At 40.9% G+C, this 57,671-nt stretch carries 50 protein-coding genes and 1 riboswitch (2 of these 51 cut by a window edge); of the genes, 24 read left to right on the forward strand and 26 right to left on the reverse strand.

Translation table 11 applies throughout. The features are described from left to right. Together H5158_RS03435 and agaR are read right to left on the reverse strand one after the other, a co-directional pair. Nucleotides 1-618, reverse strand: partial view of a D-tagatose-bisphosphate aldolase, class II, non-catalytic subunit gene (locus H5158_RS03435; RefSeq protein WP_182739454.1) — the beginning only. The gene continues 666 nt to the left of window position 1, outside the view; 618 of the gene's 1,284 nt are visible here — the first part of the coding sequence; the start codon lies at nt 616-618; its stop codon lies off the left edge, out of view. Between the two features lie 42 nt (nt 619-660). Further along, nucleotides 661-1,431, reverse strand: coding sequence for a transcriptional repressor AgaR (gene agaR / locus H5158_RS03440; protein WP_145240083.1), 771 nt, complete (start codon nt 1,429-1,431; stop codon nt 661-663). A gap of 262 nt (nt 1,432-1,693) precedes the next feature. Between agaR and H5158_RS03445 the strand changes: the two genes are divergently transcribed. From H5158_RS03445 to H5158_RS03455, 3 genes are all read left to right on the forward strand, one after another. Beyond that, complete coding sequence (locus H5158_RS03445; RefSeq protein WP_182739455.1) at nt 1,694-3,067, forward strand: Gfo/Idh/MocA family protein; 1,374 nt, start codon at nt 1,694-1,696, stop codon at nt 3,065-3,067. A gap of 96 nt (nt 3,068-3,163) precedes the next feature. After that, complete coding sequence (locus tag H5158_RS03450) at nt 3,164-6,001, forward strand: TonB-dependent receptor (RefSeq protein ID WP_182739456.1); 2,838 nt, start codon at nt 3,164-3,166, stop codon at nt 5,999-6,001. A gap of 105 nt (nt 6,002-6,106) precedes the next feature. Then, nucleotides 6,107-7,399, forward strand: a complete 1,293-nt coding sequence (locus tag H5158_RS03455) for a DUF3472 domain-containing protein (RefSeq protein WP_182739457.1) — start codon at nt 6,107-6,109, stop codon at nt 7,397-7,399. Here the strand turns inward: H5158_RS03455 and H5158_RS03460 are convergent. The 7 genes from H5158_RS03460 to H5158_RS03490 form a co-directional block, all read right to left on the reverse strand. Further along, nucleotides 7,396-8,118, reverse strand: a complete 723-nt coding sequence (locus tag H5158_RS03460) for a response regulator (RefSeq protein WP_149982231.1) — start codon at nt 8,116-8,118, stop codon at nt 7,396-7,398. The two genes, H5158_RS03455 and H5158_RS03460, sit on opposite strands and share 4 nt — an antisense overlap. A gap of 92 nt (nt 8,119-8,210) precedes the next feature. Next, nucleotides 8,211-9,833, reverse strand: a complete 1,623-nt coding sequence (locus H5158_RS03465; protein ID WP_182717509.1) for a sensor histidine kinase — start codon at nt 9,831-9,833, stop codon at nt 8,211-8,213. 12 nt (nt 9,834-9,845) lie between these two features. After that, complete coding sequence (locus H5158_RS03470; RefSeq protein WP_145240095.1) at nt 9,846-11,387, reverse strand: tripartite tricarboxylate transporter permease; 1,542 nt, start codon at nt 11,385-11,387, stop codon at nt 9,846-9,848. A gap of 3 nt (nt 11,388-11,390) precedes the next feature. Further along, nucleotides 11,391-11,858: a tripartite tricarboxylate transporter TctB family protein gene (locus H5158_RS03475; RefSeq protein ID WP_145240097.1), complete on the reverse strand. Its 468-nt coding sequence runs from the start codon at nt 11,856-11,858 to the stop codon at nt 11,391-11,393. 11 nt (nt 11,859-11,869) lie between these two features. Further along, nucleotides 11,870-12,853, reverse strand: coding sequence for a tripartite tricarboxylate transporter substrate binding protein (locus H5158_RS03480; protein WP_145240099.1), 984 nt, complete (start codon nt 12,851-12,853; stop codon nt 11,870-11,872). A 12-nt stretch (nt 12,854-12,865) separates the two neighbouring features. After that, nucleotides 12,866-14,107 carry an OprO/OprP family phosphate-selective porin gene (locus H5158_RS03485; protein WP_145240101.1) on the reverse strand — a complete coding sequence of 414 codons (1,242 nt, stop codon included), beginning with the start codon at nt 14,105-14,107 and terminating at the stop codon, nt 12,866-12,868. Nucleotides 14,108-14,386: 279 nt separating this feature from the next. After that, nucleotides 14,387-16,033 carry a methyl-accepting chemotaxis protein gene (locus H5158_RS03490; protein ID WP_182739458.1) on the reverse strand — a complete coding sequence of 549 codons (1,647 nt, stop codon included), beginning with the start codon at nt 16,031-16,033 and terminating at the stop codon, nt 14,387-14,389. Between the two features lie 303 nt (nt 16,034-16,336). Here H5158_RS03490 and H5158_RS03495 point away from each other — a divergent pair, with 303 nt between their 5' ends. Next, complete coding sequence (locus tag H5158_RS03495; RefSeq protein WP_182739459.1) at nt 16,337-16,921, forward strand: ATP-binding protein; 585 nt, start codon at nt 16,337-16,339, stop codon at nt 16,919-16,921. Between the two features lie 88 nt (nt 16,922-17,009). Then, the gene (locus tag H5158_RS03500) at nt 17,010-19,958 is read left to right on the forward strand and encodes a DUF3857 domain-containing transglutaminase family protein (protein ID WP_182739460.1); all 2,949 of its coding nucleotides are present in this window, start codon (nt 17,010-17,012) and stop codon (nt 19,956-19,958) included. 419 nt (nt 19,959-20,377) lie between these two features. Here the strand turns inward: H5158_RS03500 and ylqF are convergent, their stop codons facing one another. Next, nucleotides 20,378-21,322 (reverse strand): ribosome biogenesis GTPase YlqF, encoded by a 945-nt coding sequence (gene ylqF, locus H5158_RS03505; protein ID WP_182717516.1) that lies wholly within the window; start codon nt 21,320-21,322, stop codon nt 20,378-20,380. 90 nt (nt 21,323-21,412) lie between these two features. On the opposite strand from ylqF, the gene H5158_RS03510 reads away from it, so the two are divergent. Both H5158_RS03510 and H5158_RS03515 read left to right on the forward strand, forming a co-directional pair. Further along, nucleotides 21,413-21,949, forward strand: a complete 537-nt coding sequence (locus tag H5158_RS03510; RefSeq protein ID WP_145240254.1) for a YaeQ family protein — start codon at nt 21,413-21,415, stop codon at nt 21,947-21,949. A gap of 28 nt (nt 21,950-21,977) precedes the next feature. Beyond that, nucleotides 21,978-22,574 (forward strand): alpha/beta hydrolase, encoded by a 597-nt coding sequence (locus tag H5158_RS03515; RefSeq protein ID WP_145240252.1) that lies wholly within the window; start codon nt 21,978-21,980, stop codon nt 22,572-22,574. Here the strand turns inward: H5158_RS03515 and H5158_RS03520 are convergent. After that, nucleotides 22,571-22,780 carry a hypothetical protein gene (locus H5158_RS03520; protein ID WP_149982248.1) on the reverse strand — a complete coding sequence of 70 codons (210 nt, stop codon included), beginning with the start codon at nt 22,778-22,780 and terminating at the stop codon, nt 22,571-22,573. The two genes, H5158_RS03515 and H5158_RS03520, sit on opposite strands and share 4 nt — an antisense overlap. Before the next feature lie 349 nt (nt 22,781-23,129). Here H5158_RS03520 and H5158_RS03525 point away from each other — a divergent pair, with 349 nt between their 5' ends. Continuing rightward, nucleotides 23,130-23,603 carry a Dps family protein gene (locus tag H5158_RS03525; RefSeq protein WP_182717517.1) on the forward strand — a complete coding sequence of 158 codons (474 nt, stop codon included), beginning with the start codon at nt 23,130-23,132 and terminating at the stop codon, nt 23,601-23,603. Here H5158_RS03525 and H5158_RS03530 read toward each other — a convergent pair whose 3' ends face one another. From H5158_RS03530 to H5158_RS03555, 6 genes are all read right to left on the reverse strand, one after another. Then, nucleotides 23,604-23,804 carry a hypothetical protein gene (locus H5158_RS03530; RefSeq protein WP_182717518.1) on the reverse strand — a complete coding sequence of 67 codons (201 nt, stop codon included), beginning with the start codon at nt 23,802-23,804 and terminating at the stop codon, nt 23,604-23,606. A gap of 24 nt (nt 23,805-23,828) precedes the next feature. Beyond that, nucleotides 23,829-24,002, reverse strand: a complete 174-nt coding sequence (locus H5158_RS03535) for a hypothetical protein (protein ID WP_182717519.1) — start codon at nt 24,000-24,002, stop codon at nt 23,829-23,831. 48 nt (nt 24,003-24,050) lie between these two features. Then, the gene (locus H5158_RS03540) at nt 24,051-26,126 is read right to left on the reverse strand and encodes a S9 family peptidase (protein WP_182739461.1); all 2,076 of its coding nucleotides are present in this window, start codon (nt 26,124-26,126) and stop codon (nt 24,051-24,053) included. Between the two features lie 102 nt (nt 26,127-26,228). After that, nucleotides 26,229-26,795 carry a chitin-binding protein gene (locus tag H5158_RS03545; protein ID WP_149982251.1) on the reverse strand — a complete coding sequence of 189 codons (567 nt, stop codon included), beginning with the start codon at nt 26,793-26,795 and terminating at the stop codon, nt 26,229-26,231. Nucleotides 26,796-26,914: 119 nt separating this feature from the next. After that, nucleotides 26,915-27,007: riboswitch (cyclic di-GMP riboswitch) on the reverse strand. Between the two features lie 135 nt (nt 27,008-27,142). Next, nucleotides 27,143-30,313 carry an efflux RND transporter permease subunit gene (locus H5158_RS03550; protein ID WP_149982252.1) on the reverse strand — a complete coding sequence of 1,057 codons (3,171 nt, stop codon included), beginning with the start codon at nt 30,311-30,313 and terminating at the stop codon, nt 27,143-27,145. 15 nt (nt 30,314-30,328) lie between these two features. Then, on the reverse strand, nt 30,329-31,507 hold the full coding sequence (locus tag H5158_RS03555) for an efflux RND transporter periplasmic adaptor subunit (RefSeq protein WP_182739462.1): 1,179 nt from the start codon (nt 31,505-31,507) through the stop codon (nt 30,329-30,331). A gap of 317 nt (nt 31,508-31,824) precedes the next feature. Here H5158_RS03555 and H5158_RS03560 point away from each other — a divergent pair, with 317 nt between their 5' ends. Beyond that, the gene (locus H5158_RS03560; protein ID WP_182717521.1) at nt 31,825-32,067 is read left to right on the forward strand and encodes a hypothetical protein; all 243 of its coding nucleotides are present in this window, start codon (nt 31,825-31,827) and stop codon (nt 32,065-32,067) included. Nucleotides 32,068-32,126: 59 nt separating this feature from the next. Here H5158_RS03560 and H5158_RS03565 read toward each other — a convergent pair whose 3' ends face one another. From H5158_RS03565 to H5158_RS03580, 4 genes are all read right to left on the reverse strand, one after another. After that, nucleotides 32,127-32,915, reverse strand: a complete 789-nt coding sequence (locus H5158_RS03565) for a PhzF family phenazine biosynthesis protein (RefSeq protein WP_182739463.1) — start codon at nt 32,913-32,915, stop codon at nt 32,127-32,129. An 18-nt stretch (nt 32,916-32,933) separates the two neighbouring features. Further along, nucleotides 32,934-33,419: a pilin gene (locus tag H5158_RS03570; protein WP_182717523.1), complete on the reverse strand. Its 486-nt coding sequence runs from the start codon at nt 33,417-33,419 to the stop codon at nt 32,934-32,936. Next, a complete protein-coding gene (locus tag H5158_RS03575) occupies nt 33,416-34,243 on the reverse strand; it encodes a hypothetical protein (protein WP_149982257.1) in 828 nt (275 codons plus the stop codon). The genes H5158_RS03570 and H5158_RS03575 overlap by 4 nt, the downstream gene beginning before the upstream one ends. An 81-nt stretch (nt 34,244-34,324) precedes the next feature. Then, entirely contained in the window at nt 34,325-34,939 is a 615-nt protein-coding gene (locus H5158_RS03580; protein ID WP_149982258.1) for a PQ-loop repeat-containing protein, read from the reverse strand. A 300-nt stretch (nt 34,940-35,239) separates the two neighbouring features. Here H5158_RS03580 and H5158_RS03585 point away from each other — a divergent pair, with 300 nt between their 5' ends. After that, a complete protein-coding gene (locus H5158_RS03585; RefSeq protein WP_182739464.1) occupies nt 35,240-36,379 on the forward strand; it encodes a PepSY domain-containing protein in 1,140 nt (379 codons plus the stop codon). 44 nt (nt 36,380-36,423) lie between these two features. On the opposite strand, the gene H5158_RS03590 is transcribed toward H5158_RS03585, so the two are convergent. The 4 genes from H5158_RS03590 to H5158_RS03605 form a co-directional block, all read right to left on the reverse strand. Next, a complete protein-coding gene (locus H5158_RS03590) occupies nt 36,424-39,264 on the reverse strand; it encodes a PD40 domain-containing protein (RefSeq protein WP_182739476.1) in 2,841 nt (946 codons plus the stop codon). A 145-nt stretch (nt 39,265-39,409) separates the two neighbouring features. After that, nucleotides 39,410-40,945 carry a PH domain-containing protein gene (locus H5158_RS03595; protein WP_182739465.1) on the reverse strand — a complete coding sequence of 512 codons (1,536 nt, stop codon included), beginning with the start codon at nt 40,943-40,945 and terminating at the stop codon, nt 39,410-39,412. Further along, nucleotides 40,938-41,510 carry a PH domain-containing protein gene (locus tag H5158_RS03600; RefSeq protein WP_182739466.1) on the reverse strand — a complete coding sequence of 191 codons (573 nt, stop codon included), beginning with the start codon at nt 41,508-41,510 and terminating at the stop codon, nt 40,938-40,940. The genes H5158_RS03595 and H5158_RS03600 overlap by 8 nt, the downstream gene beginning before the upstream one ends. Nucleotides 41,511-41,578: 68 nt before the next feature. Beyond that, the gene (locus tag H5158_RS03605; RefSeq protein WP_182739467.1) at nt 41,579-42,430 is read right to left on the reverse strand and encodes a D-hexose-6-phosphate mutarotase; all 852 of its coding nucleotides are present in this window, start codon (nt 42,428-42,430) and stop codon (nt 41,579-41,581) included. Nucleotides 42,431-42,765: 335 nt separating this feature from the next. Here H5158_RS03605 and H5158_RS03610 point away from each other — a divergent pair, with 335 nt between their 5' ends. The 14 genes from H5158_RS03610 to nudB all read left to right on the forward strand — a co-directional run bounded on the left by H5158_RS03610 (nt 42,766) and on the right by nudB (nt 57,459). Then, nucleotides 42,766-43,260, forward strand: coding sequence for a MarR family winged helix-turn-helix transcriptional regulator (locus H5158_RS03610; protein WP_145240209.1), 495 nt, complete (start codon nt 42,766-42,768; stop codon nt 43,258-43,260). Nucleotides 43,261-43,378: 118 nt separating this feature from the next. Further along, entirely contained in the window at nt 43,379-44,677 is a 1,299-nt protein-coding gene (locus tag H5158_RS03615) for a porin (RefSeq protein WP_145240207.1), read from the forward strand. A 298-nt stretch (nt 44,678-44,975) separates the two neighbouring features. Then, on the forward strand, nt 44,976-45,371 hold the full coding sequence (locus H5158_RS03620) for a YbaN family protein (RefSeq protein WP_182730689.1): 396 nt from the start codon (nt 44,976-44,978) through the stop codon (nt 45,369-45,371). Nucleotides 45,372-45,447: 76 nt separating this feature from the next. Continuing rightward, nucleotides 45,448-46,080 (forward strand): PepSY-associated TM helix domain-containing protein, encoded by a 633-nt coding sequence (locus tag H5158_RS03625; protein ID WP_145240203.1) that lies wholly within the window; start codon nt 45,448-45,450, stop codon nt 46,078-46,080. Next, nucleotides 46,080-46,583, forward strand: coding sequence for a DUF2271 domain-containing protein (locus H5158_RS03630; protein ID WP_145240201.1), 504 nt, complete (start codon nt 46,080-46,082; stop codon nt 46,581-46,583). Before H5158_RS03625 ends, H5158_RS03630 begins: the two co-directional genes overlap by 1 nt. A gap of 36 nt (nt 46,584-46,619) precedes the next feature. Continuing rightward, nucleotides 46,620-47,462 (forward strand): DUF4198 domain-containing protein, encoded by an 843-nt coding sequence (locus H5158_RS03635; RefSeq protein WP_182739468.1) that lies wholly within the window; start codon nt 46,620-46,622, stop codon nt 47,460-47,462. A gap of 317 nt (nt 47,463-47,779) precedes the next feature. Then, on the forward strand, nt 47,780-50,176 hold the full coding sequence (locus H5158_RS03640) for a PKD domain-containing protein (RefSeq protein WP_182739469.1): 2,397 nt from the start codon (nt 47,780-47,782) through the stop codon (nt 50,174-50,176). Nucleotides 50,177-50,403: 227 nt separating this feature from the next. Beyond that, nucleotides 50,404-51,294: a DUF4097 family beta strand repeat-containing protein gene (locus tag H5158_RS03645; protein ID WP_182717532.1), complete on the forward strand. Its 891-nt coding sequence runs from the start codon at nt 50,404-50,406 to the stop codon at nt 51,292-51,294. 446 nt (nt 51,295-51,740) lie between these two features. Further along, nucleotides 51,741-52,592: a pirin family protein gene (locus H5158_RS03650; RefSeq protein ID WP_145240193.1), complete on the forward strand. Its 852-nt coding sequence runs from the start codon at nt 51,741-51,743 to the stop codon at nt 52,590-52,592. A gap of 52 nt (nt 52,593-52,644) precedes the next feature. Then, nucleotides 52,645-54,498, forward strand: coding sequence for a monovalent cation:proton antiporter-2 (CPA2) family protein (locus H5158_RS03655; RefSeq protein WP_145240191.1), 1,854 nt, complete (start codon nt 52,645-52,647; stop codon nt 54,496-54,498). Continuing rightward, a complete protein-coding gene (locus H5158_RS03660; protein ID WP_149982269.1) occupies nt 54,491-55,387 on the forward strand; it encodes a LysR family transcriptional regulator in 897 nt (298 codons plus the stop codon). The genes H5158_RS03655 and H5158_RS03660 overlap by 8 nt, the downstream gene beginning before the upstream one ends. Before the next feature lie 116 nt (nt 55,388-55,503). Then, on the forward strand, nt 55,504-56,193 hold the full coding sequence (locus tag H5158_RS03665) for a pirin family protein (RefSeq protein ID WP_182717534.1): 690 nt from the start codon (nt 55,504-55,506) through the stop codon (nt 56,191-56,193). Nucleotides 56,194-56,221: 28 nt separating this feature from the next. Beyond that, nucleotides 56,222-56,950 carry a sulfite exporter TauE/SafE family protein gene (locus H5158_RS03670; RefSeq protein WP_182717535.1) on the forward strand — a complete coding sequence of 243 codons (729 nt, stop codon included), beginning with the start codon at nt 56,222-56,224 and terminating at the stop codon, nt 56,948-56,950. Between the two features lie 65 nt (nt 56,951-57,015). Then, nucleotides 57,016-57,459: a dihydroneopterin triphosphate diphosphatase gene (nudB, locus tag H5158_RS03675; protein WP_182717536.1), complete on the forward strand. Its 444-nt coding sequence runs from the start codon at nt 57,016-57,018 to the stop codon at nt 57,457-57,459. 45 nt (nt 57,460-57,504) lie between these two features. Here the strand turns inward: nudB and H5158_RS03680 are convergent, their stop codons facing one another. Continuing rightward, a protein-coding gene (locus H5158_RS03680; RefSeq protein WP_182739470.1) for a DNA-binding domain-containing protein crosses the window boundary here: on the reverse strand, nt 57,505-57,671 show its final stretch. 712 nt of this gene lie beyond the right edge of the window; only the last 167 of its 879 coding nucleotides appear in the window; its start codon lies off the right edge, out of view — the gene reads right to left on this strand; it ends in the stop codon at nt 57,505-57,507.

Consider the following 57,671-nt stretch of genomic DNA (forward strand, 5'->3'; position numbering starts at 1 on the left):
ATCGTGATGCAATGCCAATGTACTAGCAACATGGTCAGTTTCTGTGACTGCAAGCGTATCTATTTGCTCATCGGCACCACCGGGCGGCGGCACCTCAGTACCAATAACATAGACTAAGTCACTGCGGCCAAAGGTATCTAATGCTGTTTGTTCAGCCACTGCACACAACTGCGCCGCACGTGTTGCAACTGTTTCATCTGCTAAAATTAATTCATCATCGGCGCAGCGCATACTGGTGTCTAAGTGAATTTTTTTGAATCCTGCACCAACATAACTGGCGATCAACTGCTGAGCTTTTTGCATCGCCGATTCAGCGCTTTCATCACACCAACACACAGGGCCTAAATGGTCACCGCCAAGGATCAGCTTATCAATTGCAAACTCTTGCTTTGTCGCAAGCTGTTCAATAAATGCGATAAAATCAGTAGGTAACATACCCGTATAACCACCAAACTGATTGACCTGATTAGTGGTTGCTTCGATTAATAAATAACTATTGTCTTGTTTGGCTTGCAATATGGCAGCTTCTAGCACCAATGGATGAGCGGAACAAACGGCATAAATACCCTGTTTTTCGCCGCGTTTATTCGCTGCGATTAATTGCTGTAATATCGTCATTGCAAGCCTCTTCGTTAGATAATCTTTGTTTAGTTATAAAAGTTAAAGATCGAGAATATGTAACCGCACACCTGCATCTTCGAGCGCGGTTTTTATCTCTGCTGGAATTCCACTGTCTGTAACCAGTACGTTTATTTCACTGGCGGCAATAATTTTATGCACGCCTTTACGATTAAATTTACTAGAATCTGTTACTACTATGATCTCTCGCGATACTTCACACATCACCCGATTTAGCAGAGCTTCAAGCTCAAAGTGCGTTGTAATACCAATATCTTTTTCAAAGCCATCAACACCCAAAATTAACTTATCAAAGTGATATTGTTGTAAGTGCTGTTCAGCTTGGCGGCCATAAAATGACAGTGATTTTTTACGTAGCGTGCCACCAGTCATTAACACTTCAACCGATGGCGCATTAAGTAGTGAGTGCGCCACATTTAAGCCATTGGTCATGACAACTACGCCGTGGTGGCTGGTTAGATTTTTAGCGACTTCTTCAGTTGTTGTCCCTGAGTCTAAAATAATCGATTCACCATCCTTAATTAGACTCGCTGCAAATTTACCTAAGCGCTCTTTAATACCGCGATTTGCATCGTGTTTTTCTTTTAATGATAATTCTTGAGTTAAGCGATTACTGGCAACTGCACCACCACGGGACCGTACCAACAATCCTTTTTCATCCAACTCATTTAAGTCGTTACGGATAGTTACCGTTGAAACACCAAACAACTGAGCCAACTCAGGAACCTGCACCCGCTCTTGTTTGTAGACCAATTGCACAATCTCATGACGCCTTTCGATAGTGTTAAGCATGTCCGCTCTCTTTCATTGTTAACTTTCATTCATTGTACGCAGCTTTCGTTTACTTTCAATTCAATTTTTTACATTTATCTTTAAACATTAAAAAACGCAATTAAGCCACTGTAAATAAAGACTTTAAAATAAAAAATAAAAACAACACCCTTTAAAATGAAAGCAAACGAAAGATTTTTATCTTGCATTGACATTTTGTTGTGTGTACAAATAAAAGCCTGCGAAAACAAATTTACAAATAATAAACAATAAGGGCAATGTTATGGGCGATCTCAACCGTAGACGATTTTTACAATCAATGGCCGCAATTGCAGCAACCAGCGCGGCTTTGGGTTGTGCTTCTACCACCAATTCCAAATCGATATTAAGAACTGCACAACAAGGACGTTCAACCCTTGGCTTAACTGTGCCAAAAATGGACGTAGTAAGGGTTGGTTTTATTGGCGTGGGTGAACGTGGTGTTGGTGCTGTTAAGCATTTTTGTCATCTCGATGGCGTTGAAATTAAAGCAATTTGTGATACCCATCAGGCCGTTGTAGACAGGGCCGTGAAGATTGTTGTTGATAAAGGTTTAAAAAAACCAGACACCTATGGCAAAAACGATCACGATTACCGCCGTATGCTAGAACGCCAAGATATTGATATTGTTATCATTTCAACACCATGGCAGTGGCATACGCCGATGGCTGTCGATACCATGGAAAGCGGCAAGCATGCTTTTGTTGAAGTACCAGCAGCAGTGACTGTAGAAGAGGCATGGCAACTAGTAAACACCTCTGAGCGAACTCAGAAAAACTGCATGATGTTGGAAAATGTTTGCTACGGACGCGACGAATTAATGGTTCTTAATATGGTTCGCCAAGGCGTTTTTGGTGAATTGTTGCATGGTGAAGCAGCATATATCCATGAGCTACGCTGGCAAATGAAAGAAATTGACCATAAAACAGGTTCTTGGCGTACACCATGGCATGCAGCAGTTAATGGTAATTTATACCCAACTCATGGCTTAGGCCCTGTTTCACAATACATGAATATCAATCGTGGCGATCGTTTTGACTATATAAGCTCGATGAGCTCGCCATCATTAGGCCGTGCAGCCTACGCTAAAAAAGAATTCCCCACAGATCACAGCCGCAACAAACTTAACTATATTGCGGGTGATATGAATACCAGCATTATTAAAACGGTTAAAGGTCGCAGCATTATGGTGCAACACGATACCACCACCCCACGTCCTTATTCTCGTCATAACTTAATTCAAGGCACTAACGGTGTGTTTGCTGGCTTTCCAAATAGGATCGCACTTGAGCAAGGTGGCAGTAAAAGCTATCACGAGTGGGATTATGACATGGCTGATTGGTATAACAAATACGATCATCCGCTCTGGCAAAAAATGGGCGCTGAGGCTGAACGCAACGGCGGCCATGGTGGCATGGACTTCTTGATGTTTTGGCGGATTATTTTTTGCCTACGCAATGGCGAACCACTTGATCAAGATGTGTATGACGCAGCCGCATGGTCAGCTGTTTTCCCGCTATCTGTTGATTCTGTAGCCGATAGAAGTAACAGCAAAGACTTCCCAGATTTCACCCGTGGTCTTTGGCAGCAAGCAAAACCACTTGGCATTATTTCGTAATTAACCTCTCGCGTGTTGGAGAAAAATACACTCAACACGCGTGGCAATAACTCAATAAAAAAACAACCATCAACAAGTAAAATACAGGTAACTATTATGAAAGCACAACTAAAACTGTCCACACTGTTTTTGTCTATGAGCGCCATCTTCAGTGGCACCTCGCTGGCAGCTGATGAAGACAAAAAAAAAGAAAAAGAAGCCGAAGCAGAGCAAGTCGAAGTAATTGAAGTTAGAGGTGTTCGCTCGAGTATTAAAGAATCCCTGTATTTAAAACAACAAGCTGTGGGGGTTATGGATGCTATCGTTGCAGAAGATATCGGTAAGTTTCCCGACCAAAACATTGCCGAGGCATTGCAACGGATGACGGGGATTGCAATTACCCGTAACGGCGGCGAGGGCCAAAATGTTACCGTGCGAGGTTTAGGTGGTGACTACAACGTTACCACCGTTAATGGCCGACGTATGGCATCAGAGCATTCTAGCCGTAACTTTAATTTTGATTTAATCGCCCCCGAAATAGTCCAATCCCTCGAAGTATACAAATCCCCACAAAGTAAAACACAAGAAGGCGGCATTGGCTCAGTTATCAATATCAAAACCCGCAAACCTTTGGATTTAGATGGTTTCACTTTATCAGGCAGTGCCAAAGGCATTTATGAAGAACGTACTGGCGACACCAATCCACAAGCTTCGTTTTTAATTAGTGATACCTTTTTTGATAATACCTTTGGAGCGCTGTTTACAGCGGTATATTCTGAACGTACACAGCGTGAAGACTCTTATGAAGGTGAAGGTTTTTATGATCCAGACGAGAATGTTGATGTACGTATCCCAATCGATAGTAACGGTAACGGCAAGCTTGAAGATAATGAGCAATCATACCCATCGATTATTCCAGGCTACGTACGTTATTCAAATTGGCAGGATACGCGTGAGCGACTGGGTGCAAGCTTAGCGCTGCAATGGCGCCCGTCAGATAGTATAGATGTTAACTTTGACAGCATGTACTCACAATACGAAACCAATGGTGAGCAATATCAAATTTCATTTGTAACCTATGATGAATCTTGGACACCGGGGATCCCCGCTATCGGTGAAGTAAAGTTCAATGAAGATGGTAACGCTAATTATGTAGAACTAGTTGATGGCGCAATGGCTGAGCTGTTAAATGTGTCTGTGCCACGTAATACAGATACTTGGCAATGGGGTTTTAATACGGTTTGGTATGCCACAGAGAGCTTAACGGTTGATTTAGATATTTCACAGTCACAAGCTAAAAATGTCAGCAATGGTAACAATCGTTTTATTGTTGCACGTGGTTTTGTTGATGGTATCACTATCGACCAAACCGGTAGTAATATGCTGCCAGATGTGACCATGACCCCAGCACTGAGTGCAGAACAACCTTTTGGTGCGCATTACAGCTACAATTCAGGCACCGATGTGAAAGACCAAATAGAAGAGGTGCGCTTAGCAGCAACCTATATTCCCTCTTTTGAACTAGTGAAAGATATTCAATTTGGCGTTCATTACGGCAAACAAACCAAAGAACGCAGTGTTTATAAATCAAAAAATGCATCAATGTTCAGTAATGGTGGCGCTTATTTTAAAAACTCAGAATACGACAGTTTTGACGACTCAAGTGTTGAAGAGCTAGGCGGCTTAAACCTATTTCGTTTACCAGCAGATGTACTCGTGCCAGCTAACTTTGATAACTTCTTAGATGGTGAGCCTGGTAAACATCCGGATCCATGGGCAAGCTTTAATTACGACAAACTGTATGCTTTTTATGAATCAATTAATCCACAAGCGGCGCAAGATAAAATTGTCGCAAAGAACAGCCCAAAGGATTCATTCGCCCTTACTGAGCAAACCTTAGCGGCTTTTGTTGAAGCAAATCTACAAGGCGATATTGCTAAACTGCCTTTTGCACTAAACATGGGCGTCCGTGTAATACAAACCGATGTCACATCAGATGGTTACATCTTTGATGTTGATAATGTTCGTTACAATATAACCGAAAAAGATGGCGCATTAAGCTATCGCGTTGAGGGTGAAATTGAAGATTATTACACCCGCTCTACCACTGAAGAAAGCTACACAGACGTACTACCGAGCTTAAACTTTAAATTGCATCTACGTGATGACTTACTCTATCGTTTTAGTGCGGCTAAAGTAATCACACGCCCAAACTTAGATTATCTATCGCCTTATAGCTACTTAGATTTTAATAATGCCGAATACCATGCCTCAAACCCGGGTATTAAGCCACTAAGAGCCAATCAAATAGATACGACGATTGAATGGTATTTCTCTGACTATGGTGCACTAACCTTTGCAGCCTACTATAAAGACATCGAATCAGTGATTGCCCGCGGCCGAGTAGGCACTGCGCAAGTGGGTAATTATTTTAAAGATGGAGTGGCTGTAGAAGGCCCAATTTTTACAAAAATCTCACCTACATCGGAAAAAGGCGCAACAATTTTAGGCTTTGAAACAGCTTATCAGCAGTCTTTTGACGAAATACTTCCAGCACCATTCGATGGCCTGGGTGTACAAATAAACTATACTTTCACAGACAGCAGCTATGACGACGAAGAGCTAAATGATCTGCCATTTGTGGGGATGTCTGAGCACTCGTATAACGCGGTTATTTATTATGAAAAAGGTGATTATCAAACCCGTATTGCTTATAACTGGCGCGAAGACTACTTAGTCTATCCTGATGCATGGGGCGGACCAGAATGGGCGGCAGACTACGGCCAATACGATTTCAGTGCCAGTTACAATATCACTGAGAAAGTGCGAGTTGATTTAAGCGTAACCAACTTAACCAATGAAAGACAGTGGTCATACGTAAAAACAGAAGAACAAATTCGTCGCTTAGCGCGCTATGGTCGCTCGATTAGCCTTGGCTTTTCAGCATCATTTTAAGCTTATACCCACACCACCTCAAGATGCAGAATTCACATCTTAAGGAGGCTTGGGTATACCCTCTTATATTAGCGCCGTTTGTCGGCGCTTTTTATGGAGCTCACTATGAGAGTTTTACTATTTATTGGTTCATTATTATGGACTTCATTTTCGCCATTTGCAGTGGCAAACCAAACCACGGATTACTTTATTCCCAGTTATGGCAATAGTGCTACTAGCCATAGTATCGCAGCAAATAAAAAACTGATTAGTGATGTGGGGATCACGCACTGGCAAGACTCTACAATACCAGTTAATCACTACTTTTACCTGCCAACAAAAGCGGCTTTTAATTTAAAGTTGCGCGTAAAAGTTGCAGGCGATCGCAGCCAGCTTAAAGTCGACTTTAATCAACAGAGTCAGTTAATTACGCTCACTAATCAGCAATTTCAAGATATCGATCTTGGCGAGTTTCTGCCAGATCAAATCGGATACCAACAATTGCAACTTACCGGTATCGCTAAAACAGCTGACACCTTTGCTGATATTCAAGGTCTTATTGTCACGCTAGATAAAGAGTCGGCGGCGCCTTTATATGTAAAAGATGATATTTATTGGGGTCGTCGCGGGCCTTCCGTGCATTTAAACTATCCCATACCTGACAAGACTAAAAACTATCAATGGTTCTATTCAGAGCTGAGCGTACCAAAAGGGTATGATCATCAAGGCTCGTATTTTATGGCCAATGGTTTTGCTGAGGGTTACTTTGGTATGCAAGTAAACTCTGACACTGAACGGCGAGTATTATTTTCAGTATGGAGTCCTTTTCAGACCGATGATCCAGCTGCTATTCCTGTGGAAATGCGTATTCAGCAATTAGCTAAAGGACATGATGTGTATACCGGTAAGTTTGGTAATGAAGGTTCTGGCGGGCAAAGCTATTTAGTATTCCCTTGGCAAGCAGAACAAACCTACCGCTTTTTATTGAAAGTAAATCCGACTGAAAACCTTCCTAATCATACCGACTACAGCGCATATTTTTATGACCCTATCGCCGCAAAGTGGCTGTTCATTGCTTCATTTAGACGCCCTAGTACAGATACATATGTGGCAAGGCCACACAGCTTCTTAGAAAACTTCATCCCTGATGCAGGGCAATTCGAGCGCAAAGCGTTATACAGTAATCAGTGGCTCAGAGATACTCAAGGCCAATGGCACTCTCTTGATAAAGCACAATTTACTTATGATGCAACGGCTGCCAAGCAATCGAGAATGGATTATCAAGGAGGCACTGAAAACGCAGGTTTTTACTTACGCAACACTGGCTTTTTTACAGGCCCAACTAAATTACACAGTGAATTTGAACGCCCAGTTGGTCAAGCGCCTGAGGTAGACTTAAGCGCTTTGCCAGATAACTAAGCCATTTTATAACAGCGCTCTGGCCGACCTATGCTGCCATAGCTTTGGTCGGCACTGACTTGCTCTGCCTCTAGTAAATATTCTAAGTAACGGCGTGCAGTTGAGCGACTTACTCCTACAAGATCGCCCATTTGCTGTGCTGTAAAAGGCGTTTTTTTGTGCTCTTTAAATGCATCAATAATCTTTTTTAAAGTAAGCTGATCAACCCCTTTCGGCAGTCTAACCGGTGCTTTACTTTGTTCGCTTGAGCCAAATAAAGTGTCGACCATAGATTGGGTCACCTCGTTAGCATCAGACAAACACTGCTGGCGTGACTCAAATCGCGCTAACGCCTGATCAAGTCGATTAAGCATCAAAGGTTTAACCAAAAAATCACAGGCCCCTAACTGCATTGCCTTTTCAAGAGTTTCGACTTCTTTGGCGGCAGTCAGTAGCATCACTTCGCTTTTAATTGAGCGCCGACGCAAGTCTGTTAATAACTCAAGGCCATTGCCATCTGGTAGATGGATATCAAGTAAGATCAAATCGGGCTCTATCGCCTGTAATAGCGCGGTAGCAGTACTTAAGTTTGCTGCAATACCAACTACCTGATACTGACCTTGACGCAAGCTTTGTCGCGCAGTTTGGTTCCCCGCAACCCCATTCGGTAAAAGCAGGTATTGAGCAAGAAGTTGTGCAACTTCGAGCTCATCTTCGATGATAACTACTGAATATGTCATTTTTATTACTCATTTTAGCGTTGCAATGTTAGCCCATTTACTTTTATTGTTGTTTGCTTGGCCACTGCTTATTAGCCTAAATTACCTTATGGTTATTTAGGAATATAGACGCTTAATCGCGCGCCTTTTAAATCTGACTCACCAATTTCTAAACTACCACCACACGAATCTAAATTAGTTTTCACTAAATATAAACCAATGCCATGCTCTGCCCCTGCTTTTGAACTGTATTGTGGGGTAAATATCACTTCATGGTCGTTACCCAAGCCAAAACCACTGTCTTCGACATCAAACAATAATGTCTTACTCGTTTCATCAACCGTGACTCGTACATGAGGTTCTCGATCTTTACTGGCTCTGATCGCCGCATCAATGGCGTTATCAATTAAGTTGCCCAAGATTGATACTACTCGCTCTAACATTTCAGTACGTGCGATGGCACCAAGTAAACTTTCTGGGTTTAATTCCAATACTACGTTTAACTCGCGGGCTTTATGGTATTTACCCACCAGCAAACCGGCTAACACAGGATCTTGAATACGTTCTAATAAATGGTGGATCTGTGCTTGTGAACCTTGGCTTTCTTGGCCGATCAATTCGATTGCTTGCTCATTTTTACCCATTTGAATAAGCGCCCCAATTAGATTTAGCTTATTCGAATAATCATGGGTTTGCACCCTTAACAACTCGGCAAATGCTTGTACTTTAGTAAGTTGCTGGCTCAAGTATTCAAGCTCATCAGCTGGGCGCAGAGTGAGTAAAATACCATCCGCCTGCCCTTGCACTTGCAATGAAAAACGCGACAACACCAAACGTTTATCCGCAGCAAACAACTCAAAGCCAACCATTTTACGACGCTGATTTCGTAATAAAAACTCAGCATGCTCTGGCAGTAAATCTTTCAGAGTTAATGACTGATTAATACAGGCGACTGGTTTATCTAAAATTTCGCAAGCACGCTGAGTCAGTTTGCGTACTCGTCCGTCGGGATCAAGTGCAACAACACCGCTACGCATGGTATTTAAAATAGCGTCCTGCTCTGAAAACAACCTCGCTATTTCATCTGGTTGCAAACCAAAGATGGCATTTCTTACTCGCTGACCAATAAAGATAGCGGCAATAATACTCAAAGCAACTAACAACAAACCCCAAATCATAATTTCAACAATCCGCTCACGGATCAACGGCTCAACCGATTGCACTAAAAAACCGACCGAGACCAAACCAATAATATTTTGTTGCTCATCGTATACCGGCACTTTACCGCGAATAGATTCACCTAAGCTGCCCTGCGCCACTGAAATATAACGCTCGCCGTGTAACGCGTCTTGGCTATCACCGCCAACCATTTTTTTACCGAGTTTATTGCTATCTGGATGGACGATTCGATGCGCATTTTTATCACCAATAACAATAAAATCTGCGCCAGTTAGCTGGCGCAGATTTTCTATTTCTTGGTTGATTGCCACCAAGTTACTAGGGTTCTTTAAAGCTTTAACGACATCATCGCTTGATGCAATACTCGTCGCCACAGCGAGTGCTTTGTCACCAATGTGATCATGCAAACTTTGTGCGGTAATTCGATACACCAAACCGCCAAATAACACCGCTTGTAATACACACAGCCCTGTAACCCAAATTATTAACCGCGTTTCTAAACGCTTAGGCTTTTTAACTATGTTTTGCAGCGGATTTTGCGTCTTGGTGTAGCTCATTTTTTACCTCAATTATGCATGCTCTTGCTTCACTTTAAGCGCCGCTTTATCTGCCCGGCGTTGGGTTATAAAGTCTTTTAATGGAAATAACAACACTAATATTGAGATAATAAAAATGCTCAATGTTAGTGGGCGTTCCCATAAGAAGCTTAATGAACCATCCGAGATCATCATTGAACGACGGAAGTTACGCTCAATCATGTCGCCTAAAATAAAGCCTAATAGTAATGGTGCCATTGGGAAAGCCAGTAATCGTAATACCAACGCCACCACAGCAAAGCCAACCATCATAAATAAATCAAAGGTATTAAAGGAAACTAAATACACGCCAATTAAGCTGAAGAACAAAATCATTATCGTTAATACTGATTTTGGCATCGCTAATACTTTTGCAAAATATGGTATCAAAGGAAGATTTAAAATCAGCAATACGATGTTACCAAAGTACATGCTAACGATAACCGCCCAAAATACACTTGGGTTTTCTTGCATCAGCATTGGACCTGGCTGAATACCGTAAGCAATTAAGGCACCTAACATAATGGCAGTCGTACCCGAGCCTGGAATACCTAATGTAAGTAATGGTACAAATGAACCGGTACACGCAGCATTGTTCGCTGACTCCGGTGCTGCCAAGCCTCGTAATGAACCTTTACCAAACTTTTCTTTTAAGCCTTTAGGCGCTAAGTTACGTTCCGTCGCATACGCCATAAAGCTAGCGATAGTGGCACCTGCACCCGGCAATACGCCAACAATAAAACCAAGTATAGACGAGCGGCCAATAACTGGCGCAATGTCTTTGATCTCTTCTTTGGTCAATTTAGTTGAACCGATTTGCGGTGTGTCTGAATCATTAATACTTTTAGTTTCTTTTTTCTCTGGACGCACTACATTAATAAGCGCCTCAGCCAGTGCAAAAGTAGCCATTGCCACTAATAAAAAGCTAATGCCATCAAGTAAGTCAGCTTGGCCTAACGTAAAACGCTCAGTACCAGATGATGGATCAATCCCCACAGTCGCGAGCATTAAGCCAAATACTGTCATCATCATGGCTTTTAAAAATTGCCCTTTATTAGAAAACGCCGCGATCGCTGTTAAACCTAAAAACATCAGTACAACGTAATCTGGAGATTGAAAACTCAGCGATACTTTTGCCAACAAGGGGGCTGCAACCATCAATAAAATTGCGCCTATGGTTCCGCCGATAAAGGAGGAGTAAGCGGCTATCGCCAATGCTTTGCCAGCATGACCTTGTTTAGCCAGCGGATAGCCATCAAAGGAGGACGCAACTGTACCCGCCACCCCTGGGGCATTAATTAAAATAGATGATGTTGAACCGCCAAAAATTGCACCGTAATACACCCCCGCCATCAGAATCATCCCTGAATCGGCACCTATGCTATAAGTAATTGGGATCATTAACGCAATAGCAGTAATTGGCCCAAGCCCCGGAAGCATGCCGATAAAGGTACCAACAAAACAACCCACTATGACATACAATAAATTGTTCCAGTCGAGTACGGTCGACAAGCCCAGCATAATTCCATCAAACATAATTTAACTCCACAGGTTGCCAGGAACCAAATAAATACCGAGCACTTGGGTCATTAAAAACCAAAACACTACAGCAACAGGGATAGAGGCCAATAAGAGAATAGCCTTGCGGCGCTCACCCATAACAAAAAAGCCAACTAATAAAAACGCACTGGTTGAGATTAAAAAGCCAATAGGCTCAAGCGCTGCGCTATATATCACCATCAATATAAGCAACCCGATTGTTCGCAATACATGTGACTTTTCGAGCGCATTATCTTCATCAACGGCTGCAGTTGGTTTAAGTAAAGTAGCCCCGATAGAAAGCAGACAAACGATAATACCAAATGCCGCATATACTTTAGGTAAGGTGGCAGAAGTAACCGTTTCATACTCTTCAAATGGGAGTAACGGAATTTGCCATGCCACAATGGCGTAGAGGGTAAATAGCGCCAAGAATAAACTTGGCCCTAGTAGTTCGCGATTCAACATAAAAGCCTCGATTAACGTGACGTACGAATAAAGCCGAGTTCTTCCATAACAACTTTAAGCTGTGCTTCTTGCTGTTCAAGTGACTTTATAAATTGATCTTTTTCTTGGAATAGGTTTAACCAACCGTTACGTGCACGGACTACTTCCCACTCTGGAGTGGTTTGTAATTTACGTAACTTCTCGGTGTATTCTGCAAGTTTATCAGCCGGTAAATTGGGTGCCGCAAAGAAACCACGCCAATTAACAAACTCCATATCATAACCAAGTGATTTTAAGGTTGGAATTTGTGGATAATCTGGTAACGCTTCACCAGATGTCACAGCTAGAATGCGAGCTTGACCGCCATTAGCGACTTCTAACGCTTCGCTAAGTCCGGTAGAAAGTAAGTTAACCTCGCCAGATAACAACCCTGCTTTGGCTTTACCACCCGCGTCATAAGGGATATAACGCAAACGACGTCCGTCAAGGCCTGCCGCTTTAACTGCTTGCGCTGCAACTAAGTGATCCATGCTGCCACGTGCAGAGCCACCAGCTACTTTTACAGAGCCTGAATCTTCTTTCATTGCTGCGATCACATCCTGCCAGGTTTTAAATGGCGAATCGTTACGTACTACAAATGCACCGTAGTCGGCAATCATACTGGCAACGGGAGTTAAATCACGGTAGCTGTAAGGAATTTTACCGGTTAGTGCCCGCAACACGATAGGTGTTGAGTTAACCATTAAGATATCGCCTTTTTTAGTACCAGACTCAATCAGATAAGCGATTGCACGGCCACCGCCGCCGCCCGACATATTTTGAAAAGACGCATTATCTTCAATACCCGCTTTCACTAAACCTTCACCCACACCGCGTGCTGTGGTATCCCAGCCGCCACCAGGGCCGCCCGGTACTAAAAAGTGAATGTCAGCCATAGCAAACGGACTGCTTAGTACTAACGATGCCGCAAGTACCGTAGTTTTAAATGATTTAAATGATTTTTTAAGTAAGTTCATCTCAATTTACTCCTAAAATAAATACTGCATGCGCGCACTAAAGCCCATACCTGAGTCTTCATCACCCACTAACGCAGTTGCGCCTGGGCCCTCTACATCGCTGTAGATCAAGTTGCCCATAAATTTGATATCGCTGCTGATATAATAGGATGTGCCTAGGGTATAAGTAGTTACTTCAGTACCTTGCGTGCTACTTGTTGCATCCATTTGTGATACTCGGGCGACAAGCTCCCACGCATCTTTAATGCCTTTAGGTTGTACAAATAATGCTGAACCGGCTTTGTACCTGCGTTGCTCACCACCTAAGAAGTAGCTCGCTGATACATGAAAACCATCATAACGCTCGCCATCAAGCGGGTCGGCGCCATTAACAGCATCGAGTGTGCGGCTTGCGTATTCAGCTTCTAGCGTTAATGCATCAGCTTGATACGCAAACTCAAGACCACTTTGCGACAAACTATCCAATGCCACGGCATTACCACCCACCGCATAATCAACAAGACGTACATTGGCTTCACGTATTTCGCCACGGGCAAAGCGCGCACCTAACTCGTTACCACCCATATCACGGTATGAATGCCACGCACCTAAATGAATCACATCGCCTGGGGCTGCGCTTGACCAAGTAACACGTCCCGTTGCAGCGAGTGTTAGTTGATCATCTTCGTCATGACCCGTAGCACCAAAGGCATCATTTTTATAAACACCAACGGCATAACGAAAACCACTGTCTTTAAAGTATTGAGACGCTGACGCTCCCCAACGGAAGAACGGCGAAAAAGTATTGGCTAGCGTACTGCGCTCTATAGTATTGGTATGCTTAGAGCTCGTTAAGCCATTTAAGGTGATGTCTTCACGGATTTTACCCGCTTTAATTTTTAGACCATTATCGAAATTATAACGAACTCGCGCCATCACGATTTCTGCTGTGCCTTCGGCAAACTCAAGCAGTAACTTGTGATCCCAGTTACCATGCTCACTTTCAACATAAGTACGGATACGACGCGCAAAAAAATCACCGCCCGCATCACCGTCATTATTCGCGTTATATGCACCATCAAAATAGTTGTAATCAAGTTGCACTCGACCACCAAATTCCAAATTAAAGCCGCTAGACTTCTTCAGCGCAGCGACTTCTTTTTGTAGTTCGTCTAGTTGCTGCTGTAATTTTTCAGTGTCATTGGCAGCGAATGCTGAGGTACTTGCTAGTGCTGCTGCAATGGCTAAAGCCAATTGTGTGTTACTTGCTTTCATTGGTTGTTCTCTCCACACCTGTTGATGATTTTGTTGTCGTTAGATGAGCGACTACACACTGCTATCTGTCTTCGAGCATAGTGTTAACGTCAGATTAACGAAATGTTTAGAATTTAAGCTGCATTGATCTGCTTAAAATGCATTTAGCGCATAAAAATCACGCACAATATGCACAAAACTACAGTTTAATAACTCGTTGATAGTAATTGATTATTTATTGAGGTTTAGCTAAAAGAGGCATCTTAAGGGGTGATAAATAATTCACCCCCTTGATAATACTTATACTTTAAAGTTGCTTACTAGGTTGTCTAACTGTTGACACTGCTGTGCCAATGCTTGGCATGCACGCTCAGCCTGATCCACTTTGTCTAGCATATTGCCACTTGATGTAGCGATACGTTGCACATTGATATTCACATCTTCACTCACTTGGCTTTGCTGCGTGGCAGCGGTGGCAATTTGCATGTTCATATCGTTAATAATGGTAACTGCGTCATTAATACGCTGCACCGATTGCGCGGCACCGCGAGAGTGCTCAATCGTTTGTTGACCGCTTTTGGTACTGGCTTGCATTGCACCAACCGCTTGATTGGTACCTTGTTGGAGCTTTTCAATCATAGCGTTGATCTCTCCGGTACTATCTTGCGTGCGACTCGCTAATGAACGCACCTCGTCAGCAACGACCGCAAAGCCTCGCCCCTGCTCACCCGCGCGCGCGGCTTCAATGGCCGCATTTAACGCTAACAAGTTTGTTTGATCAGCAATACCACGGATAACATCAAGCACAGTGGCGATATTCATTACATCTTGCTCTAAGGTGTTTATTACGTCGCTCGATGCCGAAATGTCGGTCACCAGTTGATTAATTAACGAAATGGTTTCTTCAATTGTGGCTTTTGCTACATTGGCATCATTATTAGCAGTACTTGTGGCACTGGCCGCATCATTAGCGTTTTGGCTTACGTTATCACTGGTCGTGCTCATTTCATTTACCGCAGCTGCCACTTGCTCACTTTCTATTTGCTGATTACTGGCTTCACTTAATACACTTGCAGTAATAATGCGCAAACTTTCAGTTTCATTGCGCACCTGTTCAGCCGAGCCGACAACCGCCAATACTGTGTTATGAATTTTACTGATAAAGGTATTAAACGAACGCGCAAGCGCACCCATTTCATCGTTTGACTCACTGTTTAACCGTTGCGTGAGATCGCCTTGGCCACTAGCTATGTTTTCTAATGCTAACTGCATTTTCTTTAACGGCGCCAAAATAACGGTAGACAGCAGCCAAGTTGCAGCTATTGATAAAACAAAGCTCAATACAATACCAAACTGCAAAGCAAAGCTAGCAGACTCTTGATTAGCGGATACTTCAATTAAAGAATTTGTAAGTTTGGCATCTATTTCATCACGCATGCTAGTAACATTTTTGCGAATACGCGCCAACACTGCTTCCATATCTTGTTTATGCTCAGCTAAGTAACTAGCCGCAAGCTGGTGATCACTAAAAAGTGCTTGGTAGTAACGAGACCAAATAGCGACATCGGCTTTGATATTCGTAACCCGCTGTGCATTGATCGCATCAATGTAGCCAGACTTCACCAGCTTTAATGGGCTAGAAAGGCGCGCGTCGATACGGACTATATTATCTCGGTACTCTGCAAGCTGTACTATATAGTTTTGTTTGTCGCCTTGTCCTAGCACCATGCTCAAACCTGCCGTTTTCACCTGAAAGAGATCACGATAGCCGTCTTCAAGATCGTCCAGCACCGTTCGCACCTCTAAACTTATAAAACTGTTAAGTCGAGCTTGCTCTTTAAACGTATACAACACGTAACCCGACAACACCGAAAAAATAACTAAGGCGACGACGACAGGAATAGCAAATTTAACTCGAAAGCTAAGGTTATTTATAAATTGGCTCATTTTTATCACTTATCAGTTTGCGGGCAATGGGAGGATGTGTTTAAAAGAAAAATAGCGCTATGTACCTGAAAAAACAAATAAACTAAATGAACAAAAAGAATTAAAAAAACTAATAGCCACGACCATTCCAAGTATATTTATTAAGCCCTATAAGCCACACTCCCACTTTTAATTTTATTTTCCCAAAGCTGGGAAACTGCTTCTAACAATAAAAAAGCAAACCAAGTAATTTCAATCACTTATAGTTTGGCATGTTATTCGCTTTAGGCTATTCAATTGCCTTAACAACAAATTACCAATGCCATGGATATAGATAGCACTTTAAAACGCAGCACCAAACCGAGTCAGCGTAAAAAACTCATATTTGGTACCTTACTTATTAGCATAGCGCTTATTATTTGGCTGATTTACTCATGGCTAGCACCTACCGCATTGGCGGCTAATCAACTGCAAATAGCCACCGTAACTCAAGCTGATTTTGTAATAAAAATACGTGGCTTTGGCCGTTTAAAATCAAAGTATCAGCGTTATTTAACCAATACCGATAGCGCCATGGTCGAAGCTCAGCACTTCAATGTAGATTTAGGCCAGTTAGAACAAGCACTGATCAACCTAATTAAAAATGCCTTTGAAGCCGGAGGTAGAAGCGCACCTACTCTTAGCTGGCAACAACATAAAGATAAAGTTGTTATTAAGCTGCTCGATAGCCGCACTGGTATTACAAATCCTGAAAACCTATTTGTGCCTTTTTATTCAACAAAAGCGCAAGGCGCAGGGATCGGTTTAGTGATCAGCCGCGAACTCATTCGTAATCAAGGTGGTCAGTTACAATTATTAGCCAATCCTGAAGGTCAAGGTACTCGTGTATTAGTTACCTTACCAAGATAATGCCCTGTATTTTATTGGCTTATAAGCCATAGCTTGGTAATCTAACAACAATAGGGACACTTAAAACCAGCCAAAAAGAAGAACAATAATGAAATGGACTCAATTAACGAGCCTCACACTCAGTGTGTGTTTTTTAGTTATAAGTTTTTATAGCACCAGCCAAGAATACCAAATCCAAGCTGCAGATGATTGGGTGAAACAACAGCCACTGATTAAAACGGAAATCCCAGTCAACCAAATCGTCGATGGTACTTATTACCGATTACTTGATACCCAAATAAAAGTATCTGCTCAACATCCTCAGCAGCGCTACACGCGTACTGTGATGCAGGCGGTGAACCAAACTGGCATCGATTACATTAGCCAACTTAATTTAGACTTTGATCCCAGTTATCAAACCCTCACACTCAATAGTCTTGGCCTTATCCGAGATGGGCAATACATAAATAAACTCGCTAGCGCACAATTTAAGGTCTTACAACGAGAAACCGAATTAGCCAATGGAATTTACAACGGCAGCCTAAGTTTAAATATTATTGTTGATGATATGCGCATTAACGACCAGCTCGATTACAGCTTTACGATTACTGGCCGCAACCCTATTTACCAACATTTTAGCGCGTCTCGCACATTAAACTGGTCGGTACCGGTGGCGCAACAATTTATGCGTGTGTTATGGCAAAAACCCACACCACTTTATATCAATACAATTAACGGCGAGGTTGACATAAAAGACACCCCGCTCGCTGTTGGTCATGACTATCAAATCAGCTTACACAATCAAGCAACAATCACATCTTCAAGCCAAACACCATATTGGTATAACCCGTATAAACAGGTTTTTTTCTCTGAATTAAAATCATGGCAGGAAGTTGCTAACTGGGCAGCCCCTTTATATCAATCCGCAATAGAAGTAACAGATCCTGTAACACTCATTGCCGATGAAATAGCCATGCGTAATCCACAAGCCTCCGATCGTATCGCCGCTGCATTAAAGTTCAGTCAAGACGAGGTTCGTTATTTAGGCTTGGAGATGGGTACTAACTCCCACCAACCAACGTCGGCATCTGAAACTCTGGCACTTCGTTATGGTGATTGTAAAGACAAAACCGTACTGCTAATTTCATTACTTAAAGCAATGGGGATCAAAGCCTATCCTGCATTAGTGAACACTGACGAAGGTAAACGGTTAATTGAACTACCAGCCTCAGCACAAATATTTGATCATGTCATTGTCACGCTTGAGCATGCAGGTCAACGTTATTGGCTAGATCCAACAATAAACTATCAAACCGGAACTTTAGCGCATTTAGCACAACCAAATTATGGTTATGCATTGATTGTTAAACCTTTTGAGCAACAGCTTACAAAAATGAGTCCCCCTGTCGATGGTATTACAATTAAAACGCATGATAACTACACCATAGCTCTTAAACCTGAACAGCCAACAACATTTCAAACTAGTTACATATATAGCCAGTTTGATGCTGTAAATAGACGCAGTTCATTAGCCCGCAATGGACTCGATAAAATAGCGAAAGATTACCTAGAATATTACCAAGGCTATTTTCAAGGCATAACCATTGATAAGCCGATGACGGTAACTGAGAATACAAATAACGGCGAGCTGTTAAGTGACGAGTTTTACCTTATTAATGATTTTTGGCAACCTGACGACGAAGGACTCAGAGCTGACTTTTATGCCTCAGAGATACAAAATAGCGTTTACGAACCCGATCAAATTAATCGCACAACGCCGCTGTATTTTAAGTACCCAAATAATATTGAAACAACGATTAAAATAAAATTTGAAGAACCAAATTGGCACTTTGATAATAAGCAAAGTGAAATTGATAATGCGTTCTTTAATTTCAAAAAGAATATCCACTTTACGGACAATATATTAACACTCGATTTTTCATTTAGCGCCAAACAAGATCATATTCCAGCTGATCAGATTAAACTGTACCTGAGCGAACGAGACAAGCTAATCGACAATGCGCAGTTTGGCATTGTTAAATATGTAACTGCAGATACCACTAGCAGTTTTGATTTAAACGATAATTGGATCATTGTAGTATTACTTGCTTACCTGCTCGCACTGATATTTTTTATTGTGGCATGGCGTATCGAGTCAGCAAAGCGCCCAACATTTAGTGATGCGCAGTTTTACCCAGTTACTAATGCAAAGTTTATTCTTTATAGTATTTTTACTTTAGGACTTTTTATTAACTACTGGAGTTATCGCAACTGGAAAGCAATTAAAATACAGCAAAATAGTCATATCATGCCGATTGCTCGCGGGATTTTCGCGATATTTTTTTATTACTCTTTATATTTAGAGCTAGTTGCACACAGCCAAACGCAGCACAATAAAAATAAAATCATGCCAAACGTCTTGGCAATTATTGCGTGGTTACTGGTTATTTTGGCAAGTCTCATGACCCGTATTGACGAAGCAACTACTATAGCTATTTGTATCCTGCCATTTTTATGGCTGCCATTAGTTAATTACATTCAACACCTAAACCAATCATCTGACGCACTTGCATACAATTCTAAATGGCGAGTAAGAAATATAGTTATCGCCATAATCTGGGTACCTATTTTATTTTTAAGCTTACTGGAAGAAGTCTATTTATTACCGAGTACCGCTATCGTAAAAGGCGATAAATTGTGGTCATTTCAAATGCAATTCTTAAAACGCCATCAATTAGTACCTATTGATGAAGATGTTTTATATTTTTACAGCGATGCGTGGGTAGATTTTCGTAACGACGGCAATGGTATAAGCGACAACTACATTTTTAGCTATTGGCAAAATGAACAAGGCCAACTTGAATCAAACTTAAAACACTTTAAGGATGTTACTAGCGTCGAAGTCACTTATGGCAGAACACAACTTGATAATACAGTGATTAAAGTTATCGACAAACAAGGCGAGCACTTTTTACTTATAGTTAATAGCGAAGGAAGCAAAGATAAAGAATTGGTAGAACAAATAAATAACCGCATTGCAAGTAATAAGACGCCATAAGCATTAGCAATGCAAAATAATCTAATATCAGCAAGAAATCGGGCTGTGTAATATTAATGCCAACAAAGTGCTTTATTTGTTGTTTTTATCAGCAAATAAAATAAATGAGAATTATTTGCAAATGAGTGTTGACAGATCATAAGATCTAACTGATAATCAATATCAACAAGACGCAAAGCACAACGACTTGTACGGAATAAACTGATTTGTTTCTCGACCCTGAAACACGTGTGGCGCACGTAAACAGCTAAGGTTACCTGTTACTAACCGCAACGCCCCTTGATGTTGGTGACAGGTAACCGCCCTACTATTTTACTTGCTACATTGCTCATATCGGTGACGGTAGATATGAAACTAAAAAAGCCCTTACGGGCTTTTTTTATGTCTGTAATTTAGTGAGCTAACCAGTGGAAAAACAATTACCGGCGGTTTTTACGTGCTCGTGCTCGACGTTGTTTTTTCTCTTCTTCTTTAGCGGCTTTTTTAGCCTCAGCCGCAGCACGTAGCCCTGCAACCATCACTTCTTCTTCTTCACGCATAGCTGGAGTTTCCATAGTGATACGACCAATTATGCCATCGCGTAATTCATTAATTAGAATTTCTGACATTTTATAAGTATCAATTTGGTTACCACCACGAATACAACCACGCTTTTTACCCGCCATTTCAACAAATTCCCAATCATTTTCAGGTAATTCATCAATTTTATAACGCGCTTTTAAAAGTTCAGGATACGCCCGCAATAGATATTCAGCGGTGTAACTAGCGACTTCTTCATATTCAAGTGCGGTATCACGTATCGCACCTGTAGCACCTAAACGGTAGCCTGAGTTTTCATTTTCAACTTTTGGCCACAACATACCCGGTGTGTCGTAAAGCATGATGCCGTCTTCTAGCTTAATACGTTGCTGCGCTTTAGTAACCGCCGGTTCGTTGCCTGTTTTAGCAACAATACGACCCGCTAACACATTAATTAACGTAGATTTACCCACGTTAGGAATACCCATGATCATGGCTTTAATTTGTTTATCAGCACCAACTTTATGCGGCACTAATTTTTTACACAGTTCATTAATACGATGAACTTCAGCCGCTTTATCATTACCAAACGCAATCGCTTTTACGCCATTTTCTTGCTCAAAGTAATCCTTCCACGTTTGCGTCATTTTAGGATCGGCTAAATCAGCTTTATTCAAAATTTTGATGACCGGCTTACCTTCACGCAACGTCGCCACCATCGGGTTTTCACTACTGTAAGGAATGCGCGCATCAAGCACTTCAATGATCACATCCATTTGTGGCATTATTTCTTTAATTTCATTACGGGCTTTATTCATATGCCCAGGGAACCACTGGATAGCCATTTTTAACTCCTACAGATAATTTCGGGCTATTTTAACTGGCTCAGCCCTTAATTGCGCTATACTGACGCAAATTTTTTTAAATAAACTGTTATGGCTCTTAAATCGACGATTATTAAAGCGCAGTTATCGCTAAGCGATATGGACCGCAACGTATACCAAGACTTTAATTTAACCTTGGCACAACACCCTTCAGAAACCGAGCAACGCTTGATGATCCGCTTGCTTGCCTATGCACTTAATGCCTGTGATGGTTTAGAATTTACTAAGGGTTTATCGGCTGATGATGAACCAGAGCTGTGGCATAAAAGCTATAGCGATGAGATCGAGCTGTGGGTTGAGCTTGGTTTACCTGATGAAAAGCGTGTTAAAAAAGCCTGTAATAAAGCTAAAAAAGTGGTGCTATACACTTATGGTGAAAACAACCAAGCAATTTGGTGGCAAAAGCATCAACCTAAATTGTATGAGTTTAAAAATTTAAGTATTTTTAGTTTAGATTTTGCTACAACTCAAGCGCTGGCAGCGCTGGTTGATCGCAATATATCGCTGACTATTACCATTCAAGATGGTGATGTATGGGTGAGCTCTGATTCAGTTAACATTGAAATAAAACCAGTACAATTAATGTAATTGTAGGTTCAATAGATTAAGAGGGTGTATGACTGTTAAACGCGTTGTGGTATTACACGGATTGTATATGTCTGGCTTTGTAATGCGCCCTTTATGCTCGCAGCTCGAAAAGTCTGGGTTGGATATTCTCAACCTCTCTTACAATACATTGTCTCCCGATCGCGCCGCTATTTTTAAACAGATTGATAATTTTATTAATGATAAAAATACGGCCCTTGTTTGTCATTCAATGGGCGGACTGGTGGCGCGTGCATACCTTGCTGCAAATTCAGAGCAAAGCCAAAACGTAACAAAAGTTATTACTTTAGGCACACCGCATAAAGGCAGCCATATAGCCCGCAGAATGCAGCAAAAAGGCTTTGATGTATTTTTAAAAAACAGTGTGGAGTTTTTACTGACCGAAAATGGTGATTGGCCATTTAATGCCAAGCTTTATAGTATTGCTGGCGATTTACCGATCGGCCTCATGCCGCTAATTGCCAAAGGTAGTCAATCAGATGGTACGGTATTAATTGATGAAACCAAACTCAAAGGCATGGCAGAACATAAAGTGTTTCATTTAAGTCACACCAGTATGATCTACTCACGCCAAGTGATGAATTATATTGTTGAGTTGCTGGTTTAATCTTCTGCACTAGCAGCCACTTTATAGGCAACAAATGCGATGATTGCTAAGATCAGTGGTGTTGGCGCTGCGATATAACCAAAGGTATCAAAGTTAGCAAAGCTTGCTCCTGCTAAATGGCCGACTAAGCCAACTACAAATGCAATCAACGCTATACCAATAACAACTAATTCCATTTTACTTTCTTTTTGTGTTTTAGCCTGCATGTTATCTCTCCATCAAATTTATCTGTGTTGATTATGCGCCGACTAAAAACGTTAATTTTGACCTAAATCAAATAACCACTCGCCATGTAATAGCTTGCTATAAAAGCTTGTTTTAGATCATCTTATTGTGCTTTTATTAAGCGATTTGCGGTTATTTTGATTTTTAGGGTGGTTTTTTAAAGATTGGAGCCCATCTCTATTGTACGAACAAATTAATTACTACAGCAGGTTGGCTAATAGGTAAAATCTATTAAGGTTATCGATTTTAACCATTTTACAGATTACTAAAAATGGCTGATACTTGCTTCAGTGTTTAGAAAACATCTTATCAGTTTATTAAGGAGAAGTTATGTCACAGGTAAACGCAATTGGTCTTAACAGCGCGAAAAGTGAAGATATCGTCAAGTCACTCAATACCCTGCTAAGTAGTTATCAAATTCAATATATGAATGCCCGCGGTTTTCATTGGAATATTAAAGGTCGCAACTTTTTTGAACTACACGTCAAGTTTGAAGAAATTTATAACCTATTACTTTTAAAAGTAGATGAAGTCGCTGAGCGTATTTTAACGCTTGATGGCGCACCACTGCATGCATTTTCTGATTACTTAGAGATCAGCAAAATTAAAGAAGCAAAAAATATCAGTGATGGTGTCGCTGCAGTCGAAAACTTACTCGCTGGTTACAGCACGCTAATTAAAATGCAGCGCGATATTTTAGAGCAAGCAAGTGATGCACAAGATGAAGGTACGGCTTCATTGATGAGTGATTATATAACTGAGCAAGAGAAGCTAGTGTGGATGCTTAAAGCTTATTTAAATTAATCATAACCAGGTTTTAATATATAGATGTTCCGGGTGCTTAGCTAAGTAACCTGGAATATCATCGTAAAATTGTATATCCATATCGCTACCCCGCCAGATATGTTCCAGCAAACTTTTGGCTACAGCACTTGCTTGAATATAAACAACACGTTTATAACCGCGCGCTTTAACACCATGAAAGTATTCAGTTGCAACCGCCAAGCTATCTGCGATCGCTAATTCAAACTAAGCTAAGTTAATCACCGCATATTCAATGGATTGAGGCGGCAACTTTGCTAAATCAGCAAATACATCCTTGGTAAAAGCCTGTATACCTTCTCGATTAAAACATCCAATCACTTTGATATATATTGTTGGTGATTCAATTGAGTATTCCCAGCGCCCATGTACATTAAACATATAAGTACCTCCAAACATAGTGAAACTCAATTGAATAGAAAATCACACTTAATCAGCCAAACTGATAAAGAAAGCCATCTCTAATGCTTTTTCTTCCAAGCTTTTAAAACGCCCTGATGCTCCGCCGTGACCGGCATCCATATCGGTTTTAAACACCAAAATATTATCGTCAGTTTTATATTCACGCATTTTAGCCACCCACTTCATCGGCTCCCAATATTGCACTTGTGAATCATGCAAACCGGTAGTCACTAAAATATGTGGGTATGCCTGTGCGGTAATATTGTCATACGGTGAATACTGAGCAATCACATCATAATAGGCAGGGTCATTTGGATTACCCCATTCATCGTATTCATTGGTAGTTAGAGGTATTGACTCATCCAGCATGGTGGTTAGCACATCTAAAAATGGCACATGGCAGCCAATTCCTAAATAAAGCGCTGGCGCTTGGTTAACAACCGCTCCCATTAGTAAGCCACCGGCACTACCGCCTGAAGCAAACACTTTATCTTGCGCACCATAACCTTGCTCAACCAATACTTTGGTTACATCAATAAAGTCGTTAAAGCTATTTTGCTTATGCTGTTTTTTGCCTTGCTCGTACCAATCACGGCCCAACATCTCACTACCACGAACATGTGCTATAGCATACACAAAACCACGATCGAGTAAGCTTAATGAGGTACTCGAAAAGCTCGGATCAATGGTTATGCCATACGCCCCATAACCATATTGAAACAGTGGATTAGTGCCATTTTTAGCAAAACTATCTTTACGATAAACCAGCGACACGGGCACTTTAATACCATCACGCGCTGTTACCATTAATCTTTCAGAGGCATAGTTTTGCGGATCAAAACTGCCTAATACTTGCTGTTGTTTTAATAAAGTTTTATCACCATTATTTAAGTCTACTTCAAATAATGAACCTGGCGTGGTGAGGCTTGAGTAATAAATACGAGCTACGTACGTATCATGCTCAGGATTCATTGCAATGGCAGCATAATAACAAGGATCATCAAATTCTAAGGTCATACGCTGCTGTTGCTTATTAATGACCACAAAGCGTGTTTGTCCTTGCTCGCGCTCAGTAAGCACCAAGAAATCGTCAAACAGCTCTACGCCTTCTAATAAAACGCTATCACGATGAGGGGTATGCTCAAGCCACTGTGTTTTATCTGCAATGGTACTTGTATTAGCCGTCATTAAACGAAAGTTTTTAGCTTGCCAATTGGTCACGATATAAAACGTATCGCCGAGTTTATCAACATCAAACTCATGCCCTTCTTCGCGTGGCAGTAACTGAGTAAACACTCCTTGCGGCTGATCAGCATCTAGCACCCAAGTATCGTTCGTTTCTGTAGTGGCTAAATCAATAATGATCAGCCCCTCATCACGGCTTTTACCAAGCCCCATAAAAAAGCTTCGATCTTGCTCTTCATATACCAATACATCGTGCGCTTGCTTAGTACCTAATACATGGCGATAAACTTGATAACCTAATAACGTTTTAAGGTCTTTCTTTACGTAAAAAACCGTTTTATTGTCGTTTGCCCAAACGATTTGCCCTTCGGTGTTTTCTAATACATCTTCAAGTAAATCATCGTTATCAATAACTTTAAACTTTACGGTATAGATACGACGGCCATCGGTATCTTCAGAGTAAGCCAACAATTGTTCATTAGGACTAATTGCCACCTCGCCTAATTCATAAAATTCAAAACCTTCTGCAAGTATATTTACATCTAACAGTAGCTGCTTATCTGCGGCATCCATCTGACGACTACGGTAATGGCGAGAATATTCATCATCGCCACGTACTTCAGAGTGATACCAATACTGGCCATCTTTAACGGGAAAAGTATTATCGTCTTTAACAATACGCCCTTTTAGTTCTTCGAACAGTTGCTTCTGAAAAGACTGAATAGGTGCTAATTGCTGTTCACAATAGTCATTTTCAGCGGCTAAATGTGCCAGCATCGCTGGCTCTGTACGTTCGTCATCACGCATCCAATAATAATCATCAATGCGTATTTTTTGGTGTGTTGTTAACGTGTGCGGCTGTTTACGTGCAACAGGAGCATTAGGAAGTGAAGACAACGATAAGTTTGATAGAGCCACAGAAAAACCAATAAAAAATTTCGATGGCTGGAGTTTAACATAATTTTCAAAAGTGCATAAAAAAGCCCACTCAATGAGTGGGCCGAAAAATGCTAAATAGCATTAAGGGGAAACTTGCTGCCAGGCTAAATCCCAACTTTGTCCCACACCGGGCTCATAAAGAGGATTATTTTCTTCTTTCACATTGCAAAACTGGCTGAAAGGCCAAGGTTTGCATTTATAAATTAAGCCTGTTTTTGGCTGTAACACTTTTACACCCGCATTATAAACACTGCATTTTTCAGGGTAGATATAGTCATATGCAGGCTTAACGGCTTGGTAATCATCACATTTAGCAATACATTGAAAAGTTAATTCCGCACGAGTAATCCCGCAGCCTTCAAGTGCATAAATCTGGTTTGAACGATAAGCTACCACTAAACCTTGCTCAGTCATTCTTCCTGCTTCAACTAGTGGTATATGGGTATTAATATATTCCGCGACAAAACGCGGCCAATTATGTGGCTCACCTTGTTCTTCAGTGATAATTTCATATTTAAATGATAAATCGACTAGCTCTCCTTGCGTGTCATAAAAAGTCACTGTCACCATATCACCAACAAATAATTGGGTATGATGATTTAGACAACCTATTGGCATCCAATTTCCACAGGCCAATGACGTATGCATAAACAAAGCAACACCTTAAGAACATCTAATAGGTACTATCCAGTATTTATTGGATAAAAGAAATACTTTTTAACTATATTGTAGGGCTGATGACACACAGTGAGGCTAAAATTACCCTGTGCAACGGCCCCGCTATCTTAGTTTTAGCACACTAAAACCTTAGACCGGAAACTTTGCGTCCTAACCTTTCGATTAGTTTGCCAAAACAGCGTGAGTATAATGTGACATAGCTCAAAGATCAAACTAAAGAATGTAACCGCCAATAAAAACCAATACTAAGGTATATAAAAATAAAAAAGCCAATACATTACGTATTGGCTTTTAAAGTCCGTAGTAACAAATTGAAACTAACGATCTAACTGCGGCCCTTGTTTACTTTTAAATAAGAGCATAATTTCATTAAATAAAGCTTTAAACACCTTACCTACATCACTCATTATGATGTACAAACACGGCACTAATATTAACGTGATTAAGGTTGCAAACATTACTGCAAATCCAAGCGCTACAGCCATAGGTATTACAAATTTAGCCTGTAAGCTGGTTTCAAACATAATCGGCAATACGCCCGCAAAGGTCGTGATTGATGTCAGCAATATTGGTCTAAAGCGGGCACAACCGGCCTCTATCACCGCATCTTTGATAGCGATACCTTCACGGCGAGCTTGGTTAACAAAGTCGGTCATAACCAGCGAATCATTAATAACTACACCCGCTGCGGCAATGATACCAAAGCCAGACATTAAGGTTAGATCTAAGCCAAACCAATAATGCCCCCATACAGCCCCCGTCAAACTAAACGGGATCACCGACATTACAATCAAAGGTTGCGCATAGCTTTTCAAAGGTACAGCCAACAAGATATATACTAAAATCATGCCACCAAAAAAGAACATTTTTTGCTGATTAGCTTGTGATTGCTGCTCTTCAATAGCACCGCCAAGCTCTGATTTAACGCTTGGGAACTCTTCTTTTAGTTGAGGTAATAGCTTGTCTTTTACTTGTGTAATTACTTCATTTGGCTCGATCACTTCTTCATCGATATTGCCATAAACATACACAGTACGATAACCACCTTCACGGCGAATATAGCTAATGCCCGGTTTTTCAGTCAGCTCGACCACATCACCAAGCAACACTTCTTTACCTTGCGGTGTGGTGATAACTGCATGCTTGAGCGATGAAAACGCTTCACGGGTTAGTTTTGGATAACGTACCATCACCCGCACTTCTTCACCACGGCGAATAACACGCTGTGCTTCACCACCGTAAAAACTTGCGCCAACTTGATTTGCTATTGAGGCTAAGTCTAAACCGAGGTCATAAGCCACAGGTTTTAAACTCATTTGCACTTCTTTGCTGGCAGGGTCAATAGTCGAGCTAATATCAAACAAACCGTCTTGTTGTTGCAATAATTGAATAAAACGACGCCCGGCATCATTTAAAGTGTCGATATCTGAGCCATATAACAAGTAACCAAACTCACCATCACCACCACCTTGAGCATTCACATCGTCATAAATAATAAGCGACTTAACACCAGCAATGGTTGGCATCGCTTCACGCCAACGACGAGAAAGTTCAAACGCGTTATAAGGACGTAAATCCTCTTCAACTAATGGTGCGAGTATTTGCGCTTCAGTACGACCTTGGTTAAACACGAGTACATCTCTAATTAGTTTTTGACCATATTCCCGCTCAGTCTCTTTATCAACGGCAATCACCATAGCTTCGATTTCACGAATTGCTTCAATGGTTTGTATATCAGAGACATTATCATTCATCTCTAAGTTGATCTGCGGATAGTCATGCGGGATCTTCGGCATAAAACCAGTACGCACATTGTTTGATGCAATCAAGGCAAAAGTGACGATCAGTAATGAAATAAACGAGAACAGTACCGCCCAACGCCACTCTACACAACGCACTATAAAACGTCGATATGGTCCATTTACAAAACCAAAAAAGCGTTTATTAAAACGTGCTCGCCAGCTATCTGGCTTAATTGGCGGGAAGTTAGTATGGGCAATATGTGCAGGTAGAATAAGCTTTGATTCTATTAAGCTGAATATTAAACACAACATAACCACGACTGCGATCCCAAAAAAGAATGCACTTTCAGGGCCTGTCGATAACGTAAATGGCGCAAATACCGCAACTGTGGTTAACACCCCAAAGGTTGCTGGGGTTGCGACTTTTTTAGCGCCATTAACGACATTAACAACTCCACCGCCTTTTTTCTCTATTTCGGTGTAGGCGCTTTCTCCGATGACAATGGCGTCATCCACCACAATCCCTAGCACCATAATAAAGGCAAATAATGACAAGATATTAATGGTTACACCAAACAGCGGCATCATCATCATGGCGCCTAAAAAGCATACCGGCAAGCCAATCATTACCCATAGCGCAAGCTTAAAGCGTAAGAACAAAGAAAGCATAATAGCGACTAAAATTGCACCTTGGATCAGGTTATTTACCATCATATCTAAGCGAGCATTTAAGTAATAGGTCATATCCATTAATGGCTCTAAGCGGACACCCGGCGGTAAGTCTTTATTTTTTTGATCAATAAACGCTTTAACTGAATCCGCAACAGGAATAATACTTTGCTCTTCCGTCGCTTTTACTGATAAATAAACGGCATTTTCACCATTGAACTTAAAGTAACGTTCGCCTTCGGTGAATTGGTCCTTAATAATTGCAATATCTTGCAGTAAAACTTTAGCGCCGTTATCACCAATTTTTACTGGTATTTGGCGAAACTCCTCACCTGAATACAGTTGGTTTTCAACTCGTACAGAAATAACCCCAGCATCGGTTTTTAATTGTCCTGCTGAAAAGTTGGCTGAATAACGACGCACAGCATCAGCGACTTCGCTTAAGGTTAAGTTGTAACGACGTAATGTGTCTGGTTCAATCTCAATGGCAATTTCATCCAGTGGTACATCATTGACCACCAGTGATACATTTGATAGCTGTAATAGCTCATCTTCAATGCGGTTAGCTATCGGTTTGAGCTCATTCAGTGGTAGGTCGGCAACTAATGTCATGCCTATTACATCTTGGCGAAACTCTATTTGACTTATGGTGACCGGCTCCATGCCTGCGGGGAAAGTAGCGATACCATCAACCCGCAACTTAATTTTATCCAGTACATCGGTGAGCTCTGCATCAGTATTGATTTCTAACTGGGCGCTGCCGCCGTTACGAAATGCGCGATATACACCTTTTTTAATTTCGGTAATATCTTTTAAAGATTCTTCAATCTTAACTAGGATACTTTCTTCCATCTCTTGCGGTGACGCGCCAGGGTAATTCGCATTAATTGTAATGTAATTAATTTCAATGTTCGGGAACATTTGTCGTTGGATAGTTAAAAAACTAATGATCCCCATTACTATAATGAAAACCATCATTAAATTAGCCGCTACAGAGTTATTAGCAAAGTAGGCAATAATACCGGTCTGCTTTTCAACCGTTGAGTCTGGTGTATTTGGTAGTTCAGTGTTACTCATAACGCAGTCTACCCTTTATAGTTTTTCAGTGGTTGCACTATCGAGTGCATCAACTTTTTTAACATCCTGCACACCAGCGATTTTCACTGCCATGCCTTTTTGCGGATACTCAGGTAAGGTAATAACTAATTGATCATCAGCCTCTAAGCCATCACTAATATAAAAGAACTCGCCCTCTTCGCGGATCACTTTCACTTTACGTGGCTCAAGTTGCTGCTCATCATTAACAATCCATACCATTTGGTTATTCACCAGTTCTTGCGGTAAGCGATAGATATTATTAAGCATAGTGCCAGCAAAATTGACTTGTACATAACTGCCATATTTAATTGCCTGCTGTTTATTAACTAACCCATACGGGTCATCTATACGAACAACTAAGCTACTCATACGAGTAGCACTATCAACAATACCTAAATCACGATCAACCACAGCTTGACGCGTAAACCCATGTAAACCGGTTTTTATTACCGTTGCAGTAATGCCTTTAACTCGCTCAGGTAAAAACACACTGTCAAAGCCAGCGATCGGAATAATCACTTCGGCTGTTTCAATATTATTTAACTCACCGATTTGTGTGCCCATATTTATATACTGGCCTACACCAATATCGCGACTTACAACCAGTGCATCATAAGGAGCTGTTACTTCGCAATTATCTAAATCACGTTGCGCACGCTTTAATCGCGCTTGCGCTGACTTGACCGATGCTTGCGCGCTAAGCACTTGTGGCTCACGTAAAAACAATGCAGTACGCTCTTTACCAGGAAAGCGCTTTACTTCATCCGCCGCAACTTGTGCTTGTGCTTGCTCTTCGATTAACTGTGATTTTGCTTGAGCAAGTTCAGCTTGGGCTTGTAATAACGCCGCTTCATAGTTATCTTTCTCAATAGTAAATAAGGTTTCGCCACGAGCAACAATACCACCAACAACAAAATGAGGATGCCAACTAACAACCTCACCCGACACCTGCGCTGATAAACGCGTGCTTTCAAGTGGCTTAACTTCGCCATAGCTATTAATAATCACTTGATGATCGTTGGCAGCTACAGCCTCAACTTTTACAACCGGCCGAGTGTCGACTATTTCTTTTTTTTCTGGCTCTTGGGCAATCGCATTAATTCCCACAAAGCCAACAATTCCTAAGCCAAGCGCGACAAATGGAAGTGTCCATTTCAATATCGTTGTTCGCATAATCAGTCCCCTAAATATTTTACTAAAGCCATAATAACAGAGCTGAATGAAACATTAACGTGACATTTGTAAGGAACTGTTACAAAACCGTATCAAAAAGATTCAAAGTCCTTATTTAAATAACCTGAACTTCGGATAATAAATCTATCTCCTGCGGCTGCTGTTATTTTCAAAACCGAACACCTGCGTGTTCAATATCGAACAGCTATCACTTTAGAATCACTATATAAATACTTAACAAACTGAAAATAAACAGTATTTATTTCTGGCATCAAACTTTCACTAACTACACTATCAACCACGTAGATTTGTAGATTATGAATATTAATATTGAAAAAACCACAAAACTAAACAAAGTTAAAATAGCCCTCATTGTTGCCGCACTCATACTGCTTGCAAGCATCAGCTATTTTGCTGTGCAACCTGCTGTGCCGCAGCTAAATGCGAGTACGCTCAATGTGGTGACCGTCCAACAAGGTGATATTGATATTATGACGCCGGTGTATGGTCAATATGCATCACGCTATGAGCGTCTAATTAGTGCCCCTGCAGTTAGCTAACACAGCGCATGGCGCGCAAATCACCATTAAACTACCGCAAGGTAGCAATTAAATAGTCATTATAAATATATGGTGCCCTGCATATAGCGCACAGCATGGCCAGTTACAGTAATTGTGTGCGCAGCAACTTCACAATGCAGATGTCCGCCACGGCTAGAAGCTTGATAAGCACTTAACGAGGTTTTACCTAACTCTTTAGCCCAATAAGGCGCAAGACCGGTATGAATTGAGCCGGTAACGTAATCTTCATCACCGCCATTAGCAGGCCAAAAATAACGTGAAATAAAGTCGTATTTTGCGCTTGGTGCGGTTGCAACTACATCTAGCGGAAACAATGTTTTAAGCAGCGCAGAGTCTGTTTTAAGATCTAGCACATCTTGCTCACTATCATAAATAGCAAAGTAAGCTTGTTGGTTTTTCAACACCTTAACGGGTTGTATAGACAAGCCAGTAAATAGCTCAGAGGGTATTTCTGTTGTAACAAAAGGAGTTTGTTTTGGAAAAGTCATGGCAAAGCTGCCATCGCTATTTTTATTAATAACTAACTCACCGACTGCAGCAGCTTGAAAACGAATTTGCGATATATTGTGCTGTTCGCACAACACAAATGCCGCAGCGAGTGTAGCATGCCCGCAAAAATCTATTTCCATTAATGGTGAAAACCAACGGATAGCGTAGCTGCCATCAGCTTGACGACAAGTAAACGCGGTTTCGGATACGTTATTTTCTGCGCCAATGTTTAGCATCAGCTCATTATCAAGCCAATTATCTAAATCAATAACCGCTGCATAGTTGCCTTTAAATAATTCGTTAGTAAAAGCGTCTACTTGATGGATAGTCAGTTGCATTCATTTACCTAGAATATTTTAATATTTAAGTTCTTTACACGATGACGGCAAAATATCTTTGGGTACGGTGGTTTTATTTTCACCCATTGCTTGCATACCTGCGACTGGCTGATCGTAGCCACATAACCAAGCTATAGGGCTACCCGGACTACCCGTGACCACAGCTGGCCGAAATGTTAATATCGTCCCCTGCAAAGGCACTGACGCTTTATTACCAAGGCTAATATGAATAGCCCCAACATCAACGACAATACCAGTTACTCGATTGCCAATTAAAAACTTACTCGCAGGTATACCGGCTTCCTCATTGTTTGATGGAAATCGTCCTTGCTCTAAATAAAAAGTCGTTACATCTTCTCGTATAACGGCAGCCATTGCTAAGGGGTCTACAAGCTCACTGCGCTGTATATATTTACTGTATTGTGGCAATGCCACAGAAGCTAGAATGCCTATGATAGCAATCACAACCATTAGCTCAATTAGGGTAAATCCTTTATTTTTCATATGATCTCTCCCAATGCGAAGATAGGCCGATAAGCCTCTTTCAAAAATAATGCAATCGCAATAACTAAAGTAATCGTGAAAATAGTAATGAGTTTATTCAAATACCTTTTAGCATCTTGATTAAACACCGCCAGCTTTTGCTTTATTAAAAGCACAAATTCTTTACTAATATCTAAGCCATGTAACTGACAACTTTGTAAATGCTCAACCTCGGGGAAACTAATACTTTCACTTGCCCCGTTTACAGGAAATTCAAGTATTACAATTAGCTCGCTGTGTTGCTGGCGAATTTTTTTGGGGATAATAAAATCGATAAAGCTTGATGATGGTTCTGCTTTTAGTAGATTGCCTATTTGGCTTAGGCGTATAACACTGAGCAAAATTAATGAAAGAAGCATTCCTTGTAGAGATACAAATATATACCAAAATTGTGCCACATCACTAAGCGAGTTATTTAATTGAGCATGATAGTCACTCAATACAGCTGAAAAGGAAGGTATAACAAAAACCTGATAAATCAGACTAATGATAATAAAAACAGTAAAAATAAATACCAGATAGCTTAATCTGCTCCCGTATTTAAAGCCGTTAGTACTAATTGCATTTGGTAATTGTTCATAACATAACGCAAGTCTTTGCTGCTCGTGTTCACAACGGTTATCAATAAGCTGTGCTGATAATTTTGTAGCTAATTGACTACTGTGCTGCCCAGCTTTATAAACCCGTAAATGCTCGGCACTGCTTAGTTGCTTTTTCTGTGCAGGTGTAAGGTTACTTAATGGCGAAAATAATCGACATAAGTAACCTAGTTGATTCCAATTCATACCTTATCCCTTTTATCTCGATAAGGTAATTTGCCATAAAAACAGTAACTTTGGAATCGCTTGTTTTTAAAACAAACAATTCTATATTATTGCAGGGCGCATTTTATAATATTGAATACAACCAAGTTGCGCAGCATTAGTCAGTAAGATCATCACAAATGTTAAAAGATGCGAAGTACTTGGTGCTGCCATCGCTAATTCTGCAAATAAACCACACACACCAGCAATAAACTGTAAGCTAAAATAACGAGCACTTAAGTTGCTTATATCTCCGCTGCGCAGCGTTTTATAGGTTTGCGGCATGACTCGCACCGAACTCATTATTAAGCCAACAAAAGTAAGCCAAGTAAGTACATTAGCAGTCTCTAGCTGTGGGTTTACTAGCAGTAAAAACGGTAATAGTGAAAAACCTAACATAGCGGCCAACTGAGTTCGCTCTCTAGTTTTGGCGTTATATCGAGCAAAATAATACAAGATTAAGCCACTTAAACACCCGGTCACCACAAACGGTAGTACCATGTAGTAACGTTCAAAAAAGAGATTAAATGCAATAAAATAAATACTTTGCGCCACCCCAAAGGTCATCATTAATAATGACAACCCCGATACACTGCGGTTTTTACGAATTTTATTTAGTAATGGTAAAAAGCTAAACACTAAAATAAATGATGATAAAATAGGCAGGTAATGCGCCAAAGTAGACCTCGTTCGTTAGTAATTGATTAATAAGTTAGCAACTTATAAACAAAACAATAAGTCAGTGTAAACCACTGTTTTTATATGCTTTATGTAAGGCGCGGCATTGTAAAGGTCCTATAAAAACAAGCAACCATTTGTACAAAATAAGCTCACTACTCCTGCGGCAAGTTAACCTTACAGTTTCCATGTTTCGACTGACACTTTGCCGTTAGTAAGCAAACATCTCATCGCATAGAATTGAAATAACATTGATAATTGTTATCATGCAACAAATTAATTTTGACGACTCTTTGCCTTATGAGAAAAACACTTTTTAAAATACACAGTTGGATTGCGCTTTGTGCTTTGATTCCACTTATTGTGATCAGTCTAACTGGCAGCGTATTAGTGTTTAAAAGTGAAATTGATGGCTTACTCATGCCAGATAGTCACTTTGTCGTTGATAGTCACGCAGAACGCAAACCCATTGATAAATTAATAGCGGTTGCTGAGCATGAATTTCCTAGCTATGTAGTAGGTAGTTGGGAAATATTTAATGATGATACTGCTGATCGGGTTTATTTAATCGAACGCGGTACCGACACTTGGTATAAATTTCATATCAATCAATATTCTGGCGAAATACTCTCGCAGCCAGTTAGCACTAGTCACTACTTCACAGATTGGTTTTTAGAACTGCATTACACATTTTTGCTAAACGATTTAAAAACTCTACCTGGTCAAACAGGCACCGTCCTTGGGTTCTTTTTTGCAATCTTTCTATTTATCCTCGGCGTTACAGGCTTAATAATTTATCGTAAATTTTGGCAACGTTTATTTTCAGTACGCTTCAAGGCGACGCTGCAAATTGTACTAAGCGATATTCATAAAATGACAGGGGTACTTGGCTCACCCATTATTTTAATTTTGGCGATCACTGGCGGCTACTTTAATTGGGCTGTGTGGTATCACGAAGTAGTCGAACACGCAGAAGAACAGCATTTTATACTCACCAAAAACTTACATAGCGATACCATTAACTTTCAAGCCATTCTGGATGATAGCAAAAAACAAATCCCGACATTTAATGGTACTTTTTTAGTTATGCCACTGGAGCCTGACGAAAACATTACGCTATTTGGTGAAGTTGATAGCAACAATCCACTGGCAAGCGAATACGCCAACACCATTACTTATGATAAAAAAACCGGTGAACATATAGCTAACTGGGATATTCGCGAAGTCGGCATTGGTTGGAAAGTAATTGATAGCTTTAGAAAATTACACTTTGGTTATTTTGCCGGTTTACTCAGTAAAATCTTATGGTGCGTGATTGGCCTAAGCCCAGTATGGCTTGCAGGCACTGGTTTTTACTTGTGGCTTAGCCGCCGTAACCGTAAAAAACAATCACAAAGAAATCGCGAGCAAAGGCGAACAGCGACAGCATTAAATACTTAACTTAGACAAAGCGATAGAAGAGGCTCCTTGGAGCCTCCATTAATTTACAACGAATAATAAAACCCGAGCCAGCCTCTAAGCTCATCATCAAAGCTGTCGCCTTCTACTCTGACTAGGCCAAAATCAAGTTTCACATCATTGAGGCCTGCAGGGCCTAAGCCAAAACTAAAGGGGCCTTGCCATTTCACACCATAGCTTTGCCCGTATACCTGTTGGTCAATCTGATGCTGTTGATAGTACAACCATGGCATGCCTTCTGCCCAGCTAATACCTCCACCATAACCTTGATAGCGTTTGCCAATAGCGCTGTAAAAGGGCAGTTCAGGTGCAAAAACAAGGTCACTGCGAATATTTTTTGATAACAACGAAGAGCTAAAACCACCTAATCGCAACTCACTATCATCTCTATATTGCTGGCTATAATTAGCATACATCGGGATTGCCAGCGCTTTACCAAATAGCTGCGCAGAAACATCATAGCCCTGCCAACTCTGCGTGTCGCTATCGCCACTATACCAACGCGCATCAATCGCTTGGCCGATGGCATAATCTTGTCTGTCATAGCTCCAAGATTGCTTCAAGCCGACTCTAAGCCACTGTGAACTCTGCTCTTGCTTGATATTTGCATCATCTATCTCTGAGTAGTTATAAGCCAGTTCTGGCTGTACTTTAAACTCTCCAAAGCTCAGTGGCAGGCTGGCAGCAATATAGCCGCCTTGCACTGACTGATCAGCCAACAGGCTATGCTGATATTGCTTGCTAGCATTCAAATCATAAGAAAATAACTGGCTGTCAAACTTGATTGCAAGCGCACTGTAGCGTGCTTGGGCATAAATGCCTTGCAGTGCAGTGTCATGTAAATCAACACTGTAGCCCAGCTGCCAATCTAATTGCTTGAGTAAATCGCTGCCTTTAATACTCGCTGAAAATAATGCCGCGGAGGCTGAATGATATTGTTCACCTAACGCAAAAGTGGCTTTTTGCTGCCAAATATCGTAGTGCGTTTGCTCACCAATGGGTTGTTGATATATTTGAGCTTTTGGCAAGGTGTGCTCATTCACAAGCAACAAAGGCGCAATACTGTTAGTTGCAAAATCGGTGATTTCTTCTTCGTTATTATTTACCTGTAGCTGCATAATGTCAGGGCCATCACTACTGATTGAAAAATACAGTAAATCCCCGTCAGATAATGCGAGTGGATTAGCAACCGCTTGTTGGCCTTGAGTCAGCTTGAACAAACGTTGTGTAGTTAAATCATAACGGTAGATATCCGTTGCCTGAGCTAATCCTGCAACAAAATAAAGCTGCTTGCCATCCGCACTCCAACTTGGTTGTGATAAGTATTGATATCCCTTAGGCATTGGTACAGCAATTGATTTTTGTCCATCAATATCTTGTATATACAATTGCCAATTATGATTAAACTCAGTTTTAAGAAAGGCGAGTTGCTGTTGATTGGGGCTAACTACAGGATAATCGTAAACCGTTGCTAGACTTTTTTCGAATAATGGTTGAGCTTGACCGGTTTGTAAATCAACTCGCACTAACTCTGAGTAACCCCCTTTAACCTGTTCTCCATAAAGTGTTTGCCCATTATCTGCAATACTAAAGCGCCGCAGGCCAGCTAAATCAGTTAGTTTGGTAACTTCACCGGTTTGCGTATCCCAGCTAAATATATCTGATATACGCTGATTATCAATATTATCTACGTTGCTGTAGGCTGAAAAATACAACACGTCGTCATTTAGCCATTGTGGGTTTTGAATACCCGCACGATTGATTTGATTCAAGACTTGCTTTTGCTTACGTTGAAACACCTTGGGTGGTTTATCAGCAACATCTTTAGGATCATCAGCGAGTAGCTCTTGTTGCTCTTGGTTAAACTCTTCTGCAGCTTTGAGGTTATCCTCAGTACTGTAGAGTTTTAACTGAGTCTTGCCGTCTTGATCACGCTCCACCACTGCAAGTTGCTCGCTATTTGGTGATAAAGCAGGACCACTAGCATAGTGATCTAACGCCAACCAAAGCTCACTAGTAAGTGACTGTTCACTTCTTTCTTTACTCATTGCTTGATAGGTATACTCAGCAATAAAACGTCGATACAACTTACTCGCAGAGTCACCAAAGACCCCTTCGAATGCGTCATCAAATTCGCGTTGCTTAACCCCTTGCATACGCGTCCAAACAGCATCAAGGGTTTGCTCTGAATAGTTTTTCTCTAGCCAAGCTAAAAATCGGGCGCCCATTAAATACGCCATAGAGCCAGCCATAAAGCCACCATCTGTACTATTCAACTGATCATAGCGGGGCAATGCACCTTGCTGAGCAAATTCGATTAAAATCGCCTCGCTGTAGTTATCAAATAACCGACCACGCCCCGTCATTTTCGATTCAAGTAATGTTGCGTAACCCTCTGCCACCCAGCGAGGCATCTCGCTGTGTGTTATATCGTATAAATCCCAAATATTCCTGAGCTCTTGACGCCATTTACTGCGGGTAGGTTGTGCTAAATGCACTAGATGAATATATTCGTGCAGTACCAGTAATTGCTGCCAACCACTATTATTTGAGATCACTGTATCTGACTGCGGTGGTGTAGTAAAAAGCGCCATCAATGGCTTATTTGAAACCGGTAATGCAAAACCATTAGCGGCATTGAGTGGATCAAACACCACCACATCAACCGCCTCATCTAAAGCACGATTTTGTTGCTCAAGCACTTTGCTGCGGACGATTTCTAATTCATTGGCCGCAGAGCGTGCCCAATCTGCATTTTCTTGACTGTAATGAACATTAAAGTGTTCGGTATAAATAGTTTGCCATTGCACGGCGGCCTGTGTATGTGTGGCTAATAATAACGAAGTAGCGAGTAAGGTTTTTTTCATCATGTTCCCTGATCTCTTATTTTAAATCCATTATTGTCATAACTTAGCCTAAAAAGAGAGCATAAAAATGTAAGAAAACGTGAGTTACCGCTATTACGCTTTATCGCCTAATAAAATACCATCCTAAGAACTTGAAAGCGGTGAATTACATCCAACTTCGTTGATCAGATTCAGCTTGGCAGAGAATAAAGTCGATAATTTCATCGGCTTGCTCTGCTTTGATATAAGGCATAGTCGCTGTGCCCGCAGCGAGTTGTATAGACAAGCTCTTCAAACCACTTTTTCGCATAAAATAAGTGCTTACTGCGCGCGTGCTTTGCGCTTTATATAGTTCAAACACTCGATAATGCACACTTATCATGCCACTGCGAAACACTGCGTAATATCGCCCTTGATATTGATAAAAATAATAACCGTATCGTCGATATGATAAGTACACCAAGGAACTTAGTAATACAGCACAAAGCAGGCCATATACCGGGCTGTAACCTTGTCCTGCATAGCCCATAAATGCAATTAAAGCGCTCGGTAACAAAGCATAAAAGCATAGATTTTTGATCAGTAACGCTTTTTCGACACCTTTAAAGTTGAGTGCTTTAAAATCATCACTGGTTAAATTAAGCCAAGGATGTACCCACTGACAAACTTGTTTTACTTGCTCAAGTGAAAGCACTGGCATCACTAAGCTTTGTTTGCTCTTTGCGCCCGCGCTAAAGCCGCCGCTGGTTGCTTGCAAGCACTGCACGGTATAACGTTTAAGTAGTCGTGCAATTAGGTTTTGCTTAATCAGCAAAGATTGTACTTTATCAAGACTCACCGACAACTGATGACGCTCTAATAATCCAGCAATGCGTTTAAATTTTCCGGCCTGAAAGTAAAGCTGAAAATTATAAAAGCGGATTAATGACATTAATACCGATAATAAAACGGCAACCAACACAACAAGCACAAGTATTGAAAACACAGCGAGTGCTGCAGCATCAACCAACACGCCCACTTCTTGCTGATAGAATGATTCTAGGCGATTGATCACCGCTTTTTCTAAAAACTCCAGCACAACATTCATAAAAGGTGCAAGCGCTGCTAATGCCAAAATAGCCATATTCGACATCAAGCCAAATTTTGCAACTTCTTTATTGCTCAGCAGCAAACATTGTTGTGGTTCGTTGGTATGTGTATCTTCAGGTTGCTGCTTAGCTGCAGTTTGTTGTTGGGTTTCTTTATAAGCCAATACTCGCTCGCGCATTTGCTCTGCATATAGCGATGTAACCCCGGGTAATACAGCCTCTTGGCTAGTGCTGCCAGCGGCATCAAAAATACAGTTAACCAAACCCAGAGGCTTAAAATAAAACGGTTCGGCAATATTAACATTCTGCACTCGCAAAAAGTTCAAGGTTAAACGCTCTTTTTTAAACACCCCTTTATTAAGTAATATTTCATGCTCATCAGTAATGCAAAAGCGAAAATTAATATAGTAAAAAAATGAATAAATTAACAAGCTAATAATCGCTACCGCTAATGCAACTTGCCCCCAAAACCACTTATTTTCAACTTGCGTAACAAACACAACCATAATAGGTAGTAAGTTAAATACACCGTCTTTGACAAATCGGAAAGCAAAATGCACGATAAAATAAACCAGTGACCAAGACGAAACACGCTGCCATTTCAAATTATCCATTTAACGACTCATCAGTAGCTAATACACTATCACCGGCTTGATTGCTGGTATTGTTAGATACTTGTTTTGCTTCAGTGTACTTTTGAATATACTGACGGATATTTTTACAATCATCATGACTTAAGCCACTAATGTTGAGATCGGCGCTCATTCCGCCAGCACTATACAAACGCAAGCTAGCCAAGCCCAGTTTTCGCTCCAAAGGGCCACGATGTATTTCTGTGTGCTGCACTCGTGAGAAAGGTAAAATCGTCACCTGCTGCCAAATAACGCCTTTGCGATAAGCTATATCATGCTCACGCATAGCAATTCCTTTAAGTCGCATACTGACAACGTTATAAGCTAGCGATAAAGCTAAAATAATTGGTAAACCAATCAGTAAGCTCGTTTGTGCCAGTGCTGCAAACTCCTGATTAAAAAAGCAAACAGCGCCTAATATTGCAGTTAATGGTAGATAAAACAGCAGCCAGTTAAGCTGAGCGTGCAGCAACGCTTTATCTGCCAGTGGCTTATATACTATTTGTTGATGTTGGGGTAAGACGTCCAGTTGGTGGTTTTCGAACACTTTTTTTCCTTAACAAGCCAACGATTTGATACGTTGGCTTTGATTTATAGCAAAGTTGCGGCCCTATATTACACCCAGCGAATGGTCGTCGCTAAGGTATGACTTTCGCCTGGCGCTACAATCGCACTATCATCCATTACATTTGCCGCTTCAAGGCACAACATTGTATGGTATTCATCATCAGCAAAATTAGATAAACGCTTAGACTTATCAATCCACGGGTTCCACAGCACACAAGAGCTGGAGTTTTCACGGCCGACTTCAATAATTCCATCCGGGGTAATAATACGCTGGATAACTGCGGCTTGGGTATAAACCATATCTGTTTCACGAGCAAAACCAACCAGTCCATCTTGATCAAACGGGCCTTCGCTAAACTCAATATATTTGGAACCTTGCAGCCCATCCACTTGAGTTTCTTCAATAGCAGGGGTTGGAAAATAAGTGTGCAGCGCTTGCGTGAAAGTAATAGTTTGGTTACTTAAATTAGTGGTTGTTAAACGCACTTCAAGCTGATTAGTTAGTATAAATTCAACCTTTAGCTTTGATTTGTGTGGCCAGTAGGTTTCATCAACTTGTGCCATTGGCAAGGTTAAGCTAACTCGAATTTCATCGTCTTGCTCTGCAACTTCATCTGCTCGCCATAAGCTCGTACGTGCTACACCGTGAATTGGCCACTCAGGATTTGGATTGACACCAAACCATGGCCAACAAATAGGAATGCCACCACGTATACTTTTACCTTCTTGGTAATCTTCTTCGCTTGATACCCAAATTAATGGCTTTTTGCCACTTGGCGTGAATTCAGTGAGTTGTGCACCTTGTAGAAAAATTTTAGCGCTACAAAGCTCGCTTGCAACATTGATATATTCTAAACCAGTGTCAGTTTGTTCGATGCTTACAGATGGAGATAACTTCATTATACGTCCCATAAAAATGAAAAACCTATCTCACCTTACCCAATCCCCAACCAATTAGTAAATATTATTTAGTGAGTTTTTATGTCAAATTTACAATTTTTCACTCTGTCATGACTTATAGGTAAGCTCAGCACCAAAAACGTTTAATTAAATAATATGCAAATGAACTAAATTTAATTTCAACTCAAAACAAATAAAAAACAGCCACAGTTCTGTGTAAAGCCAATAATACAGTATAAATCGACCTTATCTATTTGAACTCTATTTATTAGATGTGTAATATTTATTGATTGCGCGAGCGCCTTGACCGCAAACCATCTGCGAATGAGATAAAAATGAAAAAATATGACGAATTATTGGTTTCTTTACGTAAAGTGATCCGCGCGATCGACCTCCATTCTAAGCAGTTAAATAAAATCTCCGGCCTTACCGGTCCGCAGCTATTAATTATGACTGAAGTAGCACAAACTGATGGTATTACAGCCAGTCGCATTGCCCAAAATGTAAACCTGAGTCCTGCAACTGTAACTAATATCTTGGATCGCTTAGAAAACCGCGATTTAGTGACGCGTGTTCGCAGCCAATTAGACAAACGTCGAGTGAGTCTTTACCTCACTGCAAATGGTCAAACGATTCTGCAAGCAGCACCACAACCGTTACAAGAACACTTTATTGAAAAGTTCTCAGCCTTAGACGAGTGGGAACAAAGCCAGCTACTATCATCAATGCAGCGTATTGCTACTATGATGGATGCTCAAAGTATAGATGCAGCTCCTTTATTAGAAGTTGGTGTGCTGACCCGCGCCGCTGAAGGCAAACCCACCGAATAAATAGTTTATAAAATCATATTAAACAAATGATTACCCTAGAACGCATGGTTAGTTAACTTGGGTTAAAGGTACAATTAGTCTATTCTATACAGACCTATATCAAGAATAGCGATTTATCATGCTTAAACTATCAAAGTTAGCTTTCGCGACTATGCTAGGCGCAACAAGCAGCGCCTCATATGCTTCAGACATTGATGCTATGCAAGCTCAACTTTCTCAACTCCAACAACAGATGCAGCAACTGCAACAGCAGCTTGCGGCTGAAAAAGCAAAACAAGCTAAAGTTAATCAACAGCTTGAAGAACAGACCAAGACTATCGCAAAGCAAACTCAAGATAATACCGAAACAGCCCTATCCGGAGTTAAATTTGGTGGTGCAATTCGTACTAACTACAGTCACACCTCATATGATGACGGCAATAAAAACCGTGGTGGCGATTTTGATTTTGATATTTTCCGTTTAAATGTTTCTGGCGATATTGGTGGAGTGCTGATCGGCGGAGAGATCCGCTTTTTTGATTACATGACCGCAATAAAATCAGCATGGGCAGGCTATCAATTTACTGACGACTGGCAAGTGCAAGTAGGTATCACAAAAGTGCCGTTTGGTAATGATCCTTATAACTCCCATAACTATTTCTTTAGTGCAAACTACTACGTTGGTTTAGAAGACGATCATGATTTAGGCGTGATGTTTAAACGTAAAGTAGCTGATAACTGGCAGCTCGATTTAGGTTTTTTCAAAAATGACGAACTCGGTGGTGTCGATGGTTATGTTGAAGATCGCAGCCATCGCTATTCGTACGATATTGTTGGTAGTCGCACCGTCGACGAGGGTATTTATGCCGAACCGAGCAAAGGGCTTGGTGAGTATAATACCTTTGCCGGCCGCTACGCCTATTACTTTGAACACGGCAAAGGCATGACCACAGAAGTCGGAATATCAGGCTTGGCCGGTGGCTTACATGACGGCCAAGACCGCGCAGGAAGTTACAACGCATGGGCACTGCATGTAAACAGCGTTATCAATAATTGGAATATTCAGCTACAGCATGGCGAATATGACTACAATATCGATGACACTAATCGTATCGCGGTTGGCGCATATGGGTTTTATGACTCTATTGCGACCGATGCAACCACCAGTAGCTTTAATGTCGCTTACAGCGTACCGGTTGAATGGGGTCCAGTAAGCAACCTGCAATTTTATAATGATTACAGCGCGATCTATAACAAGTCTGATGACACTGCCGATACTTGGATGAATGTTACCGGGGTATCCGTCGCGGCTGGCGGCTTGTTCACTTACTTTGATTTAGTTCATGCCCGCAATCAAGCATTTGTAGGTGGCTCTGTTGCCGGTGATAGTAATGAAACCGAGCGTCGATTTAATATTAATATTGGCTATTACTTTTAATCTTTAAAGTCAGCCTGTAATTAGGGGGGTTAGTCTTAAGAGGTTACCCCCTCATAAACTCATCCGTCATAACGCTGTAAGCAATGACTGCAAGCAATTACATTCCCATCAACTCATAATAGGATATAAAAAGAACAGCGGCATCAGGTTGAATCGCAAGCTGAGGCGCTGAACGTGGCAGAGTATAACGTCATCGAGTACAATTAACTGACAATGCTGAGTAAACTAGCAGCATATTGTTTAACGTTGCTTGCCAAACATTTAGCCGTTTTCAACTTTATCAGGCACAAGTCTATTCATGAATTTAAAAGTAATTTTAGCCACTTATAAAAGTATTGGCTATCAACTATTAGGACTAGCCTTGGTTGGGCTGGGAATTATAGGTATTGTTTTACCTGTGATGCCCACCACTATTTTTTTCATTTTGGCATTAGCGTGCTTTACTCGCTCGTCCCCAAAACTCGCTGCTTGGTTACTCAATCATCCTCGTTATGGCGTAACCTTACGCCATTGGCAAAAGTACAAAGTAGTACCCGTAAAGGCGAAGTGGTTTGCGGGTATTGGTATGTCACTTGGCTTTATTGTATTGCTGCTTTGTGCACCGCCGTGGTGGGTTTTACTGCTGGTAGCCGGCATCGAAATAGCGGTTATGATTTATTTACTCTCTCGCCCTTCAAAATACCTACCAATGTAAATTTCGTAAATAATGTTGTGATAACTAATGCAAATCATTACCATGTAGATAATATTGCTTAACTACTAAATTATTTATGCCGTTAATAAATAAACGAACTTTATATAGTACCAGTCGTGCGTTGCATATTTATCTATCAACAGCACTGCTGTTTTTGCTTATTTTATTTTCTGTCAGTGGGATTGTACTTAATCATGTTGATTGGCTAGAAGGCGATAAAAGTGATGGGCAACTAACCACATCACTCCCAAGTGCATTACTTGAGCAGGGCCAAGAAAACCTAGCAACCTTACCCATTTTATACCCTGAAATAGAAGCTTACTTAGCCAACCAATATGGCTTAACTAAAGTAAAAAGTATCGACTGGGAAAAAGAAGATGCACTCGTGATGCTCGACTACCCACTGCCTGCAGGTTTTGCCTTCGCAGAACTTAATTTCATCAGTGGCGAACTGAATCTCGAATATCAAACTGGCGGCTTTTTAAGCTTAATTGGCGATTTACATAAAGGCCGTCATAGCGGCGAAGCATGGAGCTGGGTGATTGATATATCAGCCGTGTTAATGATTTTTTTTGCTATCACCGGGATGATTATTTTATTTCAAAATAGAAAAAAACGCTTAGTAGGAATATGGCTAACAGTGCTTGGGGTCGCAACACCAGCAGTCATTTATTTATGCTGGGTTCCGCAACTAAAAGGAGTGTCTTAATGCTAAAACTTAATACCTTAATAAGCGCTGTTGTTTTATTTACAGCAGCTTTGTTTCAACCTCATGCGAATGCCGCTGAACTTGAAATAGAACTAACCCTACCTGATCTAGACGTACAACCTTACCATCGACCTTATGTCGCGGTTTGGCTAGAAACCCCAGAGCGTAAGCATGTAACCACGGTTGCCTTATGGGTTGAAAAAGCAGAATGGTTTAAAGACTTACGCCAGTGGTGGCGTAAAGCCGGAAAAAGTGACGCTAACTTTGATGGTGTAACAGGTGCAACAAAGCGCCCAGGTACTTACACCATTAACTGGAATGGCACAGATCTAGATGGCAAAGCCGTAGCTGCAGGCAAGTATTTACTTAATTTAGAAGTCGTTCGCGAAGAAGGTGGTCGTGATTACACCCGTGTAGAACTTGATCTAAATAAAGACGGCAAGATCACCATCGATGGCACCAATGAATTTTCACAAAGCTTCGTCACCATTAAAAGTCAGTAAATGTAGCTGCTAAAACAATTTAAATAAGGAAAGACTATGAAAATCAATTTACTTAAAAGCGCATTTATCGGCGCACTTACTTTCACTGCCCTAGCATCTAGCTATGCCAATGCACATGCTCGCTGGTTAGTGCCTTCGCACACATCTCTTTCAGGCGACAAAGCACATTATGTGATGATCGATGCCAGTATTTCGAATGAAATTTTCGCACCAGATAAAGCATATCGTCCAGCACAAAAAGGCGCGGAATATGATGATAATCTGATTATGGCAATCGGCCCTGATGGCAAACCAGTTAGCGATAAAATTCGTGCATATTATCTGCAACGTAAAAATTCAGCGGCGGTAAAACTAGCTGGGGAAGGTACTTATCATATAACGATGAGCCAAGAACCACGACTAATGACTTTTTATAAAGATGCCAAAGGCGAACGTGGCCGTGCATTTGGCCCTAAAGACAGTAAAGATATCCCAGCTGATGCAACCGATATTAAAACCACAAAATCGATTGCAACGGTAGATACATTTGTAAGCCGCAACGGCACCTCAAAACCTGCGCTACTTGGTCAAGGCTTAGAGATCAGCGGCCCGACTCATCCTAATGATTTATTTGTTGGTGAAGAGGCACGTTTTCAGTTATTAAAAGACGGTAAACCTGCTGCCAACATAGAACTTGCCATCTTAAAAGGTGATACACGTTATCGTAACGAACGTGGCGAAGTTAAAGTAACCACAGATAAAAACGGCTTTTTCACTAACACATGGCAACACCCTGGACTATACCTGATTGAAGCAAGTGTGAGCGAAGGTTCAACTGAAAAAGGTATCGATAGCGTACGTTATTCATTATTTACTACCTTAGATGTAGCACCTGAATAAAACCCCTCATTAAAAATAAAGGCCAAGTAACTTAGCTTGGCCTACAACTCTAAATAAACACATAAACAACTTAGCGCCAAAATTTTTCTAAAATTTGAATTTAATTCTTTTATTTTCCCTCTTTTGGGTTCATATTATAAACAATTAAATTAACATAACTATAAAATATTTAACTGAAATAAATATTATGAAAAATGGACTTTATACCAACCTAATTCAAACCAGAAATAATCCTCATTTAAATTTAATAGCAAGCACTACAGGCTTAGCTTTACAGTACCACTAAACACAACAAAACCAACAACAAGGAAAGTAATATGAAATGGAGTTTTTTAATCCAGCTAGCTTTGATCCTAACTCTCACAGCCTGTGGCTCAGGAGGTGGTGACTCAGAAAAAAAACCAACCAATAAAGTCACTAACAATAAACCCGTTGCCATGATCAGTGCACCAACCGGTGAAATGCGGGTAAATACCGCGCTAACATTTAGCGGTACAAAAAGCAGCGATCCCGACGGCGATTCATTAGTTTATAAATGGCGCTTAACCACTGCAGACGGACAAAATGAGATCGCTCTTGCTGTTGATAATGAAAATAAAGTTGAAGTATCACTTGCTGAAGCAAAGAGTTATAAACTAATTTTAGTTGTGAGCGATGGCAAACTTTCGAGCGCCCCAGTTGAAAAATTAATTGAAATTAAAGCCGACCCAACGCAATTAATTGCTCATGCAGGACTTACTCAAACAGTAAAACAAGGTGATGTGGTTGCATTAAATGGTGCGCTAAGTAGCACATCTAACGGTGTAATAAATAAATACTTATGGCAGTTTACGGCAAAGCCTCTTACCAGCAATGCAATCATAGAAAATAATAATAGCGTTACCAGCAAATTCATTGCAGATAAAACAGGTGCTTACGCAATAAAGCTAACCATTACTAATTCACTGGGGGAAACAGCAAGCAACGAGGTAATGATAAAAAGTGAGTCTTTATACGAAAATTCAGCTCCTCAAGCGGTTATTAAAGTACAAAATAAAACCGTCGCTCCTCGCAGCATAGTCACATTAGATGGCAAGCAAAGCAGTGACCCTGATCAAGGTGATACACTAAGTTATCTGTGGACTATTACCGCACAACCTGCCGATAGCAACCCGACACTCACTGATAACTTAAGCAATACCGCAGGCTTCTCTTCTTTAGACCTCGGTGAGTACACGCTCTCACTAACAGTTAAAGATCAATATGGTGAAACTGATACCGCCACAGTTACTTTAACTGTAGAGATAGCAAATCAAGCTCCTATTGCACAACTTGTAGCTGAGAGAAACATTAACTTAGCTGAAAATATTACTCTGCAATGCGAACAATGCAACGATCCTGAAGGGCAACCCTTAAGCTACCTTTGGCAGATAAAAAGCAGACCTGAGAATAGTAAAGCGCAGCTAATCCAAGGTACGACAGCAACCCCTTCTATCAGTGCTGATATTGAAGGTGATTATGTGATCACATTAATCGTATCAGACGGACAGCTTAATTCTGAGCAAGTAATAAGCGTTCTTCACGCTCAAGCCAATGCAAAACCAACAGCGATTATTGCTGATGTAGCACCTATTTTAGTCGATGAAGAAATTCAACTTGATGGCTCACAAAGCACAGATCCTGAAGGCAAAGAGCTTACCTACCAGTGGGAAATTTTATCGCCATTAGGACGTGCTACGCTTTCTAACACAGACGTTGCTAAACCTTACTTTAAAGCATCAGGTGCAGGAAGTTTTGTTATTTCGTTACGTACCAATGATGGTAATAAAGACTCCGATACGCAAACAATCACTATCATAGTTAGAGACAATGCAAAGCCAGTCATTATTTCTAAAGGCGAACAATTACGTCAGGCTTTTGTTGGTAATATAGTAACATTTGATGTTAGCCAAAGTTACGACCCTGAAGAGACCAATCTTAATTATACTTGGGGGCTTACCAAGCCTAATGAGTCAAATGCAGCACTGGTAAACATAAAAGATGGCGTCGCTGAATTTACCCCTGATATTATAGGTAGCTATAATGTCACTGTTACTGTTACTGATGCTGAGGGCAATGCAGCTGTAATGGAGTTTGCGATCTCTGCTACCGATTCCGCTTTACTAACAGGCATAGTTAAAGGACAAATTACCAACGTAGCTAAAGTTGGTATCAATAACGCTATACTGATGATAAATGGTAAGCAGCATACTACAAATAGCAGCGGCTTCTTTGAGGCAATAGTTAGTGTTGAACAGGGCGCAACTGTTAGTATTTCTACAGCAGATGAAAGACTGGCAACTAGCGAGTATAGTTCAGCAGCGATAACACAAAATGATTTTATCATTAATATTAATCAAACAAGCCTACCGGTTTTTCAAGATGTAGAAGTCTCTGTATTCGTCTGTCCTGATTTTACTGGACCCGACACCGTAAATCTGCGCTTTAAAATGATCGATACTATTTTAACGTCGAATAGTTTTCAGGCTCAGTATGATGAAACCAAGCCTTTGATATTACAAAAAAGTAATAACACATATCTAGATAGCACACTAAATATTGCACTCCCTGTAACTGCAACATATGAAATAACCGTGGTTGAAGACAATGTGCGCAATACATCTTATTCAAGTACTGCTATTTACTACTCTCAGTCGCCCCCAAACTTAGCGATAATCACCATTTGTAATAATTAGAAAAAACTAAGCCACTTCACGCGTGTTGAAGTGGCTTAGCGTACCTTCCAGATCCAATCTAAAGAATATTAAGAACAACCCTAAATTTGGTATTTTTGACCACTTATTCGCTATACTTATCTGATAATAAAAATAAAAACCAATAAAAACAAATCATTAAATTTTGGCTTTGTTTTTGCTATAAATTAGCAAATCGTAAAATATAATTAACAATGAGAAAATAAATAATGATCAACAAACCTCTTTCTTTGCTAGCCAAAGCCCTTCCTATTGCCACTAGCCTATTGTTTCTCAGTGGCTGTATTGTGCATGTTTCAACCTCGTCAGCCAATATACAACAACAGCAGCAACGCTCAATATCAGCGTCACAATTACAGCAACTAAGTATTAATGCTGAGGCGGGTTCACTTAAAGTGATCGGCTCAACCACAGCAACTAACATCAGCGTAGATGCCACTATTTATACAGCAAAAAGTGATGACCCTTACATACTTACTCTGGAACAAAAAGGCGATAAAGCCGTACTTATAGCAAAAAATTATAGTTCATCAGGAATAGTGGTATATCAAGGTAATTCACCCAGTATTGATTTAGTTATTACTGTGCCAAGCTCATTTAACCTTGAGATTGACGATGACTCTGGCGATATAGATATTGCTGGTGTACTAGGTAATATCATTATAGATGACGACTCAGGGAGCATTCGTATTGATCAAGGTCATCACGTCACAATTGACGATGATTCAGGGGATATCGATCTGCAAAATATTACTGGTAATGTAGAGATCAGTGATGACTCTGGCAGTATTACTGCACGTAACGTTGCTGGCAATATGACTATTGAAGATGATTCGGGTGATATAACCCTTACTAATATCACTGGCAGCGTAGATATTGACGATAACTCTGGCAGCATCAATGCCAAAACTCTAGGCAGTTACATCACCATTGAAGATGAATCGGGTGATATTTATGTTGAACATGTAAATGGCCTAGTCACCATTGAGGATGGCTCAGGCAGTATTCGTGTTAACGACAGTAAAGGTATCACCATCATTGACGCTGGCTCTGGTGATTTGAGCATCGATAATATCAACGGCCCAGTAAAACTTAACTAACTCTTGATGTAAAACGGCCAAGTAATTGGCCGTTTTTTACTGTCTAATTTTGTGTTGTCGGTCGTGTGATCACAACAACTGCTATATTTTGCTAATCGCAAATACCCTCAGCGTCTTATCGCAATGCTTGATGAGCGTAAATGTGTCGTCGCTAGTTTCCCTACCTGCGGTATTTTGCATTAAAAGCATCAACAAGTAATAGTAAGCACTGTTTACTACGCATAAAGCTCCTTTTAGTGCCATACAACACACCATTAAAATTCTTTAAAAAAGAATATTAACGCCTATTTTTACTAATTTTCGTTCTTTTAACGTGAGTATATTATTAATCAAGCATCAATAGTGATACTCGAAATTAAGTGATCATCTATTGTTAGGGCTATAACTTATGTATTCAATTAATCGAATCAACGTGACTCTGCTTGGTCACCTTTAAGGAGCAAAACATGGCTAAAATACTCAACCCAACTGAACATGATATTGGTGGCTTAAACGTAAAGCGCGTACTGCCTAATTTTGATAAAAAAATGGTGGGACCATTTATCTTTTTTGATCACATGGGACCAAACGATTTTCCTGTTGGCCAAGGGATCAATGTTCGCCCTCACCCGCACATAGGCTTATCAACACTCACTTATTTATTTCGCGGCAGCATTTTACATCGCGACTCGCTAGGTAATAATTTAGAAATCCACCCAGGCGATGTGAACTGGATGACGGCAGGTAAAGGCATTGTTCACTCAGAACGAGAAAGCTTTGAAGTGCGCGCTAACCCGCATCATATTGACGGCTTACAATGCTGGATTGCGCTACCAGAAAATATGACTGAGATTGAGCCTTCATTCACCCATATAAAAAAACAGCAACTACCACACATAATTCATGAAGGTATCATGATGCGCTTAATTGTTGGTGAAGCTTACGGATTAAGCTCCCCAGTTAAAACCTACTCCCCCATGTTTTATATTGATGTGGTTGGCAGCGCCAATAGTCAAATTAAGTCGCCTAACCCACAGCAAGAAACCGCGTTATATGTTATTTATGGAAGCGTTACCGTGGGTCAACAGGATTATCAAGCAGGTGATTTTATCCTACTTGATAACCTCGATACTGATATTCACTTTGCCAGTGATGCACGCTTTATTTTGCTCGGTGGCGATAAATTTGAAAAAGTCCCATACTTGCATTGGAACTTTGTTGCTTATAGCAAAGAACGCTTAGAGCAGGCAAAACAAGACTGGCAAACTCAACGTTTCCCAAAAATCCCTGGTGACGATAAAGAATTTATTCCGCTATAGTAAACAGTATTTTAAGGCATAATAAGTTAGCCAGTATTAGCAAAGGACAACTATGTTAGAGATCGCATTAATTTATTTAGCCGCAGCCATTGTTGCGGTGCCTATCGCAAAACGCCTTGGGTTAGGCTCCGTGCTCGGCTATTTGCTGGCAGGTATTTTAATTGGCCCGTATTTGCTGGGGTTAGTGGGCGATCAAACGTCTGTTATGCATTTTGCTGAATTTGGTGTAGTAATGATGCTGTTTTTAGTCGGCCTTGAACTACAACCTGCAAGGCTTTGGAAGTTACGCCACTCTATTTTAGGGCTTGGGGGTTTGCAAGTAACCCTAACAGCCGCGGTAATTTTTGCAATTTGTTATTGGTTTATGGCCATGCATTGGCAAACAGCACTAGCAATTGGTTTAATGCTCGCGCTTTCTTCAACAGCAATTGTGCTACAAAGCCTGGAAGAAAAAGGTTGGCTGAAAAATGAAGCCGGCCAAAATGCGTTTTCGGTACTGCTATTTCAAGATATTGCCGTTATTCCTATTTTAGCATTACTACCATTATTGGCGTTTGAGCCAATGTTAAATGCCACCAGCACGCATAATTCGCTAACTGCCGATTGGCCAGTTTGGGGGCAAGTAACCGCCTCAGTAACAGTGATCGCGGCAATTATTTTAGCTGGTAAGTATATTTCTGCGCCACTATTTAGGTACATTGCTGAAACCAGAATGCGGGAAATATTCACTGTATTTGCGTTATTTTTAGTGGTAGCGATTGCGCTGATTATGCAAAATGTTGGCTTATCTCCAGCGTTAGGGACTTTTTTAGCGGGTGTGGTACTGGCAGAAAGTGAATTTCGTCATGAGTTAGAGGCCGATATAGAACCCTTTAAAGGACTGTTATTAGGATTGTTTTTTGTCGCTGTCGGTGCCTCTATCGACTTTGCATTGTTATTTAATCAATTTACTTTAGTGGTTACATTGGTTGCAGCTTTAATTGTTGTAAAGGCCGCTGTTTTGTATGCCTTAGCACGAACTTTTAAAATTCATCATACCCAGCAACTGTTATTCACTTTAGCCCTAGCACAAGGTGGTGAGTTTGCTTTTGTACTCCTGACGATGACTAATACATTGCAAATTTTAACCCCAGAACAAAGCAACTTAACCACCTTAGTCGTGGCCATCTCAATGTTAATAGCCCCTTTACTATTAATGCTTTACGACACATTACAAAAACGTAGCAACACAACAACAAAACCTGAGTTTGATAAACCAGAGCAGATAAGCCCAGCCAAACACGTAATCATTGCTGGGTACGGCCGTTTTGGACAAATTATGGGGCGCTTACTGAGCACCCAAGGGTATGATATTAGTGTCCTTGATCACAGTCCTAGCCAAATTGATCTGCTGCGCCGCTTTGGTAATACGGTGCATTATGGTGATGCAGCACGTAAAGAACTACTCGAAGCCGCTGGAGCTGATACCGCACAATTACTGGTTATTGCTATTGATAATGCCGACAAAACTCTCGAAATAGTTAAACTTGTCCGCAAACACTTTCCGCACTTAAAGATTGTGGCGCGCGCTAAAGATCGTCGCCATGCTTACCAATTACTTAATTTGCACGTTGATGCGTTTAACCGAGAAACCGTTGACTCTGCCATCAACCTTGCCGTTGAAACCCTAGAACTATTAGGAAATTCAAAAGAAGACTCGCAGCGCGCAGGACACTTATTTAGAGAGCACGATCGTGCCTCAGTACTGCAACTAGCAAAACTGTGGGGCGATGATCACAGTTATGGTGTAGCTGTACGCCAACGTACTGAAGATCTAAAACAAGTACTCAATCAAGATAAACGTGCCAGAGAATCACTCAATACCTGTGACCAAGGTGACTGCGAGGACAACCATAAAGATGCTTAAAATAACTTTAGAGCAATGGCGTATGTTTAGGGCTGTGGTTGAACATGGCGGTTTTAATCAAGCATCACTAAAAATTTATAAAAGCCAATCAAGTATTCACAATGCTGTTGGTAAAATTGAGACCGCTTTAGGTGTTAAGTTATTTACTATTGAAGGACGTAAAACCGTGATCACCGAAGCTGGTGAGATGATGATGCGCCGCGCTAATTACCTACTCGATGAAGCCGCCAAAATAGAAGCAATTGGGCAGACCCTCAGTGAGGGGATTGAAAGCAAATTACGTATTGCTGTTGATGAAGTTTTTCCGCAAGCACTGCTTTATAAAGTACTCAACAATACCTCGGCAATGTATCCATTATTACGTATTGAATTATACGAATCAGTACTGACTGGCGCGAATGAATTACTAGAGAACACCAGTGCCGATATTGCAATATCGGGATTCACTGGCAAAGCCGGGTTTAGTGAAGAGTTGTGCAATATCGAGTTTACAGCTGTTGCGCACCCAGATCATGCGTTACATAGCATCACCCGACCTATCACCCTTGAAGATTTAAAATCGCACCGACAAATTGTGGTACGCGATTCAGCCTTACACAATAAACAAGACGGTGGCTGGTTAGGTGCCGACCAGCGCTGGACAGTAAGCCATATGCGGACTTCCATTGATATGATCAGCAACGGCTTAGGCTTTGCTTGGCTACCTAGCACAGCGATTACCAATCAGTTAGCACAAAATCGGCTCAAGCCCCTTAATCTTAGCCACAATAGTAAGCGCAGTGCCATGCTACATTTACTATTTAAAGACGGTGATCGCCTTGGCCCGGCAGCGCGCACATTCATTGGCGAGTTACGATATCAAGTAATGCAGGCTGATCTTGATTGCTAATCAAGGGCTTTCATTCTATTAATTAGAACAAATAATCCTTTTAAAAGCGATTTTAATCTTCCTTATAAAACTTATACTGCTGCTATTCAAATTAGCGTTTAATCAGGAGTTAAGTTATGCACTACATACGCAAAGCCAGCGAGCGCGGCCAAGTTGATCTTGGTTGGTTACAAAGTCAGCATAGTTTTTCATTTGGCCATTACCATGATCTAAAACACATGGGGGTGTCAGTACTTAGAGTGATCAACGAAGATAAAGTACTTGCAGGCCAAGGCTTTGGCACTCACGGACACCGAGATATGGAAATAATTTCCTATGTCATTTCAGGCGCATTAAAACACCAAGACAGCACTGGTAATGAATACATTGTTCCTGCTGGTGACGTGCAACGGATGAGTGCCGGTAGTGGCATTATGCACAGCGAATATAATGCTTCAAATTCAGCAACAGCGCACTTTTTACAAATTTGGATACAACCCAAATTGCGTGGTATAGCCCCTAGCTATGAGCAAAAAAGTATTCCGCAAACAACTCAGCTTACACCACTTGTTACACCAAATGGCGAACACGGCAGCGTGAGCATCAACCAAGATGCTAGTATCTATCGTTTAAAACTTGATGCGGGTCAATCGCATACATTGCAAACAGCGGATAGAAAAGGTTATTTGCATATTATCTGCGGGCATATTGACGCAAACAAGCAAAATTTTAGTAACGGCGATGCCTTTGCACTAAATCGCAATGAACGGGTAATATTAACAGCCACCAGCAGCTTAGAAGCGCTGTGGTTTGATCTACCAGCATAAAGTAAATAATCAGTAAGTAGAAAAACCAATGACAGTAACAACCCTCTCTATCATCGCATTTGTCGTATTGCTCACCGGCGTGTCAAAATCAGGCTTTGCAGGAGCGCTTGGAGTGTTTAGTGTCCCTTTACTAATGCTAGTGATGCCCCCCGTTGCCGCAATCGGTTTGATGCTACCGGTACTTATTGTTGCCGATGTCTTTAGTTTAAAAAGTTACTGGCAACAATGGGATATACAGCAACTTAAACGCTTACTACCGGGTTTATTGGTAGGCGTAGTTATTGCACATGCGTTAATTGGCTGGTTAGATGCGGCGTTTATAAAAACAGCGATTGCTATTTTATGTATAGTGTTTGCTATTCGCAGTTTAGCCTTTAGCAAGTTTACTTTGAATGCCTTAAATAGCCGTTTAGGTGCCTTCTCTATGGGCGGTTTAGCCGGTATTGTAAGTACCTTAGTACATGCTGGCGGCCCACCTTTAATAATGTATTTCAGTACCATTAAGTTACCACCGAAACGATTTGTCGCAACTGTGGCGATTATTTTTGCGATGATGAATGCCGTCAAGCTTATTGGCTTTATTAGTCTGGGTTTAATCGAAATAAAGTGGGCATTAATTGCACTTGCCAGCTTGCCGATTGCTTTTTGTGGTAATCGTTTAGGGATCTGGTTGCAGGGCAAACTCAATACTTCGCAGTTTCTGAAAATAATGAATGTACTACTCTTGTTGCTGGGTATTTGGTTGTTAGTGATGTGATCTGGCTAGTTAAACATTTCGTAGTTAGGTAAACTGATTCAACAAACGCTATTTAAGGCTCTATTTTGTTAAATAACCAACCACTTCGTAAACCCTTCTCTGTACTGGTTGTTATTTATAAAAAAAATAAAGACTGTTTACTGATCCAACGTACCGATGATGCTAACTTTTGGCAATCAGTCACCGGCGGGATTGATGAAGGCGAAACGCCTATTGTGACAGCTTACCGTGAGCTATTAGAAGAAACAGGGATAGATGCCCGCGCACTGGGTTTAACAATACGTGATCACCAAAAAACCAATCAATATACCATTAGAGAGTCATGGCGACACCGCTATCAAGCCAATGCGTTAATTAATACTGAGTATGTTTTTAGTATTTGCGTACCCGATGATATCGCCATTACTTTAGATCCGAATGAGCACACTGATTTTATTTGGCTAACGCAACAACAAGCGGCTGACAAAGCCTGGTCGCCAAGTAATCGCGATGAAATCTTGGCGTTATAGTTTATTTAATTGTTATCAATTAGGTTAACTGCTTACTTGTAGCACTTATTGAAACAACAAGCACATATTGATTGCTTGTGGCAACCACATCATTGCGTCTGAGGTTAACTCATCGCTAGAAACCTCTAGCTGTAATGCTGTTTGCTTAATCGCCATATTAAAGCTACTTCCTTGTATACAAAAACCGAGTAGCAAATACTGCCAATGAGCTA

The organism is Pseudoalteromonas sp. SR45-6, from assembly GCF_014163545.1.
GTDB lineage: Bacteria > Pseudomonadota > Gammaproteobacteria > Enterobacterales > Alteromonadaceae > Pseudoalteromonas > Pseudoalteromonas rhizosphaerae.

What these genes read in the sequence shown, in the direction of transcription:
- agaR (WP_145240083.1), bottom strand. Translation starts at nt 1,431, where the DNA reads ATGCTTAACACTATCGAAAGGCGTCATGAGATTGTGCAATTGGTCTAC.
- H5158_RS03445 (WP_182739455.1), top strand. Translation starts at nt 1,694, where the DNA reads ATGGGCGATCTCAACCGTAGACGATTTTTACAATCAATGGCCGCAATT.
- H5158_RS03450 (WP_182739456.1), top strand. Translation starts at nt 3,164, where the DNA reads ATGAAAGCACAACTAAAACTGTCCACACTGTTTTTGTCTATGAGCGCC.
- H5158_RS03455 (WP_182739457.1), top strand. Translation starts at nt 6,107, where the DNA reads ATGAGAGTTTTACTATTTATTGGTTCATTATTATGGACTTCATTTTCG.
- H5158_RS03460 (WP_149982231.1), bottom strand. Translation starts at nt 8,118, where the DNA reads ATGACATATTCAGTAGTTATCATCGAAGATGAGCTCGAAGTTGCACAA.
- H5158_RS03465 (WP_182717509.1), bottom strand. Translation starts at nt 9,833, where the DNA reads ATGAGCTACACCAAGACGCAAAATCCGCTGCAAAACATAGTTAAAAAG.
- H5158_RS03470 (WP_145240095.1), bottom strand. Translation starts at nt 11,387, where the DNA reads ATGTTTGATGGAATTATGCTGGGCTTGTCGACCGTACTCGACTGGAAC.
- H5158_RS03475 (WP_145240097.1), bottom strand. Translation starts at nt 11,858, where the DNA reads ATGTTGAATCGCGAACTACTAGGGCCAAGTTTATTCTTGGCGCTATTT.
- H5158_RS03480 (WP_145240099.1), bottom strand. Translation starts at nt 12,853, where the DNA reads ATGAACTTACTTAAAAAATCATTTAAATCATTTAAAACTACGGTACTT.
- H5158_RS03485 (WP_145240101.1), bottom strand. Translation starts at nt 14,107, where the DNA reads ATGAAAGCAAGTAACACACAATTGGCTTTAGCCATTGCAGCAGCACTA.
- H5158_RS03490 (WP_182739458.1), bottom strand. Translation starts at nt 16,033, where the DNA reads ATGAGCCAATTTATAAATAACCTTAGCTTTCGAGTTAAATTTGCTATT.
- H5158_RS03495 (WP_182739459.1), top strand. Translation starts at nt 16,337, where the DNA reads ATGGATATAGATAGCACTTTAAAACGCAGCACCAAACCGAGTCAGCGT.
- H5158_RS03500 (WP_182739460.1), top strand. Translation starts at nt 17,010, where the DNA reads ATGAAATGGACTCAATTAACGAGCCTCACACTCAGTGTGTGTTTTTTA.
- ylqF (WP_182717516.1), bottom strand. Translation starts at nt 21,322, where the DNA reads ATGGCTATCCAGTGGTTCCCTGGGCATATGAATAAAGCCCGTAATGAA.
- H5158_RS03510 (WP_145240254.1), top strand. Translation starts at nt 21,413, where the DNA reads ATGGCTCTTAAATCGACGATTATTAAAGCGCAGTTATCGCTAAGCGAT.
- H5158_RS03515 (WP_145240252.1), top strand. Translation starts at nt 21,978, where the DNA reads ATGACTGTTAAACGCGTTGTGGTATTACACGGATTGTATATGTCTGGC.
- H5158_RS03520 (WP_149982248.1), bottom strand. Translation starts at nt 22,780, where the DNA reads ATGCAGGCTAAAACACAAAAAGAAAGTAAAATGGAATTAGTTGTTATT.
- H5158_RS03525 (WP_182717517.1), top strand. Translation starts at nt 23,130, where the DNA reads ATGTCACAGGTAAACGCAATTGGTCTTAACAGCGCGAAAAGTGAAGAT.
- H5158_RS03535 (WP_182717519.1), bottom strand. Translation starts at nt 24,002, where the DNA reads ATGTTTAATGTACATGGGCGCTGGGAATACTCAATTGAATCACCAACA.
- H5158_RS03545 (WP_149982251.1), bottom strand. Translation starts at nt 26,795, where the DNA reads ATGCATACGTCATTGGCCTGTGGAAATTGGATGCCAATAGGTTGTCTA.
- H5158_RS03550 (WP_149982252.1), bottom strand. Translation starts at nt 30,313, where the DNA reads ATGAGTAACACTGAACTACCAAATACACCAGACTCAACGGTTGAAAAG.
- H5158_RS03555 (WP_182739462.1), bottom strand. Translation starts at nt 31,507, where the DNA reads ATGCGAACAACGATATTGAAATGGACACTTCCATTTGTCGCGCTTGGC.
- H5158_RS03560 (WP_182717521.1), top strand. Translation starts at nt 31,825, where the DNA reads ATGAATATTAATATTGAAAAAACCACAAAACTAAACAAAGTTAAAATA.
- H5158_RS03565 (WP_182739463.1), bottom strand. Translation starts at nt 32,915, where the DNA reads ATGCAACTGACTATCCATCAAGTAGACGCTTTTACTAACGAATTATTT.
- H5158_RS03570 (WP_182717523.1), bottom strand. Translation starts at nt 33,419, where the DNA reads ATGAAAAATAAAGGATTTACCCTAATTGAGCTAATGGTTGTGATTGCT.
- H5158_RS03575 (WP_149982257.1), bottom strand. Translation starts at nt 34,243, where the DNA reads ATGAATTGGAATCAACTAGGTTACTTATGTCGATTATTTTCGCCATTA.
- H5158_RS03585 (WP_182739464.1), top strand. Translation starts at nt 35,240, where the DNA reads ATGAGAAAAACACTTTTTAAAATACACAGTTGGATTGCGCTTTGTGCT.
- H5158_RS03590 (WP_182739476.1), bottom strand. Translation starts at nt 39,264, where the DNA reads ATGAAAAAAACCTTACTCGCTACTTCGTTATTATTAGCCACACATACA.
- H5158_RS03595 (WP_182739465.1), bottom strand. Translation starts at nt 40,945, where the DNA reads ATGGATAATTTGAAATGGCAGCGTGTTTCGTCTTGGTCACTGGTTTAT.
- H5158_RS03605 (WP_182739467.1), bottom strand. Translation starts at nt 42,430, where the DNA reads ATGAAGTTATCTCCATCTGTAAGCATCGAACAAACTGACACTGGTTTA.
- H5158_RS03610 (WP_145240209.1), top strand. Translation starts at nt 42,766, where the DNA reads ATGAAAAAATATGACGAATTATTGGTTTCTTTACGTAAAGTGATCCGC.
- H5158_RS03615 (WP_145240207.1), top strand. Translation starts at nt 43,379, where the DNA reads ATGCTTAAACTATCAAAGTTAGCTTTCGCGACTATGCTAGGCGCAACA.
- H5158_RS03620 (WP_182730689.1), top strand. Translation starts at nt 44,976, where the DNA reads ATGAATTTAAAAGTAATTTTAGCCACTTATAAAAGTATTGGCTATCAA.
- H5158_RS03625 (WP_145240203.1), top strand. Translation starts at nt 45,448, where the DNA reads ATGCCGTTAATAAATAAACGAACTTTATATAGTACCAGTCGTGCGTTG.
- H5158_RS03630 (WP_145240201.1), top strand. Translation starts at nt 46,080, where the DNA reads ATGCTAAAACTTAATACCTTAATAAGCGCTGTTGTTTTATTTACAGCA.
- H5158_RS03635 (WP_182739468.1), top strand. Translation starts at nt 46,620, where the DNA reads ATGAAAATCAATTTACTTAAAAGCGCATTTATCGGCGCACTTACTTTC.
- H5158_RS03640 (WP_182739469.1), top strand. Translation starts at nt 47,780, where the DNA reads ATGAAATGGAGTTTTTTAATCCAGCTAGCTTTGATCCTAACTCTCACA.
- H5158_RS03645 (WP_182717532.1), top strand. Translation starts at nt 50,404, where the DNA reads ATGATCAACAAACCTCTTTCTTTGCTAGCCAAAGCCCTTCCTATTGCC.
- H5158_RS03650 (WP_145240193.1), top strand. Translation starts at nt 51,741, where the DNA reads ATGGCTAAAATACTCAACCCAACTGAACATGATATTGGTGGCTTAAAC.
- H5158_RS03655 (WP_145240191.1), top strand. Translation starts at nt 52,645, where the DNA reads ATGTTAGAGATCGCATTAATTTATTTAGCCGCAGCCATTGTTGCGGTG.
- H5158_RS03660 (WP_149982269.1), top strand. Translation starts at nt 54,491, where the DNA reads ATGCTTAAAATAACTTTAGAGCAATGGCGTATGTTTAGGGCTGTGGTT.
- H5158_RS03665 (WP_182717534.1), top strand. Translation starts at nt 55,504, where the DNA reads ATGCACTACATACGCAAAGCCAGCGAGCGCGGCCAAGTTGATCTTGGT.
- H5158_RS03670 (WP_182717535.1), top strand. Translation starts at nt 56,222, where the DNA reads ATGACAGTAACAACCCTCTCTATCATCGCATTTGTCGTATTGCTCACC.